The sequence below is a fragment of the Micromonospora sp. NPDC051141 genome, assembly GCF_044455765.1.
Taxonomy (GTDB): domain Bacteria; phylum Actinomycetota; class Actinomycetes; order Mycobacteriales; family Micromonosporaceae; genus Micromonospora.
On record NZ_JBITFD010000004.1, the window covers coordinates 271,559 to 326,435 of the forward strand.

A 54,877-nucleotide genomic window follows, 5' to 3' on the forward strand; every position below is an offset into this window, starting at 1 on the left:
AGCCGCCGCGACGAGCAGCCCGGGGCGCAGCCGGACGACCGGTCCGGCGGCTGGGCCCCGCGCGACACCCAGCCGGCCTGGGTTCCGCCCGGCCAGCAGAGCGGGGCCACCTGGCCTCCGCCCGAGCCGACCGCCCGGGCCGCCGCCAAGGTCTCCGTGCCCGGCGCGGTCCGGCCCGAGCAGGCGTGGTCCACTCCGGAGCAGTCCGACCAGGACAGCCGCGCCACCCGCGCCGAGGACGACCCGCACCGCTCCGGCGGTTGGCCGGCGGCCGGCGGGCAGCAGCACGACGAACCGGCCCGAGCCGGTGGCTGGCCCGCCCCGCAGGGTGAGAACCGGGTGGGCGGCCGGGACGGTTCCACTCGGGACGACGACCCGGACCGCTCCGGCGGTTGGGCCGCCGGCGGGCGCGCCGCCGGCGCGGCCGAGGTCCCGCAGCCGGCCGGTTGGGGCGAGTCGAGTCAGCCCCACCCCGCGAGCTGGAACGACGCCCCCGCCCGGCCTCGGCGCGACGGCGACGACCAGGCCGGTGGCTGGAACGACGCGCCCGCGATGCCGCACCGTGACGCCGATGACCAGGCCGCCGGCCGCCACGCTCCGGCATTGCCGCAGCGTGGCGGCGAGGGACCGGCCGGTGGTTGGGGCGGCGCCGCAGCCGGGCCGCAGCAGCGGGAGACCGAGCGGCCGGCGGAGGAGCCGGCCCGGCCCGGATGGGGCGGCAACCAGGACGAGCGGGCGTCCGCCGAACCCTGGTCGCCCGCCGAGGCGTGGGGCCACGCCGACGAGGCGCCGCCGGCGCCGTCGCGCGGCTGGCAGCCCGCCGAGGACGAACCGGTCTACCAGCCCGCGCCCGCACCGGGCATCTCACCCGGCCACGCGGTACCGCTGCCCGCACAGAGCCAGCGGGTGCCGGGGGCCGCGCTGGCGGCCTCACCGCCCGCCGATCATCCCGCCGCGCAGTTCGGCCCGGCCGAGCGCGCACCCCAGGCGTACGAGCCGGAGCGCGGTGACGCCGGCTGGGGCGCCGCCCGGTCCGCACCTGAGGAGCCGCAGTCGCCGGCCGGTCCGGTGCTTCCCGGCCCGCGCACCTCGCCCGAGGCCGGTGCCGCCGGTCCGGTCTCGGCCAGCGCCTCCGTCCCGGTGGCCAGCCGGGTCACCCCGCCGGCCGACCAGCCGGCACATCCGACCGGCGCGTCCACGCCGCAGCCCCGGGTGTACGGCCGGCCGACCCGACCGGAGCCCGAGGACGCCCCGGAGGCGGACGACGCGCACGGCTACCCCGGTCAGGACGCTCCGTCCGCCTTCGCCGGCCCGCAGGTCCGACCGGACGACCGCCCCGGCTTCGGGTCCCCGTCCCGTGGTGACGACGGACCCGGCTACGACGGACCCGGCTACGGCGGGTCCCCGGCCCGGGGCGACGAGGGACACAGCTTCGGATCCCCCTCCCGCGGCGACGACGGACCCGGCTTCGCCGGGCCGCAGGGGCGTTCCGACGACGCACCCGCCTTCGGCGGCCCGCACTCCCGGCCGGACGACGCACCCGCCTTCGGCGGCCCGCAGTCGCGGTCCGACGGTCCGCACGGCTACCCCGGTCAGGACGGTCCCCCCGGCTTCGGCGGGCCGCAGTCCCGGTCGGACGACGACCCGCGCGGATACGGCGACCGGCCGTCCTCGCCGGCCGGGCCGCCGCCCTTCCCGGTCGGTGTGCCGTCCTTCGTGGACCCGCCCGGCAACAACCGCCCCGCCAACGGGGTGCACCCGCAGGACGACGAGCAGCCCGGCGGCTCACGCGACTCCTTCGGCGGCCCCGGCGGCCAGCAGAGCCCGTTCGGCGGTCCGGGTGGCCAGCAGGACGCGTTCGGGGGCCCGGGTGGCCGTCAGGACGTGTACGGCGGTCCCGGTGGCCGTCAGGACCCGTTCGGTGGTCCGGGTGGCCAGCAGGACCCGTTCGGCGGTCCGGGCGGCCAGCAGGACGCGTACGGTCCGACGGCCGGTGGGCGTGCCTCGGTCGCCGTACCGGGCCAGGGTCCGGCGGGTGAGCCGGGCGGCTTCCCGCCCGCCTTCCCGCCGCAGGCCCCGCCGGCCTGGTCCCCGGAGGGTCCGGCCGACGACTCGGATCAGGGCCGCTTCGACGCGTTCAAGCCGGACGCCGAGCCGAAGACCGAGGCGCCCGCGCCGAAGGTGCGCAACGGTCGGGTGCTGGCCCTGGTGCTCATCGCGGCCGTGCTGATCCTCGCCGTGCCGCTCGGCCTGCTCACGCTGCTCGGCAAGATCGGCGGTGACGACAAGCCGGCGGGCTTCGACCCGGCGGTCGGTTCCTGCATCAAGCAGACCGGCACGACCGCCGTGGCTGCGGACTGCGGCGAGCAGGGCGCGTTCACCGTGGTGTCGAAGGTGGACAACAAGGACAAGTGCGCCGACCTGTCCCAGCCCACTGTCGTCCTCCAGGGCGGCGGCACCAACCGGGTGCTCTGCCTGAAGCCGGCCGGCCAGTAACTCTCACGTGAAGCGCCCGCCCCACCACGGGACGGGCGCTTCGCGTTGGTCGTGTCAGCCGCGGTCGGCGACCTGGGCGACGAACGCCCGCCAGGAAGCCGGCTCAAAGGCGAGCGCCGGGCCGGTCGGGTCCTTCGAGTCCCGCACGCCGACGACGCCGGGAAGATTGTCGGCGACCTCGACGCAGTCGCCCCCGTTGGAGCTGCTTCGGATGCTCTTGCGCCAAAGTGCGCCGGTCAGGTCAGCCATGATCGCGCCTCTAGGAAGTCGATGGTCTGGCGGCGCGGAAGTGCCACCGATCGCAGCGTATCCCAGATGGCCCACAGCGGGGCGGTGTCATTTGTCAGCCGTCCTGCGGCCTGATCGTCGAGGTAAGCAACGCTACCGTCATCGGTTGTCGCGAGGACGAACGGCCCGGCCTGGCCAGCGTGAATGCCCGCGTCCAGCGGAAGAACGTGGACGAGGACGTTCGGCCGCCGCGCCATCATCGCCAGGTGGTCCAACTGGGGATGCATGACGGCTGGATCGCCGCGACGCAGCGCGAACTCGTCAATCACCGCAACGAAAAGCGGCGGGTTCCGCCGGTCGAGGACCGCCGCCTGCCGCTTCATCCGCGTCTCTACGTAGCCCGCAACATCCTCCGGCCCCAGCAGGCCGCTAGCCAGCACCACCGCCGCATACTCCGGCGTCTGAAGCAGACCGGGAACCACGGCGACCTGAAAGGACCGGAGCGCGGTCGCCTGAAGCTCCGTCTCAACCCAGGGCTGGAGCCACGCCGGCTCTCGTCGCTTCAAAACGTCCGGCCAAATGTCCTCCACTTCACGACCGAGCGCGACGGCTGCGGCTGCGCGGTGCCGAGGGTGCGGGATGCGGCCAGGTGTGACCCAACGCGCGACCGTCTTCGGGTCTACCCCGACCTGCTCGGCGAGGCTTTCAACGGTCTGACCGCTATCCGCCAGAGCCACCCGTAGCGCCTGGTTCACGTTCGCCTCCTGATGAACGTCTATGACGTCTCCAGAACATATAGCTACGGGGTGTAGCCGTCCAGCTTCAGCGCGCGAGGGTGCTGTATGGATGGCGCGACCGGCAGGAACCCGAGACCCGACGGTCGTGTCAGTCCCGGGGTCACCTCGCCGGGCAGGCGCCACGCGGGGCGATCCCTTCCCGGTCCCCATGGAAGGAGGGCGAAGCCGTGCCCAGAGAGAGGCCGAAGCTCAACCGGATTGCCGTCCTGCTCTCCCGCTTTCACCGCCCCCGCCTGCGGCTGTCCCCACCCGGCCTGAGCTGTTCGTGCGGTCTGATGACCTGGCGCTACTGCCTTGAGCTGCGCCGCCGGGCCGCCGCTCCCCCGCCCCCGCCGCTGGCCTCGCGCCCGCCGAACGGGCACGCCTGGTCGTCCGCTCCCGCGACGACGACCGTCTTCCGGCGCAACGGGGAGCGGCGGTGACCGCGCCCCGCCGCACGGTCGGCCCGTCCACCTCGGCGCCGTTTCGGTCTGGCGACGTGCTCCACCTGACCCGCGCGGCGTCCCCACAGTTCGCCCGTCCCATCGCCATCCGCGTCATTCGCACACTGGAGTGGCCGACGTTCGACGGGTGGTGCTGGCTGGACGGCTACCAACTCGGGCCGGACGGGAGTGCGGTCGCCCGCCGCGAACTGTTCGTCAAACTAGCCGGCGTTCGCCTCCTGACCGCGCCGACGATCCCGTCTTCCGCGCGCCGCGCCCCGAGCCGGCGTACGCCCGCGCAGGTGGGCGCATGAAACTTCCCACCGACGATCACTCGCCGGTCCGCCCGGCGTGGACGTGCCGCGCCACCGGTAGCCCATGGCCGTGCTCGGTTGCCCGGACGGCCCTCCGCGCGAAGTTCGCGGGCGACCGCCAAGGGTTGATTTTCCACCTCGGCGCGCAGCTCGCCAATGCGATCGACGACTACGCGGCCCAGGATTCGGGCGAGATCCCGCCGGGCCTGACAGACCGGTTCATGGGTTGGGCTCTGGCCCGCAGGCGCGTCGGCTGTGCCTCCCCGAAGGAGCCAGTGTCACGTACGCCTCTCCCGCCGCCCCGTCGCGCCGACTGTGCCCCGTTGATGCGGCACGATGGGGTGATGAGCGCACGCGTACGCGCCCCCGAACTGCGGGGCCGGGCCTGGCTGAACACCGGCGGCAGAGCCGTCACGCTAGCCGACCTGCGGGGCAAGATCGTTTTGCTGGATTTCTGGACCTTCTGCTGCATCAACTGCCTGCACGTGCTGGACGAGCTGCGCCCACTCGAAGAGAAGTACGGCGACGTGCTGGTCGTGATCGGGGTGCACTCGCCGAAGTTCGAGCACGAGAAGGACCCGGACGCGCTGGCCGCGGCCGTCGAGCGGTACGGCGTGCACCACCCGGTGCTCGACGACCCCGAGATGGACATGTGGCAGCAGTACGCGGCGAAGGCGTGGCCGACGCTGTCGGTGGTCGACCCGGAGGGCTACGTGGTGGCCACCATGGCCGGCGAGGGGCACGCCGAGGGGCTGGCCCGGCTGGTCGACGACCTGATCGCCACGCACGAGGCGAAGGGCACGCTGCACCGGGGCGAGGGCCCGTACGTGCCGCCGGCCGAACCGGAGACGACGTTGCGCTTCCCCGGCAAGGTCGTCCCGCTCGACGGTGGCAACCTTCTGGTCTCCGACTCGGCCCGGCACTCCCTGGTCGAGCTGGCGTCGGACGCGGAGACCGTGGTGCGCCGGATCGGCGCGGGCACCCGTGGCCGCACCGACGGCCCGGCGGCCGGCGCGACGTTCGCCGAGCCGCAGGGGCTCTGCCTGCTGCCCCCGCACGTGGCCGAGGTGGCCGGCTACGACCTGGTCGTCGCGGACACGGTCAACCACCTGCTGCGCGGCGTACGGCTGGAGACCGGCGAGGTGGTCACCGTGGCCGGCACCGGGCGGCAGTGGCGCTCGACGGTCGACGACCACGCGCACGACGCACGCGCCGTCGACCTCTCCTCCCCCTGGGACGTGGCCTGGTACGACGACCGGGTGGTCGTGGCGATGGCCGGCATCCACCAGCTCTGGTGGTTCGACCCGATCAAGCGGACCGCCGGCATGTACGCCGGCACCACGGTCGAGGCGCTGCGCGACGGTCCGCTGCCGGAAGTCTGGATGGCCCAACCGTCCGGGTTGTCCGTCTCGGCGGACGGTTCCCGGCTCTGGATCGCCGACAGCGAGACCAGCGCGGTCCGCTGGGTCGAGGCGGGCGAGATGCACACCGCCGTGGGTCAGGGGCTGTTCGACTTCGGGCACGTCGACGGCCCGGCCGATCAGGCGTTGCTCCAGCATCCGCTGGGCGTGTGCGCGCTCCCGGACGGCTCGGTGCTGGTCGCGGACACGTACAACGGCGCGGTGCGCCGCTTCGATCCGGCCACCGGCCAGGTCGCGACCGTGGCCGACGGGTTGGCCGAGCCGAGCGACCTGGTGGTCACCCCGGCCGGGGAGGTGCTTGTGGTCGAGTCGGCCGCGCACCGGTTGACCCGGCTGGCGCCCGGCGCGCTGACGGCGGCCGGCGCGAGCACGGTGGCGGGTGCCCGGCACCGGATGGAGCGCAAGCCGACGGACGTGGCGGCCGGGGAGCTGACGCTCGACGTGATCTTCACGCCGGCGCCGGGGCAGAAGCTCGACGACACGTACGGGCCGTCGACCCGGCTGGTGGTCTCGGCGTCCCCGCCGGAGCTGCTGGTCGAGGGCGCGGGCACGACCACCGACCTGTCCCGGCGGCTGGTGGTCAGCGGGGACGTGACGCAGGGGGTGTTGCAGGTGACCGCCCAGGCGGCGACCTGTGACGCCGACGTCGAGCACGCCGCCTGCCACCTGACCCGGCAGGACTGGGGCGTACCGGTCCGGGTGGTCACCGACGGCGCCACCCGTCTCCCGCTGGTGCTGCGCGGCCTCGACGAGTCCTGAGCCGACGAGCGTTAGGAGGGGCCCCGGTCATGCAGAATGCGTTAACCGGGCCCCCTCCTTTCACGCGAACGGAGTGAGCGTGACCCCCGCGTCGACGAGTGCGGCGCGCACCAGCTCCGCGCACCGCACCGCGCCGGGTGTGTCGCCGTGCAGGCAGATCGACTCGACGGGGCAGGAGACCACGCTGCCGTCGACCGCGACCACGGTCCGCTCGACGGCCATCCGGACGGCCCGCACGGCGACCTGGTCCGGGTCGGTCACCAGCGCGTTCGGGGCGCTGCGCGGCACCAGCGCCCCGTTGGGCAGGTAGTTGCGGTCGGCGAAGCCCTCGGCCACCACCCGCAGGCCGGCGCCGACCGCGAGCTGGGCGAGCACGGTGCCGGGCTGGCAAAGCACCGGCAGGTCGTGGTCGTACCCGCTGACCGCCGCCACCAGCGCGGCGGCCTGCGCCTCGTCGCACGCCGCCGCGTGGTAGAGCGCGCCGTGCGGCTTGAGGTAGCGCACCCGGGTCCGGTAGAGCCGGCAGAACGCGTCAAGCGCCCCGAGCTGGTAGATCGTCTCGTCCCGCAGCTCGGCGAAGTCGTAGGCGATGTGCCGGCGGCCGAAGCCGGCGAGATCCCGGTAGCCGACCTGCGCGCCGACCGCGACGCCGCATTCGACGGCGGCGGCGCACACCCGGTGCATGGTGGCCGCGTCCCCGGCGTGGAAGCCGCAGGCCACGTTGGCGGAACTGATTAGCCCGAGCAGCGCCTCGTCGTCGCCGAGCCGCCAGCTACCGAATCCCTCACCGAGGTCCGCGTTGAGGTCCATGGAACCTCACCGTAGTCCCCGGGCGGGCCTGGGCGAGCGCTGTCACGTCGTCCACCACCCCGATGACCGGGTAGCCACCGGTGGTGGGGTGGTCGGCCAGGAAGATCAGCGGCTGGCCGTCCGGCGGCACCTGCACCGCGCCGAGCACCAGGCCCTCGCTCGGCAGTTCGCCGGCCACCGCGCGGGGCAGGGCGACGCCGGCCAGCCGCGCGCCGACCCGGTTGCTGTCCGACCCGACGGTGTACGCGCTGCCGTGCAGCAGGTCGAGCGCGGCGGGCGTGAACCAGTCCTGCCGTGGGCCGGGGCGCACGGCCAGCGACACCTCGGTCGGCACCGGCGGGGTGACGGTGAGGTCCACCGGGGGCGGCGGGCCGGCCGGTGCGCCCAGCGGCAGCCGGTCCCCGTCGCGCAGCGGTGGCGGCCCGAGGCCGGAGAGCGTGTCGGTGGATCGGCTGCCGAGCACCGGGTCGACGGTGATCCCGCCACTGACGGCCAGCCAGGTCCGGACCCCGGCGCGGGCCGGACCGATCCGCAGCACCGCGCCGGCCGGCAACGACAGCGGTCGCCCGACGTCGCCGGGGCGTCGCTCGACCTCGCCGGGGCGTCGCCCGACGTTGCCGGGGTGCCGCTCGACCTCGTCGGGGCGCGGCCCGGGTGGGCGTGCCCGGGTGGGCCCCGGGGCGGCGGTCCGCGAACGCCGCTCGACGAGCACGTCGGCGGGGGCGCCGGTGAGCGCCACGGTGACCGCCCGGGTAACGCGCAGCACGCACCCGGTCAGGGTGATCTCCAGACCGGCGGCGTGCTCCGGGTTGCCGGCGAGGCGGTTGGCCAGGCGCAGGGCGGCCGGGTCGAGCGCGCCGGACCGGGGCACGCCGAGGTGCGCCCAGCCGGGTCGGCCCTGGTCCTGGACGGTGGTGAGCGCGCCGGCCCGCAGCACCTCGATCATGGCGCGTCGACGAACCGGACCCGGGTGCCGGGCGTGAGCCGGGCCGGCGGGTCGGCACGCACGTCGAAGAGGGTCGCCTCGGTCCGCCCGACCAGCAGCCAGCCGCCGGGTGAGGCGGCGGGGTAGATGCCCGCGTACGGGCCGGCCAGGGCGACCGAGCCGGCCGGCACCCGGGTACGCGGGGAGGTGAGGCGCGGCACGGCCAGCTCGGGCGGGAGCCCGGTGAGGTAGGCGAACCCGGGCGCGAAGCCGCAGAACGCGACGCGGAACTCGGTACGCCGCAGCCGGTCGACCACGGTCGGCACGGCGACGCCCCAGTGGCCGGCGACGGTGGGCAGGTCCGCCCCGTCGTACGTGACGGGCACCCGGACCTCGGCGGCGGCGGAGCGGTCGGTGGTGTTCCGGGGCTGCCAGCCGGCGATCCGCGCGGCGGTGGTCGCCGGGTCGGGCACGCCGTCGAGCAGGACGGTGACCGCGGCGGGGACGATCTCGACGGCGACCAGCTCCCCGGCCGCGCGCCGGTGCCACAGCTCGGCGCGCCACGCCTCGACCTGGTCGGGATCGTCGCAGTCGAGCAGCAGGGCGTGCGCCCCGACGGGTCGGATCCGCATCCGGTCATCCTCGCGTCGTCGGGCGTGACCGTCCACACTACTTGCAAGTAACCTACGGTGTCGTAACCTGATGAGGTGACCACCTCCGCACCGCTCCGGCTCCGGCCGGTCGACATCGGAAAGCCGCGTATGCGCGGCTGGCTCCACGCGTACGCGTTCTTCGCCGCGCTCGTCTGCGGCATCGTCCTCTGCTCGATCGCCGCCACCCGGCCCGGCTGGGCGCCGCTGGTGAGCTGCCTGATCTACAGCCTCACCGTGTGCGGGCTCTTCGGCACCAGCGCGCTCTACCACCGGCGGGTCTGGTCCGAGCGCGGCTACCAGATCATGCGCCGGATGGACCACTCGATGATCTTCGTGTTCATCGCCGGCACCTACACCCCGTTCTGCGCGCTGCTGCTGGACACCCGGCACGCCACGATCATGCTCAGCCTGGTCTGGGGCGGTGCGCTGGCCGGCGTCGCGGTCAAGCTGATCTGGCCGCACGCGCCCCGCTGGGTCTCCGCCCCGCTCTATCTGGCGCTCGGCTGGGTGGCGGTGGCGATGCTGCCGGAGATCCTGCACTCCGGCGGCGTCACCGCGCTGGTGCTGCTGAGCGTGGGCGGCGCGATCTACAGCGTGGGCGCGGTGTTCTACGCGCTGCGCCGGCCGAACCCGTGGCCCACCGTCTTCGGCCACCACGAGTTCTTCCACGCGTGCACGCTTGTCGCGGCGATCTGCCACCACATCGCGATCTACTTCGCGCTGTTCGCCTGAAGCCGGCGCGTGCGAACCGGGCCGGACGAAGCCGCCCCGGACGTGCGCGAGGGCCCCGCGCCGTTGCGGGGCCCTCGGGTCTCGGGGTGGGTCAGGCCGGGTAGCCCGAGCCCGGGCGGCGCACCTCGCGGTACTCCTCGCGGACGACCCGGTCGCCCTGCACCGGCACCACCGGCTCGGCGACGACCTGCTGACGCACCGGCGCGGCGACCACGCGGCGGCGGCTGTTCCAGAAGTAGAGCGTCGTGAGCAGACCGGCGAGACCGGCGAGCATGAGCACCCAGCCCACCACGTTGAGGTTCAGCCATCCCAGGTTGGCGTCGATGGCGAACGCGAAGATCGCGCCGAGCGCGATGAGGAAGATGCTGGCACCGATGCCCATGACGTCGCCTCCTTGGCGTCCTGCTGGCGTTTCTGCCCGCCGCGGCCATGGATGAGGTAGCGGCACACATCGACATACCCAGGCGCTCCGATCGCCAATCAGGCAAGCTGGGCAGATGACGGACGGCAGGAACCGGCAGCGGACATTGGTGCTGTTGCGGCACGCCAAGGCCGAGCAGTCCCGGGACGCCCCGGACGCGGAACGACCGCTGACCGCGCGGGGTCACGCCGACGCCGCGGCGGCCGGCGCGTGGCTGGCCCGACACGGGCTGCTCCCCGACGTGGTGCTCTGCTCGCCGGCCCGACGCACCCGGCAGACCTGGCACGGGGTGGCGCTGGGCCTGGCCGGCTCTCCGCCGGAGGGCGGCCCGGCGGGCCCGGCTCCCGCCGTCCGCTACGAGCCGACCGCGTACGAGGCGCACCCGGACGAGTTGCTGGAGCTGGTCCGGTCGGTGGACCCGGCGGCCGGCACGGTGCTGCTGGTCGCGCACAATCCGGGCATCTCACTGCTCTCGGCGCTGCTCGACCCGGAGCGGGCGGATCCGGATGGCCTGCGCACCACCGACATCGTGGTGCACCACCCCACCACCGAGTGGGCCGCGCTCTCGCGCGCCCCGCTCACCACCCGCCACACCGCCCGCGGCTGAGGTGCAAGGAGGGGCCCCGTCAACGCATTCGGTCGAGGCGGGGCCCCTTCTTAACCCGCCGCGCGAGGCACCGGCAGCGGGGAGGGGCGGTCAGGACGGCGGGGCCGTCGGCGGCGGCGGGTCGGGCGGCGGCGGCATCATCGCGGTCGGGTGGGAGAGCCGGTTCTCCTCCACGATGAGCGTGCGGGCCCGCTTGCGGCGGTCCTGCCAGAACCACAACGTGGTCAGCAGGACGCCCAGCCCGGCCAGGATGAAGACCCAGCCGACCGCGCGCAGGTCGATCCACCAGACGTTGGCCCGGATGGCGAAGGTCATGATCGCGCCGAGCGCGATGAGAAAGATGGCGCTGCCAATGCCCATGTGCGCTGCACTCCCCCGTGCGGTGGCCCTTGGGCGTACTCCGGTCGTGGTCCGCGACGGTTACCCGCCCACCGGCCGGCCTATCCACCTCCGGCGCCACCAACGACGACGGCCGGCGGGCTGTCGCCCACCGGCCGTCGAGGTGAAAGGGGAGGAAATGCCCGCGAGGGCTTAGAACGCCTCCTCCGGAAGGTCCATGATCTCCAGGTCGGCGCCCTCGACGATCCGCCGGTCGGCGCCGATGCGGGGCAGCACCTCGCGGGCGAAGAACCGGGCGGCGGCCACCTTGCCGGTGTAGAACGCCTTGTCGCTGGCGGAGACCTCACCGGCCAGCGCCTTCAACGCCACGTCCGCCTGCTTCTGGAGCAGCCAGCCGACCACCAGGTCGCCGATCGCGAGCAGGAACCGGCGGCTGCTCAGGCCGACCTTGTAGAGCGCGCGGGCGTCGCCGGCCTGGGCCTCGCCCAGCCACCCGGTCATCACACCGATCATGTTCTGGATCTCGGCCAGCGCCTTACCGAGCGCCTGCCGCTCCTCCTTGAGTTGACCGTTGCCGGCCTCGGAGGCGATGTGCTCCTGGATCTCACCGGCGACCGCCATCAGCGCCTTGCCGTTGTCCCGGACGATCTTCCGGAAGATCAGGTCGAGGCTCTGGATGGCCGTGGTGCCCTCGTACAGGGTGTCGATCTTGGCGTCCCGGACGTACTGCTCCAGCGGGTAGTCCTGGAGGAAGCCGGAGCCGCCGAACGTCTGGAGCGCCTCGTGCCCGAGCAGCTCGTACGCCCGCTCCGAACCGACGCCCTTGACCAGCGGCAGCAGCAGGTCGTTGACCCGCTTGGCCAGCCTGGTGGCCTTCTCGTCGCCGGCCGCCTCGGCGAGCGCGACCTTGTCCTGCCAGCTCGCGGTGTAGCAGACCAGCGCGCGCAGGCCCTCGGCGTACGACTTCTGCATCAGCAGCGAGCGACGCACGTCCGGGTGGTGGGTGATGGTCACCCGCGGCGCAGTCTTGTCGGCCTGCTGGATCAGGTCGGCGCCCTGTACGCGGTTCTTGGCGTACTCCAGCGCGTTCAGGTAGCCGGTGGAGAGCGTGGCGATGGCCTTGGTACCGACCATCATCCGGGCGTACTCGATAATCATGAACATCTGGCGAATGCCGTCGTGCTTCTCGCCCAGCAGCCAGCCCTTGGCCGGTACGCCGTGCTCGCCGAAGGTCACCTCGCAGGTGTTGGAGACCTTCAGGCCCATCTTGTGCTCGACGTTGGTGGCGTAGACGCCGTTGCGCTCGCCCAGCTCACCGGTCTCGGCGTCGAAGTGGAACTTCGGCACCACGAAGAGGGACAGGCCCTTGGTGCCGGGGCCGCCGACGCCCTCCACGCCGACCGGACGGGCCAGCACGTAGTGGACGATGTTGTCGCTCAGGTCGTGCTCACCGGAGGTGATGAAGCGCTTGACGCCCTCGATGTGCCACGTGCCGTCCGGCTGCTGCACCGCCCGGGTGCGGCCGGCGCCCACGTCCGAGCCGGCGTCCGGCTCGGTCAGCACCATGGTCGAGCCCCACTGCTTCTCGATGAACAGTCGGGCCCACTTCCGCTGCTCCTCGGTGCCCTCGACGTGCAGCACGTGCGCGAAGGACGGGCCGGAGGCGTACATCCAGACCGGGGCGTTGGCGCCGAGCACCAGCTCGGCCAGGGACCACCAGAGCGCGCGGGGGGCGTTCGTGCCGCCGAGCGCCTCCGGCAGGTCGAGGCGCCAGAACTCGGAGTCCATGAACGCCTGGTACGACTTCTTGAACGACTCGGGCAGCGGCGCGGTGTGCGTGGCCGGGTCGAAGACCGGCGGGTTGCGGTCGCTGTCGGAATAGCTGGCGGCAAGGTCCTCGCGGGCCAGGCGGTCGACCTCGGAGAGGAAGCTACGGGCGGTGTCGACGTCCAGGTCCGTGTACGGCTCCTGGCCGAACGTCCGGTCCGCCCCGAACACCTCGAACAGGTTGAATTCGAGGTCCCGAAGGTTGCTCTTGTAGTGGGTCATGCTCGCTGGCCCCGCTTCCGGACAGGTGTTACCGATCAGTAACTCCAGACTGTATTACTCACCGGTAGGCAACGACAACCCGATCTCGGAAGTGACAGCGATTACACACTTCCCCTTCACCCGTCGGCGGCGCCGACCTCCCAGCTCGGCACCGGGGCCGCCGCCGCGCTACGCGGGCCGGTGTACTCCATCAGGACCAGCGCGATGTCGTCGTCGAGCCGGTCCTGCACCCACTCGACCAGGGCGGTCTCCAGCGAGGCGAGCCCGTCGCCGACCGTCCCGTGACCGAGCAGACGCCAGGCGCGGTCGGCGGTCGGGAAGAACTCGCCGTCCCGCCGGGCCTCGCCCAGCCCGTCGGTGAACAGCAGCAGCCGGTCGCCCGGCTCCAGCCGCTCCACCCGGGGCCGGACCACCGGCATGAAGCCCAGCGGCGGCGCCGGGGCCGGTGGCTCCAGCGGGATCACCGCGCCGCGGCGCAGCAACAGCGGCGGCGGGTGTCCACAGTTGACGATGGTGAGGGTGCCGCCGCGCTCCTCGACCAGCGCGGCGGTGACGAAGTCCTCGTCACCGACGTTGCGGGCCACCGCCCGGTCCAGGTCGGTCACCACCGCGCGCAGGTCGGCCCGCTCGTAGGCCACGTGCCGGTAGGAACCGAGCACGATGCTGGCCAGCCGGACCGCGTCCAGCCCCTTCCCACGGACGTCCCCGATGATCATTCGGACGCCGTACGGGGTGTCCATCACCTCGTACAGGTCGCCGCCGATCTCGGCGGTGGCCGTGGAGGAGATGTAGCGCGCGGCCACCGCCAGCGTGCCGACCTGCGGGCCGAGCGGACGCAGCACCGCCTGCTGGGCGACCGCGGCAAGCCGGGTCAGCTCGGCGATCCGCTCCGTCTGACGCTGCCGCACGGCCGCCGTGGCGGCGGAGATCGCGGTGGCCAGCACGATGGCGGCCACGCTGACGGCGGTCACCAGCGGCATGCCCTTCTCGGCCGCGGCGAAGGCGACCCCGGCCGCGGTGGCCAGCGCCCCCACGGCCAGCACCACCCGCCAGGAGGCCAGCGCGCCGGCGAGGACGGGCGCGGCGGCCATCAGCGCGAGGTAGTGCACCGGCCGGCCGTCGGCCGCCTCCGCCGCCGACACGATCGCGAGCAGCCCGAGGGCCGCGCCGAGGCCGGCGCGGGATCCGGGGCTCAGCGGGCCGCGGCCCGGCTGGAAGGGTTGCGTACGTACATCGGACAGCATGCCTGATGGATGTGAACCGGAGAACGAACGCGGCCCGTCCGTCGCGGAAGTTCTGCCGGACCGGCTGTCAGCCGAGCACCTCGTAGCGGACGTCCACCTCGCCGAGACCGGTCGAGGCGATGGCCGCGAACGCGGCGCGGGACAGGTCGATGCACCGGCCGTCGATGTACGGGCCGCGGTCGTTGATCCGGACCACCACGGACTTGCCGTTCGCCGGGTTGGTGACCCGGACCCGGGTGTTGAACGGCAGCGTCTTGTGCGCCGCGGTCAGCGCGTCCGGGTCGAACGTCTCGCCGTTCGCGGTCATCTGGCCCTCGTCGTAGAAGGACGCGCCGCAGGAGCCGCTCTCCACCACCTTCGGGGCGGCGGTCTTCTTCTTCGTCGCGGTCGGCTTCGGCGCCGCGGTCCGGGTCTTGCCCCGGGACGCCGGCTGGGTGCGGGTCGGCTTCGGGCTCGGGGTGGCCTTCGGCGACGGGCTTCGGCTCGCGGTGGCGGAGGCGCTCGGCGACGGCGCGGCCGAGGTGGGGGCCGCCGTGCTGGGCAGCGCCTCGACCAGGGCCGGCGCGGCGGGCGGCTCGGCGGCGGTGAGCTGCACCGCGCCGACGGTGCCGCCGACCGCGAGCGCCACGCCGACCGCCGCGGTGGCGGCGATGCCGGCCGGCGAGGAGAACAATCTGCGGGTACGAAGGTGCCTAGCAGCCACCGGGCCGGTCCTTTCGTCAACTCAACAAACCGGCCCGGACCGTAACGAGAGAAGCACTTCCGACGTCAACGTGATCATGGTGGTATGCCCGTATTTGCCGTGGTACGTGTAGCCGATCAAGCCACGGCCGTTGGGCCGAACGGTGGACGGGTGGGCAGGATGGAGGCGTGCTGAACCGTCGCCTGGTCGAACTGTTCCGCTGGGCCGACCCCGGGCCGGACAGCAGCCACCTGGTCAGCGACCTCTCCGACTGGTGGCGTGACCCCGAGGTGCTCGCCGAGGTCGGGCCGGCGCTGGCCGGCCTCTTCCCCGACGCGCGCCCGACCGTGGTGATCGCCCCCGAGGTGACCGGGCTGCTGCTCGGCCCGCTGGTCGCGGTGGCCGCCGGCGCCGGGTTCCTGCCCGCGTACAAGGACGGCGGCGAGCGACGCCGGATCGGGCCGACCCGGTGGGCCGGGACCCCGCCGGACCACCGGGGGCAGCGGCTTCGCATCGGCGTGGACGGCCGGCGGCTCGGCCCCGGCGACCGGGTGCTGCTGGTGGACGACTGGGTCGACACCGGAGCGCAACTGGACGCGCTGTGCCGGCTGGTGCGCGACGCCGACGCCGAGCCGGTCGGCGCCGCAACGCTGGTCGCCACCTGCCCGGCGGCGATCCGCACGCGACTGCGGGTCCGCGCGCTGCTCACCGGGGACGACCTGCCCTGAGGGGTTGACCTCAAGCTCGCTTCAACCCCGACCATCGGCGGATGGACGACGGCATCCTCGACGAGGCGTACCACCGACTGCACCGCACCGGCCCCGAATTCGAGGGCTGGCTCTCCAACCACGGGCCGATGGCCGCCGAGGCGCTGGTCCGGCACGGGCAGGGCGCCCGCGTGCACCGCTGGCTCGACGGCTACCTGCGCCGGCTCGACGACAGGCCCCGGGGGCTGCGGCCGATCGACGACTGGCGGGCCGCGCTCGGTGACCCGAAGCGGGCCGGCGACTGGCTCGACCACTTCGACCGCGAGCTGCGTGACCGCCCGTGGCGGGAGGTGCTCGGCGAATGGTGGCCCCGACTGCTCCCCGGCATCGCAGCCGGTGCCACCCACGGCGTGATCCGGGTCGGACACGCGGTGCGGGTGCTGCACACCGACGGGGAGACGCCGGAGCGCCGCGCCGAGCTGGGCCAGGCGCTCGGCTACTGGGCGGCCCGCTGGCAGCCGGTTCCCGGCGCCGGCCCGCTCACCGGGCACGCCGACGTCGCGTCGGCGCTGGCCGGGGTGCCCCGGATCGCGGATCGCAGCGGCGGCATCCGGGAGCGGCTGGGCCGGCTGACCGCGGAGCCCGGATGGTCGACAGCGGTCACGGCGCTGCGCCCGCCGGCCGACCCGGACCGGGCAGCCCGCACGCTCACCGAGGTGGTGCACCGCGCCGCGCTTGACTACCTGCGGTTCGGGCACGGCGAGCCGGTGATGCTGGTGCACGCGGTCACCGCGCCGACCGCGGTGCTGCGTACCCTGCCGGTCCTGGACCCGGCGCTGCGGGCGCCGAGCGTCGCCGCGGCCTGGGCCGCGACGGCGGCCGTGACCTCGGTGTACGCCGCACCCGCGCCGACCGCCGCGACGCCTGTCGACGGGCCTGCCGATCCGGCCGAGGTGTTCGCCCGGGCGGCCCGGCACGGCGACGAACACGTGGTGAAGCTGGCCGACGCGGCCCTGGAGGCGTACGCGGCCACCGGCGACGAACGGGTGCTGGCCGCGCCCGGCCACGCCGGCCGTCTGATCTGACCGGTGCCGTAGTCTCCGGGGCATGTGGCCCCGCATCGGTGGACTGCGCGCGCTCGCCCTCGGCACCCCCGGCGAGCTGCGCGCCAGGCTGAACACGCTCGTGCTCACCGGCGCGAAGACCGCCACCGCCGGGCTGACCGGCGAGTACGCCGACGAGCACGAGGAGCTGGAGCACGTCGGCGAACGGCTGGCGCTCGTCGACGACCACGACGCGCTGGTGGGCGTGGTCGAGATCACCGGGGTCGAGGTGGTCCGCTTCGCGGACGTGCCGTGGGACTTCGCCCGCGCCGAGGGGGAGGGCGACCGGTCGATCGAGGAGTGGCGGGCCGGCCACGGCGCCTACTGGGCGCGGCAGGGCACCCCGGTCACCGACGACAGCCGCATCGTCTGCCTCCGCTTCCGGCTGGTGTGAAGGAGGGGCCCCGGTTGACGCATTCTGCATAACAGGGGCCCCGCCCAACGCCTAGCCGACGCGGCGCAGCTCCGGCAGCAGCGCCGCCGCCTCGGTCAGCACCGCCTCGTCGCCGGCGTACCAACTGCTGGCCCGGGGCCAGTGCGTGATCACGTCGGTGAAGCCCAGCCGGGCCGCCCGGGCCGCCTGCTCCGCGAGGAAGTCCGCGCTGGTCAGCGAGAAGACCGGAGCCGAGTCGAGCGAGAGGTAGCGGTCCAGGGTGGCCGGGTCGCGGCCGGCCTGCTCCAGCGTCCGGGTCATCCGGTCGGACAGCTCCGTCACCGTGTCCCACCAGCCCGCCAGGTCGTCGCCGTCGAGGCCGGTGGTCACCCAGCCCTGCCCGAACCGGGCGACCAGGCGCATCGACCGGGGACCGTTCGCGGCCAGCACGAACGGCACCCGGGGCTGCTGGACGCAACCGGGGTTGTTGCGGGCGTCCACCGCCGCGAACCACTCCCCGCGCCAGGTCGTGCCGTCCTCGCGCAGGATCAGGTCGAGCAGCTCGGTGAACTCGGCGAACCGGTCGACCCGTTGCCGGGGCGGCAGCGTCTCGCCGCCGAGCACGGCCGAGTCGAAGCCGATGCCGCCCGCGCCCAGCCCGAGCAGCACCCGCCCGCCGGACACGTCGTCCAACGCGGTCACCTGCCGGGCGAACGCCGCCGGGTGGCGGAAGTTCGGCGAGGCCACCAGCGTGCCGAGCCGGACCCGGGAGGTCACCGAGGCCGCCGCGGTCAGGGTCGTCCAGGAGTCGAACCACGGCCCGTCGACCAGGTCACGCCAGCCCAGGTGGTCGTACGTCCAGGCGTGGTCGAAGCCCCACTCGTCCGCCTGCGCCCACCGCCGGCGCGCCTCCGACCAGCGTTGGTCCGGCAGGATCACGATGCCAATCCGCATGATCCCCAGCGTACGGCCCGAGCCGTTCCGCTACGTGGTCACCAGATCGGCCACCACACAGGCGATGTTGTCCGGCGCGCCCGCCGCGTAGGCGAGATCGACCAGGTCCCCGACGGCGGTCTCCGGGTCGTCCGCCCCGGCCAGCGCGGCGTGCAGCGCGCCCGGGTCGACCACCGCGGCGAGACCGTCCGAGCAGAGCAGGTAGCGGTCACCGGGCAGCGCGGTCCGCAACGCCAGGTCCGCCTCCACCTCGCCGCCCGCGCCCAGCGCCCGGGCCAGCAGCGCCCGCTGCGGGTGCGCCCCGGCCTCGGCCGGCGTGAGCCGCCCCTGGTCGACGAGCGTCTGTACGTACGTGTGGTCCTGGGTGAGCCGGGACAGCTCGCCACCCCGCAGCAGGTAGGCCCGGGTGTCCCCGACGTGCACCAGGGCGAGCCGGGTGCCCTGCCGGACGATCGCGGTCAGCGTGCTGGCCGGCCGGTCGGCGTCGGTGGCCTGCGCGCGTACCGCCCGGTCGGCCCGGCTCACCGCGTCGCCCAGCGCGGCGAGCAGTTCGCCCGCCGACGGGTCGGCCGCCGCCAACGGCCGCAGCGCGTCCACCGCCGCCGCGCTGGCGGTCGACCCGCCCGGACCGCGTACGCCGTCGGCGACCGCGAGCAGCGTGTCACCGGCGTACGCGACGTCCTCGTTGGAGTCCCGGACCGCGCCGGTCTCGCAGCGCGCCGCGTACCGGAAGGTGTGCTCGGACATGGTGATGCCCCTCTCGCTGAGCTGGTCGACGAGGAGTGCGACGGCCCGGCCACGGGCCTCGGTGTCCGCGCTGACCCGCCGCCACCAGGCGTCCAGCGCCTCGGCGGCGGCCGGCGGCGGTAGCGCGCAGACGGCCCGGATCTCGGCCAACGGCATGCCGGCCCGGCGCAGCGCGGCGATCAACCGCGCCCGGTCGAGCTGCTCAGGCGCGTAGTAGCGGTAACCGGAGTGCGGGTCCACGGCGGCCGGCGGCAGCAGCCCGCAGTCGTCGTAGACGCGCAGCGCCTTGGCGGTCAGTCCGGCCGCGCGGGCGAACGCCCCGATGGTCAGCAGCCGCACGTCGCTCCCCTCCTCGCGCCGGCCCCGGTGGGCCGGTACGGACCACGCTGCGGCTTGCCGCAGGGGCCGGGTCAAGAGCGTTGACCATACATCGAACACTTATATATGTTGCCCACATGACCCAGATGCGGGAGCCGACATTCCTGATCCTCACCTCGCTGGCCGGCGGGCCGAGGCACGGCTACGGCATCACCCAGGAGGTCGCCACGCTCTCCGCCGGGCGGGTGAGCCTGCTGCCGGGCACGCTCTACACCGCGCTGGACCGGCTCACCGCCCAGCGCCTCGTCGAGCCGGACCGCGAAGAGGTGGTGGACGGCCGGCTGCGTCGCTACTACCGCCTCACCGCGGCCGGCCTCGACGCGCTCACCACCGAGACCGCCCGGCTGCGCCAACTCGCCACCGTCGCCGAGACCCGGCTGCGGGCGCTGCGCCCCCGCACCGCCTGAACCGCGCCCGCCCCCACCCGCAGACCGTAGGGGAGACCATGTCGCTCGCCCACCAGTACCGGCGGTTGCTCCTCGCCTACCCCCGCGCCTACCGGCGGGAACGCGGCCCGGAGATCCTGGGGCTCCTGCTGGACTCGGCACCACCCGGGAAAACTCGACCCACGCTCCGCGAGGCCGCCGACCTGGTCCGCGGCGGGCTCCGCTGCCGGCTCGGCCGGCCCGCGAGCCGCACCGTCGGCGTGTGGGCGGCGCTGACGGCGTTGATCTGCGGACTGTTCACCGCCGCGCTCGCCGCCCGGCTCGCCTGGGAGACGTCCCGGCCGCAGCCGGACCGGGCCGAGTTCACCGCCGTCTTCACCGAGGCGTTCCCCGGCCACCGGCTGAGCGACGACGTGTCGACCGCGCCCGCGATCTTCGTCTACTACAACCAGCCGCTGCGGCTCAGCCAGTGGCGCGGGCTCGTCCTCGGTGACGGTGGCGAATACCAGGAGGGCTCGGCATCCGGATCGGCGTCCGGCCCGATGCCGACGCCCCCGGACCGCACGCTGGCGACGGCCGTACACCGGCTGGAGGCCGACGGCTGGCAGGTGTCCGAGCCGACCTCGACAGTGCTCCGGACCTGCGACGACGCCAGGTGCGAGCGGGCCGGCGAGCCGGTCGAGACCGTGCTGGTCGCCCGGCGCGGCGACACCGTCCTGCGCGCCACCGTCAACGACCCCGACACCTACGACTCGTACCTCTGGGTGGAGGTTCAGCGGGCGACGCCGCCCGCCGTGCTCCCCGCCGCCGCTCTCGCCGGGCTGGTCGGCGGCGCCCTGGCGTGGCTGGCCTTCGGCTGGGTGAGCCGGCGCACCGACGGTCGACGTGGCGTGCCCCTGCTGCTCGGTATCACCCTCGTCCTCTGGTGGACGCCCGCGGTGCTCACCGCCTCCTCCCTGGTCGGTCACCACCTGGACGAACCGCATCCGAGCTGGCATCCGCTCTGGGAGTGGCTCGGTCAGCCGGCGCTCTCGCTGTTCTTCCTGGTCGGCCTGGCCGGCGCGGCGACGTTGTCGGCCATCGCGCTCGTGCCGCGCCGCGAGCCGCATCCGCTGACGCTCAGCCCCGGGTGAGCTTGGCCAGCAGCCGGCCCAGGTGCGGCTCGACCGTGCCGGCCGGCGCGTCGTCCACCTCGGCCGGCGTCCACCAGCGGACGCCCCGGAACTCGACCGGGTCGGGGGTGAACCGCTGCTCGCGGTGGGCGTCCAGCACGAACCAGAGGCTGACGTCGGTGTGCCGCTGCGCAGGCGGGCCGACCGTCTCGGTGACGGTGAGGAACGCCGGTCGCTCACCGAACGGCGACGCGAAGACCGCGGGTACGCCCAACTCCTCCCGAAGCTCGCGACGCACGGTGTGCACGGGGTGTTCGCCCGGCTCGACGTGACCCCCGCTGGGCAGCCACCTGCCGGCGTTGCGGTGGTCGACCAGCAGCACCGCGCCGTCGGCCGGGTCGCGCAGCAGGAAGTAGGCGACCAGGTGCGGCGACGGGGTGCGCGGCTTGACCCGGCGGAAGATGTCCTCCGTACCGGCCAGCCAGACCAATGCCGCCGTCCGGTGCCGGGCCTCCTGCTCGTCGCCCGGCGTCAACGCCTCGACCAGGGCCCGGATCTCGTCGCGCATCCCGCGATGCTGCCATCCGGGTACGACGGACGCCGGCGACTAGCCTGGCCCGGTGCCGGAACTCGAACGACTCGCCACCCGCCACGCCTACGTGCTGTACCGGTTCGAGCGGGAGAACCGGGCCTACTTCGCCCGCTACGTGCCCGATCGCGGCGACGACTACTTCGACCTGTTCGCCGACCGGCTCGCCGCCCTGCTCGACGAGCAGGACCGCGGCATCTGCCACTTCCACGTGCTGGCCGACGACGACGGTTCCGTGCTCGGGCGGTTCAACCTGGTAGACGTGGCCGACGGCAGCGCCGAGCTGGGCTACCGGGTGGCCGAACGCGCCGCCGGACGCGGCCTCGCCCAGTACGGCGTGCGCCGGGTCAGCGAGCTGGCCCGCAACGGGTACGGGCTGCGCCGGCTGGTCGCCGACGCGGCGCTGGCGAACCCGGCGTCGCTGGCGGTGCTCCGGCGGACCGGGTTCGTGGCGGCCGGGAAGGTGGACCTGGGTGGGGAACCGGGGCTGCGGCACGTCCTCGACCTGCACCCGACTTCGGAGCAGCGCCCTCGGGTCGGCGGCACGCACCCGGGGGACCAGCGGTGAGGGAGGTTTCGGTCGACATCCCGTCGCCCCTGAGCGGCTGCCTCGACCACTGCGAGGTCGAGTGCGTCCGGCTGTGCTGCGGGATCGACGCCATCTCCACCGATCCCGCCCTCGTCGCGGCGTGGTGCCGTCGGGTGGGGCCGGACGCGGTGGCCGAGGCCCGGCGTCAGCTCGCCGCGGTGGTCGAGGTCGTCCGGGACCGCTCGCACGTCGTCACGTCGACGTTCCTGAACCACCGCACACACGACGACGCGGCGCGGGGTGAGTTGCTGGATTTCCTGGCCGAGTTGGAAGCGGGATTGGCGCGCGGGAACCGGTCCTGAGAACGCGATCCGGCCCCACGGCGTGCCGATCGCCTGTCGTTCACGACTGTGCCGGAAACAGCTTCCAGTGCCCCTCGGTGACGACCTCGACGCTACCGTCGATCACGGTGATGGCTGTCGAGTCGTCGATCGCGTACGCCGGTCCCGACATGCCGGCGGCCCACTTCTCGGCCTCGGCCATGGTGTTCTCCGGCAGGTCCGGGTGATCCAGGTGCGGGAAGATCGAGAAGTCGACCACGCCCAACGTTTCATCGGTCCCGCCCGGTGGGGTCCAGGCGACGAATTCGGCCCCGACCCGGGGAGCCATCACCATGCTGCCGGCGCTCGCCCCCACCCAGACCGCGTCCAGCGACGGCAGCAGCTCCGCCAGGCCGGACTGCCGCATCCAGTGGCTCAGGTACAGGGCGTCCCCGCCGCCCACCAGCAGGGCGTCCGCCTCTTGGACCCAGGGCACCCAGCGATCTTCACCGACGCTGGGCAACGCGCTCAGCTCCAGCACCCCCAACGACTTCCACCCCAACTCGCACATCGGTATGACGGATTGACCGGTGATGAAGCGCCACGCCCCGGCGGGACCGCCCATGGCGTACGCGGCGGTCGGAATGCAGAGGGCCGTGGAGTCGGCGATCGGTTTGCCCAGGAGGCCGACCAGCTCGTCCTGAATGCTCGCGTTCCTGATGCCCGCGGATGTGAGAAGAAGCTTCAAGATCATCCCCCGATGGATCTTCGTCAGTCCCCGGAGAATAGTCCCCTGACCGCGGGTTCGGCGTCCGCCGGCCCGCAGCGTCGAAGGTGCAGGCCGGGGCTCTCTTCTATGCCGGGCCGTCGCACCTGCCGGGCGGGTTGCCTGGCGTGACGGACGCCGAGATCACTCGCTCATGTGATGTTGAGGCCGAACAGTCGCATCACGCCGCGCGGGTTGATCCAGTCAATGCAGCCACGGTCCGTGGTGTCGATCCCGGTGTAGTCGCCGAGATCGAGCGATGCCATCATCTCCAGCACGAATTCCTTGTCCCGCGGCACCGTGACCTTGCCGTCGCGCACCATGCCGGTCAGCCGTTCCCGCCAGCCGCTGAACGAGGAATCGTTCTCCTCGGCGTACTTCGCGCCTTCGATGAGTTGACAGAGGTAGGTGACGAAGGCGGCGTTGTCGAACGACACGACCGCGAGCACGCGGTCGTTCTTCGAGAACAGGTGGCAGAACGTCTCCAGCAGACACCAGGCCCGTTCGAAGTAGATGTCGTCGGTCGCGAACTGCACCACCTGGCAGGACGAATACAGCCGGGCGGTGTCGCGGAGGCCCCTGATGAAGATGGCTTCTTCCTCGGGGGTGCGGTTCGGCTGCGGGAGACTGCAGTAGTCGTAGAAGAAGACGCAGTCCGGGTTCGCATGGGCAAGCGTCTGGAGGAAGTAGAGCTGTGGATAGACCACGACGCCGCTCTTGTCGATCTCGGCCGGCCACTGGTCGGGATGTTCGCGGAAGCTCCACGTGTGCGAGATGGCCAGGGTTCGGCCGGCGCTCCGCCTGAAGGCGGGATCGATCTTCTGCCAGGGGTCCAGAGGGCCGTCGCACTGCAGAAAGTAGTCGGCCGTGATGAGGTGGTCGCCGACGCTTTCGAACCAGTCGGCATTCAGCCCCGCCGGGACGGGGAGGCGGTGCCGATCCACCATGGGCCTGGCGTCGAGCGCGAGGCGCAACCGGTTGTAGGTGTCGTCCCACGATCCCCAGTAGTCCTTGAACGGATCTTCATCCACCCCCCTACTCTGCCAACGGGGCATGCGTCGGTAAGTCGGCTGGGCGTACCGCCCACACGATCCGATCGACATCTATGTCGATCCTGCGTGCCGAGCGGGCGCGAGCCGAAGGCCACCGAGGGTGCCGTACCGGCCGCCTGAGGCGATCTGATGGCCCGTTGATGGCCCGTCGGCCGTCCCGGCACCTCTGGAGACGCGGAAGCCCTGGCGGGACCATCGGTCCTGACCAGGGCTTCCGTGCGTGGAGCGGGTGACGGGAATCGAACCCGCACTGTCAGCTTGGGAAGCTGATGTTCTGCCATTGAACTACACCCGCGAGCGGCACCACTGTACCTGAGGTCACCACCCCCGTGCACCCAGGTACCCCCGCCACGCGGCCCGGCCGAGTTGATCAAGGGATGTTGCACGCCGGCAACATATGGCCGTTCTCAAATCCCTCGATGGGATGTAACGTCTGCCACACGTTTCCGACTCGGCGTGACACACCCCCTGCCACGCCGTCAGAAAGAGGTGGGCCCATGGGACTCCGTCCCAACCTGCTGACCCGGCGTACCGCCGGTGTCGCGACGTCGACCCTCGCGCTGCTGCTCAGCACCGCCGCGGTCGGCGTCGTCCCCGCTGCTTCGGCCTTCTCGGCCGCCCCGGCCGGCGTGTGCGCCGAGCCGGCCGACGCCCACGCCGACGCCCGTGTCGCCAAGGGCGGCCACGCCAAGCTCGACCCCAACCACCTGACCGCCAAGCAGGTTCGCGACCGCGAGGCCGACCTCGCCGCCGCGCAGCGCGAGCGGGCCAACTTCCGGACCGGCGCCGTCACCCCGCTGGCGACCGTGACCATCCCGGTCGTCGTGCACGTCATCCAGGAGAACAGCACCCGCGCCGGCGGCAACATCCCGGACTCGCTGATCACCCAGCAGATCAGCGTGCTCAACCAGGCGTACGCGGGCTCCACCGGCGGCGCTGCCACCGCGTTCAGCTTCCAGCTCTCGAAGATCAACCGGGTGACCAACCCGTCGTGGTACCCGATCGTGCAGGGCTCCTCGGCGGAGCGGTCGATGAAGACCTCGCTGCGCACCGGCGGCAAGAACACGCTGAACATGTACCTCGGTGAGCTCAGCGACGGCCTGCTGGGCTGGGCGACCTTCCCGAAGCGGACGCTGGACAAGATGGACGGCGTGGTCGTGCTCGGCGAGTCGCTGCCCGGCGGCACGGCGACCAACTACAACCAGGGCGACACCGGCACCCACGAGATCGGCCACTGGCTGAACCTCTACCACACCTTCCAGGGCGGCTGCTCGGGCTCGGGTGACAGCGTCTCCGACACCCCGGCCGAGGCCTCCCCGGCGTACGAGTGCCCGACCGGTCGGGACACCTGCTCCACGACCGGCAAGGACCCGATCACCAACTTCATGGACTACACGTACGACTCCTGCATGTACCAGTTCACCGCCGGCCAGGCGAGCCGCATGCTGACCGCGTGGAACGCCTACCGCGCGGCCTGATCGCCACCGCACCACGTACCGACCGGTGCCGGCCCCGTCCACGGACAGGGCCGGCATCGGCGTTTTCCGGGCCTGGTCAGGCGGCCGGCCGGCGGGTGTCGAAGCCGTGCCGGCCACGGCGGCCGTCCGGCACGAGCACGTCACGCCGGGCCGCGGCCGGGGGTGGCGACGCCGGGGTGGCGGACGCGGGTGTGGCCTCCCCCGGGTCCAGCCAGAGCCGCATCTCCGGGCGGCCGGCGCCGATCTGGGTGACCGGGTCACGGCGGGTCAGCATCGCCACGTCGACGGAGAACTCGAACAGGCGCCAGTCACCCTGCGGCGCCGCCCGGCCGATCAGGGACAGTCGGTCGACCGTCGCCCGATCCGTCACCGGGCGGGCCCGACCGGCCAGGTATGCCTCGTCGTCGCTCTCCTCCGGCGGGAAGGAGTGCAACGCGTAGCGGCCGTCGCGTTCGAGGTCGCGACGCTTCGGCGAGTCGATGACGAAACACCAGAGCCCGTCGTCGGTGATCAGCGGCGAGACCGGGTGCACCCGTGGGCCACCGTCGGCGCGGACCGTGGCGAGGTAGCCGAAGCCCGGCCCGTACTGCTGCATCAGAAGGCGGATCTCGGCCGCGAGTCGGGGTTCGTCGGCGGCGAATTCGGACCAGGAAGCCATGCCGACAGTCTATCGAACACGTGTACGAAGAAGTAGTCCGACACGCTGGTTACCACCGTCTGTCGCTAGAGTGTTCCGATGCTGCTCTCCGACCGCGACCTGGTCTCCGAGATCAAGGCGGGCACGCTCGCGCTGGAGCCCTTCGAGCCCACGCTGGTGCAGCCGTCCAGCATCGACGTACGCCTGGACCGGCTGTTCCGGGTCTTCAACAACCACCTCTACACGCACATCGACCCGTCGGTGCAGCAGGACGACCTGACGTCGATGGTGGAGGTTCCGGAAGGGCAGCCGTTCGTGCTGCACCCGGGCGAGTTCGTGCTCGCCTCCACGCTGGAGGTGATCTCACTGGGCGAGGAGCTGGCCGGTCGGCTGGAGGGCAAGTCGAGCCTGGGGCGGCTCGGTCTGCTCACCCACTCCACGGCCGGCTTCATCGACCCGGGCTTCTCCGGCCACGTCACGCTGGAGCTGTCCAACGTGGCGAACCTGCCGATCACGCTCTGGCCGGGCATGAAGATCGGCCAGCTCTGCATCTTCCGGCTCTCGTCGCCGGCCGAGCACCCGTACGGCTCGGCCGTCTACGGCTCGCGCTACCAGGGCCAACGCGGCCCGACGCCGAGCCGGTCCTGGCAGAGCTGGCGCACCTGGCCGACCCGCTGACGCCGAGCGCGGTTGTTGAGCGGGGCCCCCTGTTATGCGGAATGCGTTAACAGGGGGCCCCTCCTTGCACCTCAGCCGGGGCGGCCGTAGCTGTTGATGTCGCCGTCATCGACGCGCTTCATGGTGATGGGCTTGCCGGACTGGGAGGCGTGCACCACCCAGCCGTCCCCGACGTACATGCCCACGTGGTGCAGGTCGCCGTAGTAGAAGACCAGGTCACCGGCGCGCAGCTCGGCGCGGCTGACCCGCTTCGTCACGTCGTGCTGCTGGCGGGCGTTGTGCGGCAGCGAGACCCCGGCCTTCGCCCAAGCGGCCATGGTCAGGCCCGAGCAGTCGAAGTGGTCCGGGCCGGCCGCGCCCCACACGTAGATCTTGCCGATCTGGGCGCAGGCGAACTTGACCGCCACCCCGGCCGCGCCGCCCGGGTATCCGGCGGGACAGGGGGCCGGGCGCAGCGGGCCGCCGCCACCGTTGCCGTACACCTTGAGCCGCAGCTTCTGGAGCTTGGCGATCTCGGCGTCGATCTGCTTCTTCTTCGCCGCGAGCTGGGCCTCGGTGCGGCTCAGGTCGGCGACCATCGCGTCCAGCGGCTTCTTCTTCGCCGCCAGTTCGTCGCGCAGCGCGGCGATGTCGCGAACCTGCTCCTGCTGGTGGTGCGCGAAGCGGTCCAGCATTTCCAGGCCGGTGACCAGCTCACTCGGCGAACGGCTGCCCAGCAGCGCGTTGACCGTGGAGAGGTTGTCGCCCTTGTACGCGTCGGCGGCGAGCCCGCCGACCCGGCCGAGCGCGGCGTCCACCCGGGCCTGGAGCGGGGCGATCTGCTTCCCGAGCGCGTCGGCCTGCTTGCGGCGCACCGCGAGCTGCCCGCGGACGGCGTTGACCTGTTCGATGACGGGTTCGAGCTTGTTCCAGTCGCGGTCGATCTGGGCCTCGATCTCGGCGACCGAGGGTTCCGCGTGCGCCGCCGTCGCGCCACCGGTCAGGACGACCGCGGCGCCGACCAGGGCGGCGAGTGTGGTGGTGAAGCGGGACCAGCGGAAACGCGGCACGGCGGCGGACCGGTCGACCGACCGGCTCGACGTCGGCCGCGGGGCATGGTGGGCCACCGGGCGTCCGTACTCCTTCTGCCTGACCGCCTACCGGGTTAGCTGACGGGTTCGGGCGGGAAGGGAGGCGCCCTACCGCAGTGGCTGCGGATTCACCCCAGGAACCTGGGTCCCCGGTTCGCCCGTGGGCGACTCGGCGGTGTCGGGCCGTCACCGACCGGGTTGGACGGTGAAACTTGCGGCCGACGATTGACCAGAGTAAGGATTCCCGTTATCGATCCGCAACCCGAACGGCCGTGACACTCCGTACCGGATGCGCCACACGAACGCGAATGAAGATTTCCTTCATATCGGATTACTGCCTGGAAAGGTATTGACCCCCGTGGGTGGGCGGAGTGAGGGTGGAACGCAGTGACCCCCATCCCTGTCCAGGAGGTTCGATGCACCTCTCAGCCCCGCCGTCGAGCAGACGGATCCTGCTCGCCGCCGCCGTGGCGACGGCCACCGCCCTGGCCACCACCGGCCCGGTGAGCGCCGCGCCGCAGGCGGCCCAGCCCACCGGCGACCGCCAGCAGCAGTACGCTGCCGCGGCGGCCGAGTACGGCGTACCGCAGAACGTGCTGCTCGGTGTCTCCTACCTGGAGTCGAGGTGGGACACCCACCCGGGCCAGCCCAGCACCAGCGGCGGCTACGGCCCGATGCACCTGACCGACGCCGCGCACGTGCTGGCCACGCCGGGCAGCGCGCACGTCGACGAGGACGAGGACCCGCGCGGCGACGACAGCCGCCCGCTCCGGCTCGACCCGGGCACCGCCGCCGCGCCGACTCGGGAGACGCCGCTGCCGACCGCCTCGCTCCAGACGCTCGACGCCGCCGCCACGCTCACCGGGCTGGACGCGCAGACGCTGCGCACCGACCCGGCCGCGAACATCCGCGGTGGCGCGGCGCTGCTGGCGTCGTACCAGAAGGCACTGGGTGGGCCGGTCGGCGCCGGCAGCGACGTCGCGGCCTGGTACGGCGCGGTGGCCCGCTACTCCGGCGCGGACACGTCAGACGCGGCGGCGGCCTTCGCCGACGAGGTCTACGACCAACTCGGCCAGGGCGCGACCCGGACCACCGACGACGGGCAACGGGTCACGCTGGCCGCCACCGCCGCGCAGCCGGACCGGGCCGGGCTGGCCCGGCTCGGCCTGCGTCACGCCGCGCGGCCGGACGGGCTGGAGTGCCCGGTGCGGCTGGCCTGCGAGTGGATTCCCGCCCCCTACGAGCAGCTCAGCGCCGACCCGGGTGACTACGGCAACCACGACCTGGGCGACCGGCCGAAGCAGCAGAAGATCGAATACATCGTCATCCACGACACCGAGGGCTACTTCGCCCCCAGCGTCGACCTGGTGAAGCGTGCCGACTACCTGGGCTGGCACTACACGCTGCGGTCGGTGGACGGCTACGTCGCGCAGCACATCAAGGCCAAGGACGTCGGCTGGCACGCCGGCAACTGGTACGTCAACGCCAAGTCCATCGGTCTGGAGCACGAGGGCTTCGCCGGGCAGGGCACCTGGTACACCGAGGCGATGTACCGCAGCTCGGCCAAGCTGGTCCGCTACCTGGCGCAGAAGTTCGGCATCCCGATGGACCGGCAGCACATCATCGGCCACGACAACGTGCCCGGCATCACCGCCGCCAACGTGCGGGGCATGCACTGGGACCCGGGCCCCTACTGGGACTGGTCGCACTACTTCGACCTGATGAAGGCGCCGTTCCGGACCACCGGCACGTCGCGTACCGGGCTGGTCACCATCGACCCGGACTTCGCCACCAACCGGCCCGCGTTCGTCGGCTGCAACCAGCAGCCGCCGGGCGTCCCCACGCCCACCCCGCCGGCCGAGACCTGCCCGTCGCGCGGCTCCTCGGCGGTGGTGCTGCGGACCGCGCCGAGCGCGGACGCCCCGCTGGTCAACGACCTCGGGCTGCGCCCGGACGGCACGCCGGACACGATGTACATCTCCGACCACGGCGCCCGCGCCTCCGCCGGCCAGACGTACGCGGTGGCCGGCCGGCAGGGCGACTGGACCGCGATCTGGTACCTCGGCCAGAAGGCGTGGTTCCACAACCCGGCCACCGCGCCCACCGCGAAGTGGGCCACCGGCTTCGTGGTGACGCCGCGCCCCGGCAAGGCCACCATCCCGGTGTACGGCCGCGCCTACCCGGAGCAGGCCGCCTACCCGGAGACCATCCCGTACCAGGCCATCTCCCCGCTCCAGTACACGTTCGCGGCCGGCCAGCGGTACGCGGTCGGCGGTGTGCTGCCGGGCGAGTACTACCGGGCGGTCTCCTACGACGGCTCCGCCCCCGGTGACCGCACCGTGGTCCGTGGCGAGAACCGCTACGTGCAGGTCCAGTTCGGCCACCGGATCATGTTCGTGAACCTCGACGACGTGCTGATCCTGCCGTCGCCGCTCGGCGCGCCGCGCTGACGGCCCACCAGACGGAGGAAGGCCCCCGGTCCGATGAGGACCGGGGGCCTTCGCCGTGACGCGGGTCAGTACGGTCGGCGGTAACCCGCGACCGGCATGTACTGCACCTTGGCCACCTGGACGGGTTTGCCGGTCCGTGGCGCGTGCACCATCAGGCCGTTGCCCAGGTAGAGCCCGACATGGTGCAGGTCACTGAAGAAGAAGACCAGGTCACCGGGGCGGGCCTCGCTCGCCGAGATCTTCCGGCCCTCGTTCCACTGGGCGCCGGTGAAGTGGGTCAGCGAGATGCCCGCCGCCTTGTACGCGTACTGCGTGAGGCCGGAGCAGTCGAACGAGTTCGGGCCGGTCGCGCCCCACACGTACGGGTCGCCGACCTGGGCGCACGCCGTCTTGATCGCGGTCCGCGCGGCGCTGCTCACCACCCCGTCGATCGAGGGGCAGCCCTCCGGGCGGATCGAGGTCACCGGCAGCATCCCGGTCAGCCGCTTGATCTCGGAGTCGATCTGCTTCTTCTTCGCCGCCAGGTCGTTCTTCCGCTTGACCTCGGTGGCGATCAACGCGTCCAGCTTCTGCTTCTGCGCGTTGTACTTGTCGCGGGCCGCGAGCACACCGGCGATCTGCCGGCGCTGGTCGTCGGCGATCCGGTCCAGCATGACGAGCTGTTCGGCCAGCGTCCCCGGCTTGGTGCTCACCAGCAGCGCGCCCATCTCCTGGGACGGGCCGCGCATGTAGTAGCGGGAGGCGATGTCGCCGACCTTGTTCATCGCCAGCGTCGAGGCCAGCTCCAGCGGGACCATCTTCTTCTTCAGCTCGACCGACTTCTTCTGGTCGGCCTTGAGCTGGGCGCTGACCTTGTTGTACTGCTCGATCGTGGGTTCGAGCTGCTCCCACTGCTTGTCGATCTGCGCGTCGATCTCGTCCACCGAGGGCGCCGCGTGCGCCGGGGCCGCCAGCATCCCGGCGCCGACCGCGACGGCCGCGACCAGGGTGAGGAGACGGCGTACCACCCGGTGGACCCCGGCCGGCCGGCCGGAGGGAGCGCTCGGGACGTGACGTTGAGGGGGCATGGTTGCCACCGGCACGGACTCCTTTGCAACCGACCGGCGGGCGCCTCGCGAGAGGGAAGATCGAGGCGGACGACCCACGGCGGTCGGTGCATCACATTAGGGAAGGCACCGGGGTGGAATCAAGGCGGTCGCCTGTTCAATCACGCTTCCGCAATCGCTTGCACACCAAGGGTATTCATTCACGTGCCGACGATGGCCGTCAATACGTCGTCGAGCGTCACCACACCGAGGGGCCGTCGACCGTCGCTGACCAGCACCATGTGCCGGCGCTCGCGCCGCATCGCCAGCAGCAGATCGGCGAGCGTACGGTCCGGCGGCACCACCGCCAGCGGCCGGTAGACCTCGGCCGGCACCGGGTCCCGTCGGCTCGCGCCGGCGTACCCGAGCACGTCCTTGACGTGCACGAAGCCGAGCACCCGGCGGGTGGCCCGCTGCACCACCGGGAACCGGGACCGGCCGGTACGGGTCGCCAGCACCTCCAGCGAGGCCGGTGAGACGTCCTCCGCCACCGTGGTCACCGTCGACCACGGCTGCAACGCGTCCGCGGCGGTACGGCTGTGCAGGGCGAGCGCGCCGGTGATCCGGGCGTGCTCCTCGGCGTCCAGCAACCCCTCGGTGCGGGCCTGGGAGACCAGCCCGGCCAACTCCTCGGCGGTGAACACGGTCTTCACCGCGTCCGTCGCCTCCACCCGCCACCACCGCAGCACCTGCCGGGCCGACCACTTCATCGCCAGCAGCAGCGGCTTCGTGGCCAGGCAGAACGCGAGCATGGCCGGACCGAGCCAGAGCGCCGACGGCTCCGGGCCGGCCAGCGTAATGTTCTTCGGCACCATCTCGCCGACCACGGTGTGCAGGAACACCACCACGGCCAGCGCGATCACGAACGCCACCGGGTGCACCGCCGAGGCGGGCAGCCCGACCGCGGTGAAGGGCACCTCCAGCAGGTGCGCCAGCGCCGGCTCGGCGATCGCGCCCAGGCCGAGCGAGCAGACCGTGATGCCGAGCTGCGCGCCGGCGATCATCAGCGGGATCTGGTTCATCGCGGACAGCGCCCAGCGGGCCCGCTTCGACGTCGCCGTAAGCGGTTCGATCACCGTCCGGCGGGACGCGATCAACGCGAACTCGCTGCCCACGAAGAAGGCGTTGCCGAGCAACAACACCAGGGCCACCAGCAGCTCAGGCACCGTCTTCGGGCTCCTCGGGACGCAACACGCGGACCTGCTCGATCCGGTGCCGGTCCACCTCCACCACGGTGAACTCGTAGCCCGCCTCGTCGACCGTCTCGCAGGCGACCGGGATGTGCCCGAGGCGGGCCATCAGGAACCCGCCCAACGTCTCGTACGGCCCCTCGGGCAGCCGGAAACCGGTCTGCTCGACCAGCTCGTCGGCGCGCAGCAGGCCGTCGACCAGGACGGTCCGTTCCCCGCCCGGCACGGTCAGCTCCACCGGCCCGAGGTCGTCCACCGCAGCCGGGTCGAACTCGTCGGCGATCTCCCCGACCAGCTCCTCGACCAGGTCCTCCACGGTCACCACGCCGTCCGTGCCGCCGTACTCGTCGACCACGATGGCCAGGTCCGCGTCGGCGTCCTTCAGCGCGGCCAGCACGCCGTCCAGGTCCAGGCTCTCGGGCACGTACACCGGTTCCCGGGCGACCGAGGCGACGGTGGTGGCGGCCCGCCGGGCCAGCGGCACCCCGAGCGCGTCGGGCACCCCGACGACACCGGTGACCAGGTCGAGCGTCTCCTCGTACACCGGGAACCGGGTGCGGCCGGTCCGCCGGGACAGATCGAGCAGCTCGGCGACGGAGGCGGTGGCGCGCAACGCGATCACGTCCACCCGGGGGGTCATCGCCTCGGCGGCCCGCTTGTCACCGAACCGGATGGTGCGCCGCAGCAGCATCGCGGTGTCCGGTGGCAGCGCGCCGGCCCGCGCCGAGATCGCGGCCAGCAGCCCCAGCTCCTCCGGCGAGCGGGCGCTGGCCAGTTCCTCCTGCGGCTCCACGCCGAGCCGGCGGACCAACCGGTTGGCGGAGTCGTTGAGCAGCCGGATCAGCCAGCCGAAGGTGCGGGAGAAGGCGCGCATCGGCGCGGCGGTGGCCAGCGCCGCCGGCATCGGCCGGGCCAGCGCGAGGTTCTTCGGCACCAGCTCACCGAAGAGCATCGAGAGCAGCGTGGCCAGCGCCAGGGCGAGCAGCCCGGAGAGGTGGTCCGCTCCGCCGAACGGGCGCAGCACCGGCGCGACGAGCCGGGCCAGGGCAGGCTCGGCCAGGTAGCCGGTGAGCAGCGCGGTGATGGTGATGCCGAGCTGCGCGCCGGAGAGCTGGAAGGACAGGTCGCGCAGCGCACGGCGGACCGTGGCGGCCCGGGCATCGCCCTCGCCGGCCCGCCTGTCGATCTCCGCCCGGTCCACCGTGACCAGGGCGAACTCGGCCGCGACGAAGAAGGCGTTGCCTGCGGTCAGCAGCACGAAGCCGACCAGGGGCAGCAGCGTCAGAACGAAAAGGCCGTCGATGGGCGTGATTGTGGCATGCGGGCGCCGATGGCGCGCCACCCGTAGCGTGGCGGATATGAACGGTCTGCTGCTCACCGACGAACTGGTCCTGCTCGCCTACGACGACGCCGGCGCGAACCGGCTCGGCCGTCCGCACCTGGACTACGGCCTCGCCGGCGCGGTGCTGCTGGAGTTGGCGCTGGCCGGCCGGGTGGAGGTCGCGGACAAGCGACTGGTGGTGACCGATCCCACCCCGATCGGCGTGCCACTGCTCGACGAGGCGCTGGCCACCGTCGGGGACGGGCGGCCCCGCGCGCCGAAGGACTGGATCGGCAAGCTGGCCAAGGGGCTGCCGGACCGGGTGCTCGACGGGCTGGTCGACGCCGGGGTGTTGCGTCGGGAGTCCGACCGGGTGCTGCTGGTCTTTCCGCGTACCCGTTATCCCTCGCCGACCGGCGCGGAGCCGGCGGCGGAGACCGCGGCCCGGCACCGGATGAGGGACGCGCTGGTCGGCGACGGCCCGGTCGACGCGCGGACCGCCGCGCTGCTCACCCTGACCGGCGCGGTCGGTCTGGACCGCAAGCTCTTCCGCGAGCTGCCGAGGGAGCGGGTCAAGGCCCGGCTGACCGAGATCGCCGCCGGTGACTGGGCCTCCGCCGCGACGAAGAAGGCGATCGAGGAGATGCAGGCGGCGGTGATGATCGCGACCACCACCACGGCCGCCATCGCGGTCACCACAGCGAGCTGAGCCGACGGCGGCGGCACCGTCCGGGTGCCGCCGCCGTCGTGGTCCGGCTCGTGCCGGGGTACGCCTCAGCCGGCCGCCGGCGCGGTTTCCTTCTCGCCGGCCGGCGCGTCGGGCTTGACCGAGCGCAGCAGCACGCTCGCCACGTCGACCACCTCGACGTCCTCGCCGGCGCCCTTGCCGTTCACCCCGTCGTTGAGCATCGTCGAGCAGAACGGGCAGCCGACCGCGATGGTCTTCGCGCCGGTGGACATGGCCTCCTCGACCCGGTCCACGTTGATCCGCTTGCCGATCTTCTCCTCCATCCACATCCGGGCGCCACCGGCGCCGCAGCAGAAGGAGCGCTCGCTGTTGCGCGGCATCTCGGTCAGCTCGCCCTGCATCGAGTCGCCGAGCACCTCGCGGGGCGCGGCGAAGATCCGGTTGTGCCGGCCCAGGTAGCAGGGGTCGTGGTAGGTGACGCCACCGTCGACCGGCTGCACCGGCGTGAGCTTGCCGGCGCTGACCAGGTGGGCCAGCAACTGGGTGTGGTGCACCACCTCGAACTCGCCGCCGAGCTGGCCGTACTCGTTGCCCAGGGTGTTGAAGCAGTGCGGGCAGGTGGCGACGATCTTCCGCTTGCTCTTCTCCCGGCCGTCGAACGCCTCGTTCAGCGTCTCCACGTTCTGCTGGGCGAGCATCTGGAACACGAACTCGTTGCCGATCCGGCGGGCCGGGTCACCGGAGCAGGTCTCGCCCTCGCCGAGGATGGCGAAGCTCACGCCGGCCTCGTGGAGCAGCGTGGCGACGGCGCGGGTGGTCTTCTTGGCCCGGTCCTCGAACGCGCCGGCGCAGCCGACCCAGAAGAGGTACTCGAAGTCCTCGACCTCACCGACCCGGGGCACCTCGAAGTCCAGGCCCTTGGTCCAGTCCTCGCGGGTGTTCTGCGGCGCGCCCCACGGGTTGCCCTTGTTCTCCAGGTTGCGCAGCATCACGCCGGCCTCGGACGGGAAGCTCGACTCGATGAGCACCTGGTAGCGGCGCATGTCGACGATGTGGTCGACGTGCTCGATGTCCACCGGGCACTGCTCGACGCAGGCGCCGCAGGTGGTGCAGGACCAGAGCACGTCCGGGTCGATGACGCCGCCCTCCTCGGCGGTGCCGATCAGCGGCCGGTCGGCCTCGGCCAGGGCCAGCACGTCCATGTGGGCGAGCTGGGCCTCGGTGGCCTTCTCCTCGCCGGTCAGGTCCTTGCCGCCGCCGGCCAGCAGGTAGGGCGCCTTGGCGTACGCGTGGTCGCGCAGGCTCAGCACCAGCAGCTTCGGCGACAGCGGCTTGCCGGTGTTCCAGGCCGGGCACTGCGACTGGCAGCGACCGCACTCGGTGCAGGTGCTGAAGTCGAGCAGGCCCTTCCAGGTGAACTGCTCGACCTGGGCGACGCCGAACTGGTCCTTCTCCGGGTCGGCCTCCTCGAAGTCGAGCGGCTTGCCCTCGCTCGTCATCGGCCGCAGCGGGCCCAGGCCGGAGCCGGCCGCCTTCTGCGGGTCGCGCTTGAAGAAGATGTTGGGGAAGGCCAGGAAGCGGTGCCAGGCGACACCCATGGTGACGTTCAGCGAGATCACGATGAGCCAGGTCATCGAGATGACGATCTTGACGAGGGCGGCCACGCTGACGCCGGCCGCCCAGTCGGGGAGCACCGAACCGACCGCGTGGCTGAGCGGGGTGGCCCAGACCGGGTACTCGAAGTGGTCGGTGGCGACCTTGAAGCCCCGGATGACGAAGCCGAAGATCAGGACCAGCAGCACGACCCACTCGACGAAGTAGCCCTGCCACATCGTCGAGCCGGTGAAGCGGGAGCGGTTCTCCGGCCGGTTGGGCCGGTTGCGCAGCCGGATCGCCATCAGCACCAGGATGCCGACCAGGCCGAGAATGCCGATCCACTCGGTCACCAGCCCGAAGACGGTCCAGTGCCCGACGATCGGCAGGCCGCCGCCGGTCGAGACCACCTCGAAGTAGGCCTCCAGCACCAGCAGCGACAGCACGATGAAGCCGACCATCACGAACCAGTGGGCGGCCCCGACCACACTCCACTTGAGCATGCGGGTGTGGCCGGCGGTCTCCACCAGCATCTTGGTGGTGCGCGCGCCCTTGTCGGCGAACCGCTCGGGCGCGGGCTGCCCGAGCCGGATGACGGCCGTCATCTTCATGACCGCGCGTACCGCAAGCCACACCGCCACGGCGGTGATGGCGGCCGCGAGGATCGTGGTGACGATCTGGACGCTGCCCATCGAGTTGGCCTCCCGGTCTGCTGCTTGTCAGTGCAGCCTACGCGGAAGGTTACTCAGCAGTAACGTGAGTCTTCTCGCATCGGCCACGCCGCCCTGCGGACACCTTAGGTGGGCCGGCGCCCAGGCGCCGGGCAGGGGCGGCGTGGCGTGCTGCGAGCGCTGCGGAAACCAGCCGGTCAGCGCCAGCGGGAGAGCAGGATCAGCGAGGAGACCATCGCGCCGAAGCCCACCGCGAGGTTCCAGTAACCCCACGAGGCGACCGGGTAGGCCTGCTCGGAAAGGTAGTAGACCACCAGCCAGGCGATGCCCACCACGATCAGCGCGACGGCGGTGACCGGCAGCCAGATCGGGCTAGGCTTGCGCGTCGACGCCGTCGCCGTCGGACGGACGTCCGTCGGCGGGGTGTACACCTTCTTCTTACGGACCTGAGACTTGGGCACGACGCTCTCCAGAGGGGGGTACGACCTCGTCCGGCCTGACAACCGGGCGCGGGGGCGACGGTCCATGGCCAATAATGTGTCGACAGCTAGCGTAGTCCCGACGGACCGTCCAGGCCACGAATGGGGTCGGGCCGGTGCACGGAGTTACCGAAAAGAGCGGACTTTTCGGGTCGAGCAGGTCGGTTCGCATCGGCGCGGGCCGGAACGAGACGACGGGAAAGGGAACGCCCGGTGGAGTACACGTCCGGCGCCGCCTCCTGGCAGAAGGTCCTTCGCCGCGCGGTCGCCGGTCTGCTGCCCCGGCGGGCACGCCAGCGCCGCCCCGGCTGGTCGATCGGCGTGCCGCTGATCGCCGCCGCGGCCGGGCTGCTGTTCACCACCACCGCGACCACCGCCGGCGGCACCCCGCTGCGCGAGGACCGGCGACCCCAGCTCACCCAGCTCATCGAGGACCGCCGCGAGCAGGTCGCGGCCAGCGAGGCGAAGGCCGCGCGGCTGCGCGACGAGGTCGAGGAGCAGACCGAGGCGCTGGCCGGCACCGACGGGCCGGTGAAGACGCAGCGGGACCGGGCCGCCGCGATCCGGCAGGCCGCCGGGTTCACCGCGCTCACCGGCACCGGCATCACGATCGAACTGAACGACGCCGACTGGGGCCCCGGCCAGCCGCTGCCCAAGGGCGCCAGCAACGACGACCTGGTCGTGCACCAGGGCGACGTGCAGGCGGTGGTGAACGCGCTGTGGGCCGGCGGCGCGGAGGCCATGTCAATCATGAACGTCCGCGTGCTCAGCACCAGCGCGGTACGCTGCGTCGGTAACACCCTGCTGCTGCACGGCCGGGTTTACTCCCCTCCTTTCAAGATCGTGGCCATCGGCGACCCCGCCCAGTTCCGGCGGGCGCTCGCCGCGTCTGAAGGAGTCCGGGTGTTCAAGGAAGTGGCCGACCACTACCAACTCGGCTACAGCGAGAAGACCTCCACCGTGACGGTGCCGGCGTTCGAGGACTCCACCGCGCTGCAATCGGCGACGGTGCCCCGGTGACCGGCGACGAACCCCGGGAACGCGACGATCGCCGCTGCCGCACCGGGTCGGAGGAGCCGACCGCGTTCCTCCGGAAGGTCGAGCGTCCGGTGCCCGCCCCGGCCCGGGTCGACCTGCCGTGGCCGGACGACGGCCCGGCCCACTCCGCCCCGGCGCGGCGCGGCCCCACCGCCCGCCCGGTCACCCCGCCGGCCGCCCGCCCCGCCGACCCCCCGCCGGTCTGGCCCGGCAATCCGGCCCGCCCGCCGGCCGCCGCCCCGCGCGCCGAGCCGTACCCGCCGGCCCGCCGACCCGGCCGGCCCGCCGACCCCGAGGGGCGGTCGCCGGAGGTCCGCAACGGGTTCGGCGCCCCACCGCCCGGCGCTCCACCACCGCCCGGCGGCCGAACCGGGGAGACGCCCGGTGTCGACAGCCGGCGGTACGCCGGTCCGACGGCTCCCACCGACCCCCGGCGGTTCGACCAGCCGGGTCGGGGAGCGCACTCCCGCCCGTCCGCCGAGGCACCCTACGACCGCCGCGCCGGCCTGGACACCTCCCACGCCCCGGCCCGCCGTCCCGGCGGGATGCCCGGTGCCGGCGCTGTGCCCGGTCCCGGCGGAGGGCCGGGTGCCGGCGTGCGACCGGCCGCGCCGGGCGACGGGCCGACCGACTTCATCCCACCGGTGGTCGACCGGCCCGAGCGGCGCTCCACCTCGGCCGGGCACCACACCGGCCCACCACAACGACACGCCGGCCCGCCCGAGCGACACGCCAGTGGTCCCGAGCGGCACGCCGGCGTACCCCGGTCGGGTGGCCCGACCGGGCGCGGCCCGGACCCGGTCCCACCGGCCGACCCCGGCGCGACAGCGGTGCTGCCCGCCGTCACCCGCCGGCCGACCGACCCCCGGTTGGACGCCACCGGCCTGATGGGCGCGGTGCCCCCGGCGCCGGACCCCGGCGCCGACGACGGCGAGCCGCCCGCCGAGCCGCCACGGCCACGGCGCGGCGAGCGGGTGGTGCAGCTCCGACCGGAACAGACCGGTGAGGGGTACCGCAGCGTCTACTCCGAGCTGACGCGGCCCACCACCGGCTCCCGCCTGCGCACGGCGGTCCGTGGCGCGGGCGAGCTGCTGATCACGTTCGGCCTGGTGGTGCTCCTCTTCGCCGGCTACGAGATCTGGGGCAAGTCGGTCATCGTCGACGCCCACCAGAACGACCTGACCGGTCAGCTCGCCCAGGAGTGGGCGGCGGACCCGACGGTCGGCCCGACCCCCGGCCCGAGCACGAAACCGAAACCGCCGGCCGAGGGCAAGCCGGTCGCCGGCCTCTACATCCCGAAGCTCGACAAGCACTGGGTGGTGGTCGAGGGCGTCACCCCGGACGACATCCGGTACGCCCCGGGCCACTACCCGGACAGCGCGATGCCCGGCGAGGTGGGCAACTTCTCCGTCGCCGGGCACCGCATCCGGTCCACGTTCTGGCGGCTGGACGAGCTGTCCTCCGGCGACGCCATCGTGGTCGAGACCAAGGGCGAGTGGCTGGTCTACCGGGTCTACCAGCAGCGCATCGTCAAGCCGTCCCAGGTCGAGGTGGTCGCGCCGGTGCCGGGCAAGCCGGGCAGCCGGGCCACCGAGAAGCTGCTCACGCTGACCACCTGCAACCCCAAGTTCGACAACTACCAGCGGCTGATCATCCACGCCCGCTTCGACCGGGCCCAGGCCAAGTCGACCGGCCGACCGGCCGAGCTGGAGGGCTGAACCGTGTACGCGTGGATCTGGCGGAAGTTGCCCCTGGGCCTGCCCGGCAAGCTGATCGGGTCGGTGCTGCTGGCCACCGCCACCGTGGCCCTGCTCTGGTTCGTCGTCTTCCCGTGGGCCGAGCCGCTGTTGCCCTTCGACGACGTGCAGGTCACGCAGGACTCCGGCGTGCCCGGCGACGCCCCTGGCGGCGGCCTGACCGACCCGACCGGGCAGCCCGATCAGGACGAGGAGCTCCCGTACAGCACCGAGACGAACAACGCCCCGCCCACCGCTCCGGGCGGGTGAGCCCGATGCGCGTCCTGGTGATCGACAACCACGACTCGTTCGTCTTCAACCTCGTGCAGTATCTCGGTCAGCTCGGCGCGGACTGCGAGGTCCGCCGCAACGACGAGATCGACGTCGCCGAGGTGGGCCGGGTCGGGGCGGCCGGCGTCCTGCTGTCGCCCGGTCCGGGCCGCCCGGACCGCGCCGGCATCTGCCTGGACGTCATCCGCGAGTACGCCGGCCGGCTCCCGATCCTCGGCGTCTGCCTCGGCCACCAGGCCATCGGCGCGGCGTTCGGTGCGACCGTGACCCGCGCGCCCGAGCTGCTGCACGGCAAGACCTCCGAGGTGCGCCACCACGGCGACGGCGTGCTCGCCGGCCTGCCCGACCCGTTCACCGCCACCCGCTACCACTCGCTCGCCGTGCTGCCCGAGACGCTCCCCGACGAACTGGAGGTCACCGGCTGGACCGCCTCCGGCGTGGTGATGGCGATGCGGCACCGCACGCTGCCGGTCGAGGGCGTCCAGTTCCACCCCGAGTCGGTGCTGACCGAGGGCGGTCACCTCATGCTGGCGAACTGGCTGGCCGCCTGCGGCCATCCGAAGGCGCGGGAGCGGGCCCCGGAACTGGCCGCCGAGGTCGACGCGCGACGCCGGGCCGCGTTCGCCACCGCCTGATCCTCCCGGACACGACACGTGGCGGCACCCCCGGTGGGGGTACCGCCACGTCCGTGGGTTCCGGCCGCCGGGGGCAACGTCGCGCCCGACGAGAGGTCAGCGGTCGCGCGTCGGCGGGATCGACGGGATCGGGAATCCGCCACCGCCACCGGCACCCGGGGTGCTCGGCGACGTGGTGGGGGTCGCGCTCGGCGACGGGCTCTCGCTCTGCTCCTCGATCGGCACGTCGACCGCGATGGTCACGGTCTCGCCCTTGGCCAGCTTCTTGCCGGGGGACGGGGACTGGCTGCTCACCTTGCCCGCCTGGGCCGGATCGACCTCTTTGCCGTCCCGGACCTCGACGTCGTAGCCGGCGTCCTCCAACCGCTTCTTCGCCTGGTCCTCGGTGTAGCCACGAACATCCGGAACCTCGTTGACGTTGCCCTTGGAGACCTCAAGGATCACCTTGGTGTTCGGGGGCACCGTGCTGCCCTCCTTGGGCGTCACTTTGGTGACCTGATCCTTCGGGGAGCCGCTGTTGACGTCCTTACGCTCGACGGTCAGCCCCAGGCCCTCCAGCGTCGCCTTGACGCTGGTGTAGGTGCCACCCTCCAGCGCCTGCGGGATGGTGACGTCGTCCGGGCCGGCGCAGACCTGCACCGTGACCGGGGTGTTCTTGTCCACCCGGAGGCCCGGCCCGGGGTTCTGCCCCACCACCGTGCCCTTCTTGCACTCGGCGTTCTTCACCGGCGTGCCGGGGACGAACCGCAACCCGGCCTGGGTGAGCGCGGCCTGCGCGTCGGCCTGGGTCCGGTCGCCCAACTGCGGGACGGAGACCTTCTCGTTGCCGGCCTGGTTGAGCCAGAGCGCGGTGCCCAGCGCGATCACCGCCAGCACGCCGAGCGCGGCGAACGTGGCGATGACCCAGGAGGAACTCCGGCGCTTGCGCGGGTCCCCGACCCGGGCCGGCGGCTGCTGGCGGGTCTGCGGGCCCATCATCTGGGTCTGCTGCGCCGCCTGGTAGCCGCCCGCGGCGGCCGCCATCGGCATGGTCTCCTCGGCCGGCATCACCGGGGTGGCCAGCACCGGCCGGCCGGCCGCGGCGCGGAGCAGGTCCGCCCGCATCTCACCGGCGCTCTGGTAGCGGTTGAGCGGGTTCTTCGAGAGCGCCTTGAGCACGATGGCGTCGACCGCGGCGTTGACGTCCGGGTTGATCGTGCTCGGCGTCGGCGGCTGCTCGCGGACGTGCTGGTAGGCGACGCTGACCGGGCTGTCCCCGACGAACGGCGGGTGCCCGCAGAGCAGCTCGAACAGCACGCAGCCGGCCGCGTAGACGTCGGAGCGGGCGTCGACCGCCTCGCCGCGCGCCTGCTCCGGGGAGAGATATTGCGCGGTGCCGATGACCGCGCTGGTCTGCGTCATCGTGGTGGCGCCGCTGGCCAACGCGCGGGCGATGCCGAAGTCCATCACCTTGACCTGGCCGGTCTGGGTGAGCATCACGTTGCCGGGCTTGATGTCCCGGTGGATGATGCCGTGCCGGTGGCTGAACTCCAACGCCGCGCACATGTCGGCGCAGATCTCCAGCGCCCGGCGCGGCTGGAGCCGCCCCTCGACGCCGAGGACCTCCTTCAGGGTCCGCCCGTTGACGAACTCCATCACGATGAACGGCAGCGTCTCGCCGGTCGGGGCGGTCTCCTCGCCGGTGTCGTAGACGGCGACGATGGCCGGGTGGTTGAGCGAGGCGGCGTTCTGCGCCTCCCGGCGGAACCGCATCTGGAACGTCGCGTCGCGGGCCAGGTCGGCACGAAGCATCTTGATCGCGACGTCCCGCCCGAGCCGGAGATCGCGACCGCGGTGCACCTCCGCCATGCCGCCGTAGCCCAGCAGCTCGCCGACCTGGTACCTGCCACCGAGCAGGCGGGCCTGCGCTGTCATCGCGTCTCTCGTCCTTCGCTCGTCGTCGTACCGCCGCCGGCCGGCTGGAGGCGTACCTCACGACGGTACGACGTGCGGACCGGATAGTCGCCCCCGTACGCGCGCACCGCGCCGGAGGTCACGCTCACACTTGCCGGACCGGGGGCGGCCGAACCGTACTTCCGGTACCAGAACGAGATCACGCCCGAGCAGAGGATGACCAGCACCGCCACCAGGATCGCGGTCGTCCAGAGCCCGGACCGGGAGCGGCGGGGCGCCGGCCGGGGCGCGACGGGCGGACGAGCGTACCCCAGCGGGTTGTGCGGGGGCCGGGGTTGCGGGACGGGCGCCGCGCCGCGCGGACCCACCGGCGGGCGGGCCTGCGGAGCCGGGTGCGCGACGATGGTCGGGCGCGGCGCCGCCGGTGGGCGGGCCGGCGTCACCGGCGGTCGGGGCGGCGTCACCGGCGGTCGGGGCTGCGGGCGGGGCGCGGCGTTCGGCACCTGCGCCCGCGCGACCGGTGCGGCCGGCGAGGCCGGTACGCCGGAGATCGGCCGCCCGCCGCGCGCCTGCTGGGAGAGCGTCTGCTTGGCCTGCCGGGCGATCCCGGCCAACGCGGCGGCGCTGGACCAGCGGGCCGCCGGGTCCTTCGCCATGGCCCGCTCGACGATCGCCCGCACCTGCGGCGGGATGTCGGCGGGGAGCGGGCGGGGCGTGTCCCGCACGTGCTTCATGGCGATCTCTAGCGGGTTGTCGCCCTCGAACGGCCGCCGGCCGGCCAGGCACTGATAGGCGACCACGCCGAGCGCGTACACGTCGGAGGCGGGGGTGGCGACCGCGCCGGTGGCCTGCTCGGGCGAGATGTAGGAGGCGGTGCCGAGCACCGAGCCGGCGGCGGTGAGCTGGCCGACCAGCTCCGACCGGGCGATGCCGAAGTCGGTGAGCACCAGCGTGCCGTTCGGCCGGACCAGCAGGTTGCCCGGCTTCACGTCGCGGTGCACGATGCCCTTCTCGTGCGCGGCGTGCAGCGCGTCGGCGGCCTGGGCCAGCAACGCCATGGTGCGGGCCGGAGTGAGCCGGCCGACCCGGCCGAGCGTGGCGGAGAGCGCGTCGCCCTCCACGTATTCCATGACCAGGAACGCGATGTGCTGGTCGCTGCCGAAGTCGTAGACGTCCACCACGCCGGGGTGGTTGATGGTGGCCATGGTCCGCGCCTCGCCCCGGAACCGCTCGGCGAAGCCCGGCTCGTCGAGCAACGCCGGCAGCAGGCTCTTGACCGCGACCGTCCGGCCCAGCACCTGGTCGGTGCCGCGCCAGACGTCACCCATGCCACCGCTGGCGATCCGCTCGTCGAGACGGTAGCGGTTGCCGAGCTGCACCCCGGGGCTCAGCACGTCAGCGCCTCCCGGAGTCCGCGATGGCCGCCGCCATGATCCGGCCGGCGATCCGGGCCGCCTCCGCGCTGCCGCCGCTGCCGGCCTGCTCCAGCTCGACGCAGACCGCGGAGAGCGGGGTGCCGTCCTTGTCCATCGCGAAGCCGATGAACCAGCCGTGGTCCGGCGTGTCCGGGCCGGACTGCGCGGTGCCGGTCTTGCCGCCGACCACGTACCCGTCGATGGCGGCCCGGCGGCCGGTGCCCTCCTTCACCACGTTCTGCATCATCGAACGCAGGTCGGCGGAGACCTGACTGCTGACCGGGCGGCGCAGCTCACGCGGCTTGGCCGCGTCGTAGACCGTGGTGCGGTCCGGCCCGAGCAACTGCTTCACCAGGTACGGGCGCATCTGGCTGCCGTTGTTGGCGACCGCGGCGGCGATCAGCGCGCCCTGCAACGGCGTCATCCGCACGTTGTTCTGGCCGATCGACGACTGGGCCAGCGCGGCCTGGTCGGTGCTGCCGTCCGGGTTCTGCATGTCGCCGGTGCGGCTGGCCGCGACCGGCAGGCCACCCTCGCCGAGCTGGCCGACCGTGAGGTCCTCCTGCTCGAAGCCGAACTGCTTCGCCTTCTCCTTGACCTTCTCCGCGCCGAGCCGCACGCCGAGCTGGGCGAACCCGGTGTTGCATGACTCGGTCACCGCGTCCCGCAGCGTCACCTCGGACTCGGGGCAGATCGACGGCGCCGCGTTCTTGATCGGCACGCCGGCGCCCGGCGCGGTGTAGCTCGGCCCGGCCGGGATCTGCGTCTGCTGTCCGACGCCGTTCTCCAGCGCCGCGGCGGCCATGACGACCTTGAAGGTGGAGCCCGGGGGCAGCACCTCGGCGAGCGCGCGGTTGGCCAGCGGCCGGTCCTTGTCCTTCTCCAACGCGTTGTAGGCCCGGTCGGCCTCCGTGCTGGAGTGGCTGGCCAGCGGGTTCGGATCGAAACTCGGCATCGAAACCAGCGCCTGCACCGCGCCGGTACGCGGGTCGATCGCGACGGCCGCGCCCTTCTTCGCCCCGACCTGGTTGTCGTTGAGCTGCTTGAACGCCGTTTCCTGGGCCCGCTTGGAGAGGGTCAGCAGCACGTTGCCACCGCCGGTCTCGTCCCCGGTGAACATGTCCTTGATCCGGCTGGCGATGAGCGCGTCGCTGGTGCCGGCGAGGAAGTCGTTCTCCACCCGCTCGATGCCGCTCGCGCTGCCGTTCACCGGCTTCCAGCCGAGCACGTGCGCGTACATCTCCCCCTGGGGGTAGGTGCGCAGGTACTTCAGCTCCCCGCCGGTCTCCTTGCTCAGCGCGTACGCGGTGCCGCCGACCTCGATGTTGCCGCGCTTGCGGTCGTACTCGGCGACCTGGACCCGGCCGTTGTAGTCGCTGGTGCGGTACTCGTCGGCCTTGTACGCCTGGATCCAGTTCAGGTTCGCGAAGAGCAGGCCGAACAGGATCATGACGACCACACCGACGCGGCGCAGGGGTGCGTTCACGGCCGGATCACCTCCGTGGGAGCACCGTGCAACTGGTCGGGCGCGCCGCCGCCGGGCCGGGCCGCCGGGCCGCGACCGCCGGTGACCGGCCGGCGGGCACCGTCGGAGACCCGCAGCAGCACGGCGATCAGCAGCCAGTTCGCCATCAGCGAGGAGCCGCCGGCGGAGAGGAACGGCGTGGTCTGGCCGGTCAGCGGGATGAGCTTGCTGATGCCGCCGACGATGACGAAGACCTGGAGGCCCAGCGTGAACGCCAGGCCGCCGGCGAGCAGCTTGCCGAACGAGTCGCGCACCGCCAGCGCCGCCCGCAGGCCCCGCTCGACGATCAGCAGGTAGACCACGAGCAGCGCGGAGAGACCGAACAGGCCGATCTCCTCACCGATGCCGGCGAAGATGAAGTCGGTCTGCACCTCGGGCAGCAGCGTCGGCTGACCGCCGCCCGGCCCGGCCCCGAACAGCCCACCGGTGCCGAGCGTGAGCAGGCCCTGCACGAGCTGGTAGCCGCGGTCGTACGGCTCGGCGAACGGGTCGAGCCAGATCTGCGCCCGGTCGTAGAAGTTGGCGAACGGGCCACCCACGGTGCTGCCCAGCAGATAGGCCAGGTAGGCCCCGCCGAAGAACAGGATCAGGCCGATGAGCAGCCAGCTCACCCGCTCGGTGGCGACGTAGAGCGTCACCACGAACATGCCGAAGTAGAGCAGCGAGGTGCCCAGGTCCTTCTCGAAGACCAGGACCAGGATGCTGACCAGCCAGACCACCAGCACCGGGCCGAGGTCCCGGCCGCGCGGGAAGTCGATGCCGAGCACCCGCCGGCTGGCCAGCGACAGCACCTCCCGCTTGCGCACCAGGTAGTACGCGAAGAACGTGAGCAGCGCGAGCTTGGCGAACTCACCCGGCTGGATCTGGAACCCGCCGACCCGGATCCACAGCTTGGCGCCGTTGATCTCGGAGAACCGGCCGGGCAGCACCGCCGGGATCATCACCAGCACGATGCCGGCCAGCCCCAGCGTGTACGCGTACCGGGAGAGCGTGCGGTGGTCGCGCAGGATCGCCAGCAGCCCGGCGGCGAGCGCCACCGCGGCCAGCGTCCAGGCCAGTTGCCGACCGCCGGTGCCGGCGAAGATGGCCAGGTCGGCCCGCTCCGCCGGCGCGGCCTGGGCCAGGTCGTAGCGGCGCAGGAAGCCGACCCCGATGCCGTTGAGCAGCGCCACCGCCGGCAGCAGCGCCGGATCGGCGAACGGCGCCAGCCACCGGATCACCAGGTGCAGGCCCAGGAAGACCAGTCCCAGCGCGGCGGCCGGGACCCAGAAGTCCGACGTGATGGTGTCCAGCGCCTTGGCCTCGATCATCGCCGCGTACGCCGCCACCAGCACCATGGCGAGCAGGAGCAGGGACAGCTCGGCGTTACGCCGGGACCGGGCCAGGCGTACGCCGGACTGCTCGCCCGTCGAAGCGGGCGAGGCGGCCGGTGCGGCGGCTGCGGTCACGGATGCGTCCTCGGGATCGAGCCGGCGCTCACTCCGGCGACCGGCAACCGGCGGGATCGGCCGGCGGAACGGTGTCGGAGACTACGGCGTCGGGCGTGATGGTCAACGTCGGTGTGGGCGTCGGCGGGCCGGGCGACGGGGTCGGCGGGACGGCGCTGCCGGTGGCCGCCGGGGACAGCGCACCGGCCGTCGCCACCGGCGTCGGGCTGGGCGTGGCCGGCGCCGTGCCGGGCGCCGGACTCGGCGGGCAGAGCGGCTTGAGGTTCGGGTTGGCCGGGTCGTCGCTTGTCAGTTCCGCCAGTCGACGCTCGGCGTCCGGTTCGCTCTTGGCCTGGATGCCCTGCTTCACCCGCTCCTGGGCGGCCAGGGTGAGGTCGTCGAGCCGGGACTCGCTGCGGGCGTGCACGTCCGACAGGTCGAGGCCGGCGACCTGGCCGGGCACCCCACGGAACACCGCGAGCTGACCGTCGTCGGTGGCGCCGACGTAGTACTGCCGCTGGGTGTACGACCAGCCGCCGAAGACGGCGCCGGCGACGATGACCGCCAGCGCGAGCGCCATGGCCACGGTCCGCAGCGGCCGTCGCCGGCGCGGCTCGGGCTCGTCGTCGCGGTTGTCGGCCGGCTCCTCGGGCACGGGCGCCCGGGGCGCGGACAGCGCCGAGGCGCGGGCCGCCGGGGTGGAGTCGTCGGCCGATGTCGCCATGCCCCGGTCCCGGGCGGCGGCGCCGCCGACGATCGGGGACGCCTCGACGATGTCCTGGTCGGTCGCGTCGGCGATGATCACCGTGATGTTGTCCGGCCCGCCGCCGCGCAGCGCGAGCTGCACCAGGCGTTCCACACACTGCTGCGGGTCCGGGTACTCGCGCAGGGTGTCGCCGATGGTGTCCGCGCTGACCACGCCGGAGAGGCCGTCGGAGCAGATCAGGTAACGGTCGCCAGGCAGCACCTGGCGGACGCTGTACTCCGGGTCGATGTCCCGGCCGTCGAGCGCGCGGGTGAGCAGCGAGCGCTGGGGGTGGCTGCTCGCCTCCTCGGCGCTGATCCGGCCCTCGTCGACGAGCATCTGGACGTAGGTGTCGTCCTTGGTGATCTGCGCGAACTCGCCGTTGCGCAGGAGGTAGGCCCGCGAGTCACCGATGTGGACCATGCCGATCTTGCTGCCGGAGAAGAGGGTCGCGGTGAGCGTCGTGCCCATCCCCTCCAGCTGCGGGTTGGCGTCCACGGTGTCGCGGAGTTGCTGGTTGGCGGTGCCCACGGCGGATCGGAGCGCGTCGACCAGGGCGTCACCGGGGACGTCCTCGTCGAGGGGCGCCATGGCACCGATGACGATGTTGCTGGCGACGTCACCGGCGGCCATGCCGCCCATGCCGTCGGCAACGGCGAGCAGCCGCGGTCCGGCGTAGACGGAATCCTGATTGCCGTCTCGGATCAGACCGCGGTCACTGTGGGCCGCGTAGCGCAGGGTCAGAGTCATGGCCGTAATTCGAGGGAAGTGCGGCCGATCCGGATCGGCACGCCGAGGGGGACGGGGGTTGGTCCGGTGACCTTAGCGCGATCCAGGTAGGTGCCGTTAGTTGATCCGAGGTCCTCGACGTACCACTGCCCGTCACGGGGCACGAGCCGGGCGTGTCGCGCCGAGGCGTAGTCGTCGGTGATCACCAGTGTCGAGTCCTCCGCACGACCGATGGTGATCTGCGCTTCCCCGAGCGTGATCCGGGTGCCGGCGAGTTGACCGGCGGTGACCACCATCTGGTGGGCGGCGCGGCCCCGCTTGCCCTTCGCCGGCTTGCCGGGCGGGGCGGGCTGGTTGGTCGACGCGCCGACGCCGCGTGGCGCGGCCACCAGGCGACCCGACCGGGCCCCGGCGAAGAGGTCCCGGCGGATCACGCCGACCACCGTGAATACGAAGATCCACAGCAGGATGAGGAACCCGAACCGGGCGACGGTGATGACGAGCTCCGGCAACGGGGATCAGCCGTCCACGCGGAAGGTCAACGTCGTGGTGCCGAGCTGGATCATGTCGCCCGGGTTGAGGGCGACCGCGGAGACCCGCTGGCCGTTGACCATCGTGCCGTTCGTGGAGCCGAGGTCGGTCAGCACGACCTGGCCGCCGTCGAAGTCCAGCCGGGCGTGGCGCCGGGAGATGCCGACGTCGGGCAGACGCAGGTTGGCCTGGTCACCGCGACCGATCACGGTCGAGCCCATCTGGAGCGGGTAGGTGCGCCCGTCGCCGGAGACCAGGCGGACGTTGCGACCGCCGCCGTGGCCGGGCGGCGGACCGTAGCCGCCACCCTGGTCGTAGGCCGGGTACGCCGGGCCGGCGTCGTAGCCGCCCTGGTCGTAGCCGCCCGGCGCGGAGACCGGCGCGACGTCGCCACCGGTGTAGACCTCGGCGGTGACCCGGAACATGCCGGTGTCCAGCCCCTCACCGCGTTCGACCTCGACGATCACGTCGCCGTAGACCGTCCAGGCCTGTTCGCCGATGAACTCCGCCTGCGACTGGGCCAGCTCCTGGGCCAGCGCGGCGGCGTACGGCGCCAACCGACTGTGGTCGTACGGCGAGAGATCGATCACGTAGCGGTTGGGCACCAACGTGCGCCCACCGGCCAGGATCGCCTTGTGCGCCTCGGCCTCCCGCTGCATGGCGTTGAGGATCTCCACGGGGTGGACCACCCCTTTGAAGACCTTGGCGAAGGCCCCCTCGACCAGGCCTTCCAGACGCTTCTCGAAGCGTTGCAGCACGCTCACCGGCTCCTCCTCGGGTCCCGAGGCAATGATGGTATCCGGACACCGCCTCCGCAGCTCACACGCCGCTCGGCCGGCCACCGTCGACCCGTTCGTGACCAGGCCCGCGAGCGTGCTACAGTTTCGCCCGCCACGAGCGGTGATCGTTCGTGGCAAGACCAGTGGACAGCGTAATAGGTCCCGGCACCCGCCGCAGATGGCGGGCGACGGATGCGATATGGTGTTCCGGTCGTGCCACGGGGATGTGGCGGAATGGCAGACGCGCACGGTTCAGGTCCGTGTGTCCGAAAGGACGTGGGGGTTCAACTCCCCCCATCCCCACCAGAACGAGGGCTCCGCAGGCTGCGGGGCCCTCGCGCCGTATCGGGGCGTACCGGACGTCACGCTATGCTCCGATGGTTTCCCTGCCTCCCATGGACCAGGAGTGGCGTGTGAGTGTCGCGTTGGTGACCGGTTCCGGCGGTCTGATCGGCTCCGAGGCGGCCCGGCACTTCGCCGGCCTCGGTCTCGACGTGGTCGGCATCGACAACGACATGCGGCGGTACTTCTTCGGCGAGGACGGCTCGACCGCGTGGAGCCTCGACCGGCTCGCCGCCGACCTCGGCTCCGCGTACACCCACCACGCCGTGGACATCCGGGACCGGGACGGCCTGGAGCGGGTCTTCACCCGGTACGGCCGGGACATCGCCGTGGTGATCCACAGCGCCGCCCAGCCGAGCCACGACTGGGCCGCCAAGGAGCCGTTCACCGACTTCGACGTGAACGCCGGCGGCACGCTCAACGTGCTGGAGAACACCCGGCGGCACGCGATCGACGCGCCGTTCATCCACTGTTCCACCAACAAGGTCTACGGCGACCGGCCCAACTCGCTCCCGCTGATCGAGCTGGAGACGCGCTACGAGCTGCCCGAGGACCACCACTGGTACGGCGGCATCACCGAGGACATGTCGATCGACGAGTCGCTGCACTCGATCTTCGGCGCCTCGAAGGTGGCCTCGGACGTGATGGTCCAGGAGTACGGCCGGTACTTCGACATGAAAACCGCCTGCTTCCGGGGCGGCACGCTGACCGGCCCGGCGCACTCCGCGGCCGAGCTGCACGGCTTCCTCGCCTACCTGATGCGGTGCGTGATGGAGGGCCGGACGTACAACCTCTTCGGCTACAAGGGGAAGATGGTCCGGGACGCGATCCACTCCCACGACGTGCTCACCGCGTTCGAGGCGTTCTTCCGGGAGCCGCGTTCCGCCCAGGTCTACAACCTCGGCGGTGGCCGGCACTCGAACACCTCGCACATCGAGGCGTTCCGGATCGCCCAGGAGATCACCGGCCGCGAGGCGCGGATCAACTACGTCGAGCAGGCCCGCACCGGCGACCACCAGTGGTACGTCAGCAGCATGGCCCGGTTCGAGGAGCACTACCCGGCCTGGAAGATCACGTACGACGTGCCGATGATCCTCCGCGAGATCCACGAGGCGAACGTCGACAAGTGGGTGCCGCAGGCATGAGCGGCGGCACGAAGCGCAACGTGCTCGGCGTCGGCGTCGACGCGACCGACTACGCCCGGGCCACCGAGGCGGTGGTCATGGCCGCCCGGGAACGCCGTCCCCTGGCGCTGACCGCGCTGGCCGTGCACGGCGTGATGACCGGGGTGCTCGACCCGGCGCACAACGCCCGGCTCAACGCGTTCGACGTGGTGACCCCGGACGGCCAGCCGGTGCGGTGGGCGCTCAACCTGCTGCACGGCGCCGGCCTCACCGACCGCGTCTACGGGCCGGAGCTGACCCTGCGGGTGCTCGCCCGGTTCGCCGACGAAGGGCTGCCGGTCTACCTCTACGGCTCCACCGAGGAGACGCTGGCCCGGCTGATCCCGGCGCTGGAGCGCAAGTTTCCGGCGCTGAAGATCGCCGGCGTCGAGCCGTCCAAGTTCCGGGCCGTCCAGCCGGGCGAGGACGCCGAGATCGCCGACCGGATCCGGAGCAGTGGCGCGCGCCTCGTCCTGGTCGGGCTGGGCTGCCCCCGCCAGGAGGTCTTCGCGTACGCCATGCGACCGCTGCTGGACATGCCGCTGATGGCGGTCGGCGCGGCGTTCGACTACCACGCCGGCCTGTTGCGCAACCCACCGCCGTGGATGCAGCGCGCCGGGCTGGAGTGGTTCTGGCGGCTCGGCCTGGAGCCGAAACGGCTTTGGCGCCGGTACGTCATCCTCAACCCGGCCTACCTGGCCCGGCTCGCGGCGCAGAAGACCGGCCTGTGGAAGGCCACTCCGCCGGCGCCGGCCACCGGGCGTCCGTCCACCTTCGACGTCTGATCCGGCCCGCCCCCTACGGGACGACGTTCCGGGTCGACCGGGGTGCCGTCCCGGATTCGGTGGACGTCGAACTGGGCAAGGCTGAGGCCATGGATGACCGTCTCGCTCTGCTGCTCCCCGTCGCCGCCGTCTGGCTGGCCGCCGGCCTGGTCGCGGAGGGCCTGCCCGGGCGGCGCCGCGCCCGCGCGCTGCGCCGGCGTACCGGATGGTTGTCCGCCCTGGTGCTGACCGGCCTCACGCTCACCGTGGCGGTCCTCGTCGCGGGCCTCCAGAGTGGCGGCGACACGGCGCTCGACCGGGCCGCCGCCGGGCTCGCGGTCGCGGCGGCCCCGACGGCTCTCGTCGCGGTCTGCACGGTACGCCGGCTCCGGCGGCTGCGGGCCGGCGCGAGCGCCTTCACCGCGGCGCCGGGCACCCCGGCGCCGCACGGGCTGCGGGCCGCCGCCGCGCACCCGCTGATCGTGCTCCCGATCCAGGCGACCGCGCTCGCGGCGCTGGTGGCGGTGCTGCCGACCGTCGGGGTCGACCTGTTCGCCGCGCCGGGGGTGGCGGGCCCGGCGATCACCGTCGCGGTGCTCGGCGTGGCCGCAATCGGGGTACGCCACGCGCTGCGGCACAACCGGCTCGCCGAGCGGGCGATGCCCCGGGCGACCGCGGTGTCAACGCGTCCGGCCGGCGCCCTGCACGTATAGCAGTTCGAGGATCGCCCGGGTCGCTTCGAACCAGCGGTCCAGCCAGCCGGGCGGGGGCACGCTCCCCTTGGGCGGCAACTCCAGCAGCAGCCCGCGCAGCAGCGGATGGTCCACCAGGGACTCCTGCTGCTCCATCGGCCACCCGCTGGGCGGGAACGACGGCTCGGTCAGCGGGTTCGGGTCCAGCGACGGCAGGGAGAGCGTCGGCGCGGGCGGCTCCGGCACGCCCGCGTCCCGGGCGGCGAGGTCCTCGCCGTCGGTGGAGACCACCTCGGTCAGGACGGTGTCCCGGCGGGCCCCACGGTACTTGCCACCGAACCGCTCGGGCTTGCCCGGGCCGTTGGTGAGATTCTCTGAACCGATCGTCGTCATCAGTCTCGCCTGCCTCGTTCGGTTGCCGATCCGTGCGGTTCAACGAGGCGGAACGGAACAGGCGACGGGTGCCGGGTCCGCGGTCGGTGGACGTGGAACGGTCCCGCCCGACGACGCTGGCGGGCGGGACCGTTTCTCGGGGGTACTGATCAGCTTTGGCCGAAGGCTCCGCCCCGGGCCCGGGCGACGAATGCGTGCCAGTCACCGGGGGCGAAGACCAGGGCGGGACCCGCCTTGTCCTTCGAGTCCCGGACCCCGACCGCCCCGGTCACGTACGCGACCTCCACGCAGTTGTCGCAGTTCGGCCCGCTCTTCGAGCTTTTGAACCACGTCGCCTGCGTCAGGTCCACGGGGAACTCCTTGGTCGCCATTTCCACAGCGGCTCCTCTGCCAGTCTCGCGATGTGTGCGACGGACTCCTCCGGTCGAATGGCCGCTGCTCGAATGTGATCGAAGATGAAGCTGTACTTCTGAAGCTCGTCGCTCTTCTCCAGGAAGAGCCCACCCGTGGCGTTCTCCGCGTACACGACATCGGGATCACTCGGTTCGGGGAAGCTGAGGATCGTGAAGGTCCCGTCCATACCGGCGTGTGCCCCCACCTCGAAAGGGAGGACCTGCACCGTCACGTTCGGCAGTTGGGCCACCTCCACCAGCCGCTTGAGCTGACTACGCATCACCGCGTCGCCGCCAACCGGCCGGCTCAGCACCGCTTCATCGAGCACCACCCACAGATCGACCGGATCGTCCTGGGTCAACAACGACTGTCGGCCCAATCGGACACGCACCCGTTGGTCGATCTGATCGGCGGTGAAATCCGGACGGGCGGCGCGGATCATCGCCCCGGCGTACTCCTCGGTCTCCAGCAGGCCGGGCACGACCTGCTGCTCGTACGCCCGGATCTGGCTGGCCGCGGCCTCCAGGCCGACGTACGCGCCCACCAGCACCGTGCTGTACGGATGCCACCACCCCTTCTGCCGTGCCTCGCGGGCGATCTGCACCAGCTCGTCGCTCTCCGCGCCGACCACCCCGTAGATGCGGAGCATGTCCCGCACGTCGCGGGGCGTCGCGGTGGTGTGGCCGGTCTCGATCCGGGAGACCTTGGATGCGGAGCACTCCAACTGCTCGGCGACCACCTCGATGGTGATGCCGGCGGCTTCCCGTTGCCGGCGGAGTTCGGCGCCGAGTCGACGCCGACGGATGGTCGGGCTGCGCCGTTCGCTCACGACGCGGCTCCAGGACTCGCAGTCACCCGGCTACCTCCGGTCGGTCGCGCCCGGTTCCACACCCGCCGTGGGCGCGACCGGCGGGCGGCGGGCAAGCGTTCGCGGCGGGGGTGGTGCCGGTCGTCGACCGGCCGCGACGGGCGAAACCGGCGTCCAGTGTGCCGGCCCGGCACCTGAGGCTTCAAGCGTCCGGTTCACGTGTCCCGCTCACCTATCGGCAAAAGTCGACGTGCAACTTGCATGTCGCACCTCGCTGATGCACTCTGTCGGTATGGCACGGGTTACTCACCGTCTTCGCTTGA

55 protein-coding genes, 2 tRNA genes, 1 pseudogene and 1 riboswitch are annotated in these 54,877 nt (G+C 72.6%); of the genes and pseudogenes, 25 read left to right on the plus strand and 33 right to left on the minus strand.

Annotated elements, in window-relative coordinates; genetic code table 11:
* Positions 1-1,974: 1,974 nt before the first annotated feature.
* Positions 1,975-2,496: pseudogene (locus ACIA6B_RS09565) on the plus strand (hypothetical protein); the annotation flags it as partial.
* Positions 2,497-2,550: 54 nt separating this feature from the next.
* Here ACIA6B_RS09565 and ACIA6B_RS09570 read toward each other — a convergent pair.
* Complete coding sequence (locus ACIA6B_RS09570) at positions 2,551-2,745, minus strand: DUF397 domain-containing protein (RefSeq protein WP_396772305.1); 195 nt, start codon at positions 2,743-2,745, stop codon at positions 2,551-2,553.
* A complete protein-coding gene (locus ACIA6B_RS09575; protein WP_396772306.1) occupies positions 2,733-3,479 on the minus strand; it encodes a Scr1 family TA system antitoxin-like transcriptional regulator in 747 nt (248 codons plus the stop codon). Before ACIA6B_RS09575 ends, ACIA6B_RS09570 begins: the two co-directional genes overlap by 13 nt.
* 209 nt (positions 3,480-3,688) lie before the next feature.
* Here ACIA6B_RS09575 and ACIA6B_RS09580 point away from each other — a divergent pair, with 209 nt between their 5' ends.
* The 3 genes from ACIA6B_RS09580 (at position 3,689) to ACIA6B_RS09590 (ending at position 6,437) form a co-directional block, all read left to right on the plus strand.
* Positions 3,689-3,943 (plus strand): hypothetical protein, encoded by a 255-nt coding sequence (locus tag ACIA6B_RS09580; protein WP_396772307.1) that lies wholly within the window; start codon positions 3,689-3,691, stop codon positions 3,941-3,943.
* Positions 3,940-4,257, plus strand: coding sequence for a hypothetical protein (locus ACIA6B_RS09585; RefSeq protein ID WP_396772308.1), 318 nt, complete (start codon positions 3,940-3,942; stop codon positions 4,255-4,257). Before ACIA6B_RS09580 ends, ACIA6B_RS09585 begins: the two co-directional genes overlap by 4 nt.
* A gap of 344 nt (positions 4,258-4,601) precedes the next feature.
* Complete coding sequence (locus ACIA6B_RS09590; protein ID WP_396772309.1) at positions 4,602-6,437, plus strand: NHL domain-containing thioredoxin family protein; 1,836 nt, start codon at positions 4,602-4,604, stop codon at positions 6,435-6,437.
* Between the two features lie 60 nt (positions 6,438-6,497).
* On the opposite strand, the gene ACIA6B_RS09595 is transcribed toward ACIA6B_RS09590, so the two are convergent.
* From ACIA6B_RS09595 to ACIA6B_RS09605, 3 genes are read right to left on the minus strand one after another with little or no spacing between them, the layout of a single operon-like run.
* Positions 6,498-7,247 (minus strand): LamB/YcsF family protein, encoded by a 750-nt coding sequence (locus tag ACIA6B_RS09595; RefSeq protein WP_396772310.1) that lies wholly within the window; start codon positions 7,245-7,247, stop codon positions 6,498-6,500.
* Positions 7,222-8,193, minus strand: coding sequence for a biotin-dependent carboxyltransferase family protein (locus ACIA6B_RS09600; RefSeq protein WP_396772311.1), 972 nt, complete (start codon positions 8,191-8,193; stop codon positions 7,222-7,224). The genes ACIA6B_RS09595 and ACIA6B_RS09600 overlap by 26 nt, the downstream gene beginning before the upstream one ends.
* Positions 8,190-8,804, minus strand: a complete 615-nt coding sequence (locus tag ACIA6B_RS09605) for an allophanate hydrolase subunit 1 (RefSeq protein WP_396772312.1) — start codon at positions 8,802-8,804, stop codon at positions 8,190-8,192. The genes ACIA6B_RS09600 and ACIA6B_RS09605 overlap by 4 nt, the downstream gene beginning before the upstream one ends.
* A 75-nt stretch (positions 8,805-8,879) precedes the next feature.
* Here ACIA6B_RS09605 and ACIA6B_RS09610 point away from each other — a divergent pair, with 75 nt between their 5' ends.
* Positions 8,880-9,557 (plus strand): hemolysin III family protein, encoded by a 678-nt coding sequence (locus ACIA6B_RS09610; protein ID WP_107158213.1) that lies wholly within the window; start codon positions 8,880-8,882, stop codon positions 9,555-9,557.
* 91 nt (positions 9,558-9,648) lie between these two features.
* Here the strand turns inward: ACIA6B_RS09610 and ACIA6B_RS09615 are convergent, their stop codons facing one another.
* Positions 9,649-9,939, minus strand: a complete 291-nt coding sequence (locus ACIA6B_RS09615; protein ID WP_107158212.1) for a DUF6458 family protein — start codon at positions 9,937-9,939, stop codon at positions 9,649-9,651.
* Positions 9,940-10,054: 115 nt separating this feature from the next.
* Between ACIA6B_RS09615 and ACIA6B_RS09620 the strand changes: the two genes are divergently transcribed.
* Positions 10,055-10,585 carry a SixA phosphatase family protein gene (locus ACIA6B_RS09620; RefSeq protein ID WP_396772313.1) on the plus strand — a complete coding sequence of 177 codons (531 nt, stop codon included), beginning with the start codon at positions 10,055-10,057 and terminating at the stop codon, positions 10,583-10,585.
* Between the two features lie 90 nt (positions 10,586-10,675).
* Here ACIA6B_RS09620 and ACIA6B_RS09625 read toward each other — a convergent pair whose 3' ends face one another.
* The 4 genes from ACIA6B_RS09625 to ACIA6B_RS09640 form a co-directional block, all read right to left on the minus strand.
* On the minus strand, positions 10,676-10,945 hold the full coding sequence (locus ACIA6B_RS09625; protein ID WP_013283345.1) for a DUF6458 family protein: 270 nt from the start codon (positions 10,943-10,945) through the stop codon (positions 10,676-10,678).
* A 171-nt stretch (positions 10,946-11,116) separates the two neighbouring features.
* Positions 11,117-12,973, minus strand: coding sequence for an acyl-CoA dehydrogenase (locus ACIA6B_RS09630; RefSeq protein WP_396772314.1), 1,857 nt, complete (start codon positions 12,971-12,973; stop codon positions 11,117-11,119).
* A gap of 116 nt (positions 12,974-13,089) precedes the next feature.
* Entirely contained in the window at positions 13,090-14,217 is a 1,128-nt protein-coding gene (locus tag ACIA6B_RS09635; RefSeq protein WP_396772315.1) for a PP2C family protein-serine/threonine phosphatase, read from the minus strand.
* Between the two features lie 67 nt (positions 14,218-14,284).
* Positions 14,285-14,920 carry a septal ring lytic transglycosylase RlpA family protein gene (locus tag ACIA6B_RS09640; protein ID WP_396772316.1) on the minus strand — a complete coding sequence of 212 codons (636 nt, stop codon included), beginning with the start codon at positions 14,918-14,920 and terminating at the stop codon, positions 14,285-14,287.
* A 167-nt stretch (positions 14,921-15,087) separates the two neighbouring features.
* On the opposite strand from ACIA6B_RS09640, the gene ACIA6B_RS09645 reads away from it, so the two are divergent.
* The 3 genes from ACIA6B_RS09645 to ACIA6B_RS09655 are packed head-to-tail and all read left to right on the plus strand — an operon-like array spanning position 15,088 to position 17,103.
* Positions 15,088-15,627 carry a phosphoribosyltransferase family protein gene (locus ACIA6B_RS09645; protein WP_396772317.1) on the plus strand — a complete coding sequence of 180 codons (540 nt, stop codon included), beginning with the start codon at positions 15,088-15,090 and terminating at the stop codon, positions 15,625-15,627.
* 41 nt (positions 15,628-15,668) lie between these two features.
* Entirely contained in the window at positions 15,669-16,691 is a 1,023-nt protein-coding gene (locus ACIA6B_RS09650) for a questin oxidase family protein (RefSeq protein WP_396772318.1), read from the plus strand.
* 22 nt (positions 16,692-16,713) lie between these two features.
* Positions 16,714-17,103, plus strand: a complete 390-nt coding sequence (locus ACIA6B_RS09655; RefSeq protein WP_396772319.1) for an ASCH domain-containing protein — start codon at positions 16,714-16,716, stop codon at positions 17,101-17,103.
* Positions 17,104-17,154: 51 nt separating this feature from the next.
* On the opposite strand, the gene ACIA6B_RS09660 is transcribed toward ACIA6B_RS09655, so the two are convergent.
* Positions 17,155-18,036, minus strand: coding sequence for an LLM class flavin-dependent oxidoreductase (locus ACIA6B_RS09660; RefSeq protein WP_396772320.1), 882 nt, complete (start codon positions 18,034-18,036; stop codon positions 17,155-17,157).
* A gap of 30 nt (positions 18,037-18,066) precedes the next feature.
* Entirely contained in the window at positions 18,067-19,122 is a 1,056-nt protein-coding gene (locus ACIA6B_RS09665; RefSeq protein ID WP_396772321.1) for a MerR family transcriptional regulator, read from the minus strand.
* Between the two features lie 125 nt (positions 19,123-19,247).
* On the opposite strand from ACIA6B_RS09665, the gene ACIA6B_RS09670 reads away from it, so the two are divergent.
* Complete coding sequence (locus ACIA6B_RS09670) at positions 19,248-19,568, plus strand: PadR family transcriptional regulator (protein ID WP_396772566.1); 321 nt, start codon at positions 19,248-19,250, stop codon at positions 19,566-19,568.
* 38 nt (positions 19,569-19,606) lie between these two features.
* The gene (locus ACIA6B_RS09675; RefSeq protein WP_396772322.1) at positions 19,607-20,680 is read left to right on the plus strand and encodes a hypothetical protein; all 1,074 of its coding nucleotides are present in this window, start codon (positions 19,607-19,609) and stop codon (positions 20,678-20,680) included.
* Here the strand turns inward: ACIA6B_RS09675 and ACIA6B_RS09680 are convergent.
* Positions 20,667-21,227: an NUDIX hydrolase gene (locus ACIA6B_RS09680; RefSeq protein ID WP_396772323.1), complete on the minus strand. Its 561-nt coding sequence runs from the start codon at positions 21,225-21,227 to the stop codon at positions 20,667-20,669. The genes ACIA6B_RS09675 and ACIA6B_RS09680 overlap by 14 nt on opposite strands.
* Positions 21,228-21,279: 52 nt before the next feature.
* On the opposite strand from ACIA6B_RS09680, the gene ACIA6B_RS09685 reads away from it, so the two are divergent.
* Positions 21,280-21,816, plus strand: a complete 537-nt coding sequence (locus tag ACIA6B_RS09685; RefSeq protein ID WP_396772324.1) for a GNAT family N-acetyltransferase — start codon at positions 21,280-21,282, stop codon at positions 21,814-21,816.
* Positions 21,813-22,139 (plus strand): DUF6331 family protein, encoded by a 327-nt coding sequence (locus tag ACIA6B_RS09690; RefSeq protein WP_396772326.1) that lies wholly within the window; start codon positions 21,813-21,815, stop codon positions 22,137-22,139. The genes ACIA6B_RS09685 and ACIA6B_RS09690 overlap by 4 nt, the downstream gene beginning before the upstream one ends.
* A 40-nt stretch (positions 22,140-22,179) precedes the next feature.
* On the opposite strand, the gene ACIA6B_RS09695 is transcribed toward ACIA6B_RS09690, so the two are convergent.
* From ACIA6B_RS09695 to ACIA6B_RS09705, 3 genes are all read right to left on the minus strand, one after another.
* Entirely contained in the window at positions 22,180-22,845 is a 666-nt protein-coding gene (locus ACIA6B_RS09695) for a Type 1 glutamine amidotransferase-like domain-containing protein (protein ID WP_396772327.1), read from the minus strand.
* A gap of 170 nt (positions 22,846-23,015) precedes the next feature.
* Positions 23,016-23,894: a hypothetical protein gene (locus tag ACIA6B_RS09700; RefSeq protein WP_396772328.1), complete on the minus strand. Its 879-nt coding sequence runs from the start codon at positions 23,892-23,894 to the stop codon at positions 23,016-23,018.
* A gap of 242 nt (positions 23,895-24,136) precedes the next feature.
* A tRNA-Gly gene (locus ACIA6B_RS09705) sits at positions 24,137-24,210 on the minus strand.
* A 202-nt stretch (positions 24,211-24,412) separates the two neighbouring features.
* Between ACIA6B_RS09705 and ACIA6B_RS09710 the strand changes: the two genes are divergently transcribed.
* Positions 24,413-25,393 (plus strand): zinc metalloprotease, encoded by a 981-nt coding sequence (locus ACIA6B_RS09710; RefSeq protein WP_396772329.1) that lies wholly within the window; start codon positions 24,413-24,415, stop codon positions 25,391-25,393.
* 76 nt (positions 25,394-25,469) lie between these two features.
* On the opposite strand, the gene ACIA6B_RS09715 is transcribed toward ACIA6B_RS09710, so the two are convergent.
* On the minus strand, positions 25,470-26,051 hold the full coding sequence (locus ACIA6B_RS09715) for a pyridoxamine 5'-phosphate oxidase family protein (protein ID WP_396772330.1): 582 nt from the start codon (positions 26,049-26,051) through the stop codon (positions 25,470-25,472).
* A 78-nt stretch (positions 26,052-26,129) separates the two neighbouring features.
* Between ACIA6B_RS09715 and dcd the strand changes: the two genes are divergently transcribed.
* Positions 26,130-26,708, plus strand: coding sequence for a dCTP deaminase (gene dcd / locus ACIA6B_RS09720; protein WP_278108718.1), 579 nt, complete (start codon positions 26,130-26,132; stop codon positions 26,706-26,708).
* 71 nt (positions 26,709-26,779) lie between these two features.
* On the opposite strand, the gene ACIA6B_RS09725 is transcribed toward dcd, so the two are convergent.
* Complete coding sequence (locus ACIA6B_RS09725) at positions 26,780-27,814, minus strand: NlpC/P60 family protein (protein ID WP_396772331.1); 1,035 nt, start codon at positions 27,812-27,814, stop codon at positions 26,780-26,782.
* A 13-nt stretch (positions 27,815-27,827) separates the two neighbouring features.
* Positions 27,828-27,963, minus strand: a riboswitch (cyclic di-AMP (ydaO/yuaA leader).
* Positions 27,964-28,194: 231 nt separating this feature from the next.
* Here ACIA6B_RS09725 and ACIA6B_RS09730 point away from each other — a divergent pair.
* Positions 28,195-30,228: an N-acetylmuramoyl-L-alanine amidase gene (locus ACIA6B_RS09730; protein ID WP_396772332.1), complete on the plus strand. Its 2,034-nt coding sequence runs from the start codon at positions 28,195-28,197 to the stop codon at positions 30,226-30,228.
* Between the two features lie 65 nt (positions 30,229-30,293).
* On the opposite strand, the gene ACIA6B_RS09735 is transcribed toward ACIA6B_RS09730, so the two are convergent.
* The 3 genes from ACIA6B_RS09735 to ACIA6B_RS09745 all read right to left on the minus strand — a co-directional run bounded on the left by ACIA6B_RS09735 (position 30,294) and on the right by ACIA6B_RS09745 (position 33,779).
* Positions 30,294-31,304 (minus strand): NlpC/P60 family protein, encoded by a 1,011-nt coding sequence (locus tag ACIA6B_RS09735; RefSeq protein ID WP_396772333.1) that lies wholly within the window; start codon positions 31,302-31,304, stop codon positions 30,294-30,296.
* Between the two features lie 170 nt (positions 31,305-31,474).
* The gene (locus tag ACIA6B_RS09740; RefSeq protein ID WP_396772335.1) at positions 31,475-32,479 is read right to left on the minus strand and encodes a hemolysin family protein; all 1,005 of its coding nucleotides are present in this window, start codon (positions 32,477-32,479) and stop codon (positions 31,475-31,477) included.
* Positions 32,472-33,779: a hemolysin family protein gene (locus ACIA6B_RS09745; protein ID WP_396772567.1), complete on the minus strand. Its 1,308-nt coding sequence runs from the start codon at positions 33,777-33,779 to the stop codon at positions 32,472-32,474. Before ACIA6B_RS09745 ends, ACIA6B_RS09740 begins: the two co-directional genes overlap by 8 nt.
* A gap of 82 nt (positions 33,780-33,861) precedes the next feature.
* On the opposite strand from ACIA6B_RS09745, the gene ACIA6B_RS09750 reads away from it, so the two are divergent.
* Positions 33,862-34,533, plus strand: coding sequence for a GPP34 family phosphoprotein (locus tag ACIA6B_RS09750; protein WP_396772336.1), 672 nt, complete (start codon positions 33,862-33,864; stop codon positions 34,531-34,533).
* 65 nt (positions 34,534-34,598) lie between these two features.
* On the opposite strand, the gene ACIA6B_RS09755 is transcribed toward ACIA6B_RS09750, so the two are convergent.
* Both ACIA6B_RS09755 and ACIA6B_RS09760 read right to left on the minus strand, forming a co-directional pair.
* A complete protein-coding gene (locus ACIA6B_RS09755) occupies positions 34,599-36,797 on the minus strand; it encodes a (Fe-S)-binding protein (protein ID WP_396772337.1) in 2,199 nt (732 codons plus the stop codon).
* Between the two features lie 176 nt (positions 36,798-36,973).
* Positions 36,974-37,237, minus strand: a complete 264-nt coding sequence (locus ACIA6B_RS09760; RefSeq protein WP_281933739.1) for a cell division protein CrgA — start codon at positions 37,235-37,237, stop codon at positions 36,974-36,976.
* Positions 37,238-37,468: 231 nt separating this feature from the next.
* On the opposite strand from ACIA6B_RS09760, the gene ACIA6B_RS09765 reads away from it, so the two are divergent.
* Genes ACIA6B_RS09765 through ACIA6B_RS09780 form a run of 4 tightly spaced genes read left to right on the plus strand, consistent with a single transcriptional unit; the run spans position 37,469 to position 40,955 of the window.
* Positions 37,469-38,275: a DUF881 domain-containing protein gene (locus tag ACIA6B_RS09765; protein WP_396772338.1), complete on the plus strand. Its 807-nt coding sequence runs from the start codon at positions 37,469-37,471 to the stop codon at positions 38,273-38,275.
* Positions 38,272-40,011: a class E sortase gene (locus ACIA6B_RS09770; RefSeq protein WP_396772340.1), complete on the plus strand. Its 1,740-nt coding sequence runs from the start codon at positions 38,272-38,274 to the stop codon at positions 40,009-40,011. The genes ACIA6B_RS09765 and ACIA6B_RS09770 overlap by 4 nt, the downstream gene beginning before the upstream one ends.
* Before the next feature lie 3 nt (positions 40,012-40,014).
* Positions 40,015-40,299 carry a hypothetical protein gene (locus ACIA6B_RS09775; RefSeq protein ID WP_281933744.1) on the plus strand — a complete coding sequence of 95 codons (285 nt, stop codon included), beginning with the start codon at positions 40,015-40,017 and terminating at the stop codon, positions 40,297-40,299.
* Positions 40,300-40,304: 5 nt separating this feature from the next.
* The gene (locus ACIA6B_RS09780) at positions 40,305-40,955 is read left to right on the plus strand and encodes an aminodeoxychorismate/anthranilate synthase component II (protein ID WP_396772341.1); all 651 of its coding nucleotides are present in this window, start codon (positions 40,305-40,307) and stop codon (positions 40,953-40,955) included.
* 96 nt (positions 40,956-41,051) lie between these two features.
* On the opposite strand, the gene pknB is transcribed toward ACIA6B_RS09780, so the two are convergent.
* From pknB to ACIA6B_RS09815, 7 genes are read right to left on the minus strand one after another with little or no spacing between them, the layout of a single operon-like run.
* Positions 41,052-42,869, minus strand: a complete 1,818-nt coding sequence (pknB, locus tag ACIA6B_RS09785) for a Stk1 family PASTA domain-containing Ser/Thr kinase (RefSeq protein ID WP_396772342.1) — start codon at positions 42,867-42,869, stop codon at positions 41,052-41,054.
* Positions 42,866-44,242: a serine/threonine-protein kinase gene (locus tag ACIA6B_RS09790; RefSeq protein ID WP_396772343.1), complete on the minus strand. Its 1,377-nt coding sequence runs from the start codon at positions 44,240-44,242 to the stop codon at positions 42,866-42,868. The genes pknB and ACIA6B_RS09790 overlap by 4 nt, the downstream gene beginning before the upstream one ends.
* A 1-nt stretch (position 44,243) precedes the next feature.
* Positions 44,244-45,749 carry a peptidoglycan D,D-transpeptidase FtsI family protein gene (locus ACIA6B_RS09795; RefSeq protein WP_396772344.1) on the minus strand — a complete coding sequence of 502 codons (1,506 nt, stop codon included), beginning with the start codon at positions 45,747-45,749 and terminating at the stop codon, positions 44,244-44,246.
* Positions 45,746-47,236: an FtsW/RodA/SpoVE family cell cycle protein gene (locus tag ACIA6B_RS09800; RefSeq protein WP_396772346.1), complete on the minus strand. Its 1,491-nt coding sequence runs from the start codon at positions 47,234-47,236 to the stop codon at positions 45,746-45,748. The genes ACIA6B_RS09795 and ACIA6B_RS09800 overlap by 4 nt, the downstream gene beginning before the upstream one ends.
* A 28-nt stretch (positions 47,237-47,264) precedes the next feature.
* Complete coding sequence (locus ACIA6B_RS09805) at positions 47,265-48,710, minus strand: PP2C family protein-serine/threonine phosphatase (protein WP_396772347.1); 1,446 nt, start codon at positions 48,708-48,710, stop codon at positions 47,265-47,267.
* Complete coding sequence (locus ACIA6B_RS09810; RefSeq protein WP_396772348.1) at positions 48,707-49,201, minus strand: FHA domain-containing protein; 495 nt, start codon at positions 49,199-49,201, stop codon at positions 48,707-48,709. The genes ACIA6B_RS09805 and ACIA6B_RS09810 overlap by 4 nt, the downstream gene beginning before the upstream one ends.
* A gap of 6 nt (positions 49,202-49,207) precedes the next feature.
* Positions 49,208-50,011, minus strand: coding sequence for a DUF3662 and FHA domain-containing protein (locus tag ACIA6B_RS09815; RefSeq protein ID WP_107158181.1), 804 nt, complete (start codon positions 50,009-50,011; stop codon positions 49,208-49,210).
* A gap of 208 nt (positions 50,012-50,219) precedes the next feature.
* On the opposite strand from ACIA6B_RS09815, the gene ACIA6B_RS09820 reads away from it, so the two are divergent.
* From ACIA6B_RS09820 to ACIA6B_RS09835, 4 genes are all read left to right on the plus strand, one after another.
* A tRNA-Leu gene (locus tag ACIA6B_RS09820) sits at positions 50,220-50,305 on the plus strand.
* 71 nt (positions 50,306-50,376) lie between these two features.
* The gene (locus ACIA6B_RS09825; RefSeq protein WP_199199842.1) at positions 50,377-51,486 is read left to right on the plus strand and encodes an NAD-dependent epimerase/dehydratase family protein; all 1,110 of its coding nucleotides are present in this window, start codon (positions 50,377-50,379) and stop codon (positions 51,484-51,486) included.
* Positions 51,483-52,289, plus strand: a complete 807-nt coding sequence (locus tag ACIA6B_RS09830) for a WecB/TagA/CpsF family glycosyltransferase (RefSeq protein WP_396772349.1) — start codon at positions 51,483-51,485, stop codon at positions 52,287-52,289. The genes ACIA6B_RS09825 and ACIA6B_RS09830 overlap by 4 nt, the downstream gene beginning before the upstream one ends.
* Positions 52,290-52,378: 89 nt before the next feature.
* Entirely contained in the window at positions 52,379-52,981 is a 603-nt protein-coding gene (locus ACIA6B_RS09835; RefSeq protein WP_396772350.1) for a hypothetical protein, read from the plus strand.
* Here ACIA6B_RS09835 and ACIA6B_RS09840 read toward each other — a convergent pair.
* The 3 genes from ACIA6B_RS09840 to ACIA6B_RS09850 form a co-directional block, all read right to left on the minus strand.
* On the minus strand, positions 52,949-53,353 hold the full coding sequence (locus tag ACIA6B_RS09840) for a hypothetical protein (RefSeq protein ID WP_396772351.1): 405 nt from the start codon (positions 53,351-53,353) through the stop codon (positions 52,949-52,951). The two genes, ACIA6B_RS09835 and ACIA6B_RS09840, sit on opposite strands and share 33 nt — an antisense overlap.
* A 149-nt stretch (positions 53,354-53,502) precedes the next feature.
* Positions 53,503-53,724: a DUF397 domain-containing protein gene (locus tag ACIA6B_RS09845; RefSeq protein WP_107158178.1), complete on the minus strand. Its 222-nt coding sequence runs from the start codon at positions 53,722-53,724 to the stop codon at positions 53,503-53,505.
* Positions 53,694-54,575, minus strand: coding sequence for a helix-turn-helix transcriptional regulator (locus ACIA6B_RS09850; RefSeq protein ID WP_107158177.1), 882 nt, complete (start codon positions 54,573-54,575; stop codon positions 53,694-53,696). Before ACIA6B_RS09850 ends, ACIA6B_RS09845 begins: the two co-directional genes overlap by 31 nt.
* Between the last annotated feature and the right edge of the window lie 302 nt (positions 54,576-54,877).

What these genes read in the sequence shown, in the direction of transcription:
- ACIA6B_RS09670 (WP_396772566.1), top strand. Translation starts at nt 19,248, where the DNA reads ATGCGGGAGCCGACATTCCTGATCCTCACCTCGCTGGCCGGCGGGCCG.
- ACIA6B_RS09830 (WP_396772349.1), top strand. Translation starts at nt 51,483, where the DNA reads ATGAGCGGCGGCACGAAGCGCAACGTGCTCGGCGTCGGCGTCGACGCG.
- ACIA6B_RS09730 (WP_396772332.1), top strand. Translation starts at nt 28,195, where the DNA reads ATGCACCTCTCAGCCCCGCCGTCGAGCAGACGGATCCTGCTCGCCGCC.
- ACIA6B_RS09835 (WP_396772350.1), top strand. Translation starts at nt 52,379, where the DNA reads ATGGATGACCGTCTCGCTCTGCTGCTCCCCGTCGCCGCCGTCTGGCTG.
- ACIA6B_RS09615 (WP_107158212.1), bottom strand. Translation starts at nt 9,939, where the DNA reads ATGGGCATCGGTGCCAGCATCTTCCTCATCGCGCTCGGCGCGATCTTC.
- ACIA6B_RS09650 (WP_396772318.1), top strand. Translation starts at nt 15,669, where the DNA reads ATGGACGACGGCATCCTCGACGAGGCGTACCACCGACTGCACCGCACC.
- ACIA6B_RS09600 (WP_396772311.1), bottom strand. Translation starts at nt 8,193, where the DNA reads ATGATCGAGGTGCTGCGGGCCGGCGCGCTCACCACCGTCCAGGACCAG.
- dcd (WP_278108718.1), top strand. Translation starts at nt 26,130, where the DNA reads ATGCTGCTCTCCGACCGCGACCTGGTCTCCGAGATCAAGGCGGGCACG.
- ACIA6B_RS09805 (WP_396772347.1), bottom strand. Translation starts at nt 48,710, where the DNA reads ATGACTCTGACCCTGCGCTACGCGGCCCACAGTGACCGCGGTCTGATC.
- ACIA6B_RS09780 (WP_396772341.1), top strand. Translation starts at nt 40,305, where the DNA reads ATGCGCGTCCTGGTGATCGACAACCACGACTCGTTCGTCTTCAACCTC.
- ACIA6B_RS09840 (WP_396772351.1), bottom strand. Translation starts at nt 53,353, where the DNA reads ATGACGACGATCGGTTCAGAGAATCTCACCAACGGCCCGGGCAAGCCC.
- ACIA6B_RS09630 (WP_396772314.1), bottom strand. Translation starts at nt 12,973, where the DNA reads ATGACCCACTACAAGAGCAACCTTCGGGACCTCGAATTCAACCTGTTC.
- ACIA6B_RS09570 (WP_396772305.1), bottom strand. Translation starts at nt 2,745, where the DNA reads ATGGCTGACCTGACCGGCGCACTTTGGCGCAAGAGCATCCGAAGCAGC.
- ACIA6B_RS09655 (WP_396772319.1), top strand. Translation starts at nt 16,714, where the DNA reads ATGTGGCCCCGCATCGGTGGACTGCGCGCGCTCGCCCTCGGCACCCCC.
- pknB (WP_396772342.1), bottom strand. Translation starts at nt 42,869, where the DNA reads ATGACAGCGCAGGCCCGCCTGCTCGGTGGCAGGTACCAGGTCGGCGAG.
- ACIA6B_RS09845 (WP_107158178.1), bottom strand. Translation starts at nt 53,724, where the DNA reads ATGGCGACCAAGGAGTTCCCCGTGGACCTGACGCAGGCGACGTGGTTC.
- ACIA6B_RS09625 (WP_013283345.1), bottom strand. Translation starts at nt 10,945, where the DNA reads ATGGGCATTGGCAGCGCCATCTTTCTCATCGCGCTCGGCGCGATCATG.
- ACIA6B_RS09635 (WP_396772315.1), bottom strand. Translation starts at nt 14,217, where the DNA reads ATGCTGTCCGATGTACGTACGCAACCCTTCCAGCCGGGCCGCGGCCCG.
- ACIA6B_RS09620 (WP_396772313.1), top strand. Translation starts at nt 10,055, where the DNA reads ATGACGGACGGCAGGAACCGGCAGCGGACATTGGTGCTGTTGCGGCAC.
- ACIA6B_RS09590 (WP_396772309.1), top strand. Translation starts at nt 4,602, where the DNA reads ATGAGCGCACGCGTACGCGCCCCCGAACTGCGGGGCCGGGCCTGGCTG.
- ACIA6B_RS09750 (WP_396772336.1), top strand. Translation starts at nt 33,862, where the DNA reads ATGAACGGTCTGCTGCTCACCGACGAACTGGTCCTGCTCGCCTACGAC.
- ACIA6B_RS09605 (WP_396772312.1), bottom strand. Translation starts at nt 8,804, where the DNA reads ATGCGGATCCGACCCGTCGGGGCGCACGCCCTGCTGCTCGACTGCGAC.
- ACIA6B_RS09680 (WP_396772323.1), bottom strand. Translation starts at nt 21,227, where the DNA reads ATGCGCGACGAGATCCGGGCCCTGGTCGAGGCGTTGACGCCGGGCGAC.
- ACIA6B_RS09715 (WP_396772330.1), bottom strand. Translation starts at nt 26,051, where the DNA reads ATGGCTTCCTGGTCCGAATTCGCCGCCGACGAACCCCGACTCGCGGCC.
- ACIA6B_RS09595 (WP_396772310.1), bottom strand. Translation starts at nt 7,247, where the DNA reads ATGGACCTCAACGCGGACCTCGGTGAGGGATTCGGTAGCTGGCGGCTC.
- ACIA6B_RS09660 (WP_396772320.1), bottom strand. Translation starts at nt 18,036, where the DNA reads ATGCGGATTGGCATCGTGATCCTGCCGGACCAACGCTGGTCGGAGGCG.
- ACIA6B_RS09755 (WP_396772337.1), bottom strand. Translation starts at nt 36,797, where the DNA reads ATGGGCAGCGTCCAGATCGTCACCACGATCCTCGCGGCCGCCATCACC.
- ACIA6B_RS09825 (WP_199199842.1), top strand. Translation starts at nt 50,377, where the DNA reads ATGGTTTCCCTGCCTCCCATGGACCAGGAGTGGCGTGTGAGTGTCGCG.
- ACIA6B_RS09710 (WP_396772329.1), top strand. Translation starts at nt 24,413, where the DNA reads ATGGGACTCCGTCCCAACCTGCTGACCCGGCGTACCGCCGGTGTCGCG.
- ACIA6B_RS09675 (WP_396772322.1), top strand. Translation starts at nt 19,607, where the DNA reads ATGTCGCTCGCCCACCAGTACCGGCGGTTGCTCCTCGCCTACCCCCGC.